This window comes from Caballeronia sordidicola (assembly GCF_001544455.2).
In the GTDB taxonomy this organism is placed as follows: Bacteria; Pseudomonadota; Gammaproteobacteria; order Burkholderiales; family Burkholderiaceae; genus Caballeronia; species Caballeronia sordidicola.
In genome coordinates this window covers 1-57,671 of record NZ_FCOC02000003.1, presented here as the reverse complement: position 1 = coordinate 57,671, position 57,671 = coordinate 1, and the positions used below count along the sequence as shown (strand labels likewise).

The following is a 57,671-nucleotide window of genomic DNA, read 5'->3' as shown; positions in this document are numbered from 1 at the left end:
TCGGGTTGGGCGTATGCGCACACGATTGCGAAGGACGAGCCGCATCCGTTGAACGCGCCGTTTTCCATCGACCGTTTTTACACGGGCCATCTGATCGACGAACACGGCGCCGCCGCCGTTGCCCATTAATCGGCTTCAGGAGAGATGACATGTTGCTGATCGAATGCCCTTGGTGCGGACCGCGTGCCGAAACCGAATTCTCGTGCGGCGGCGAGGCCGACATCGCCAGGCCGCTCGATACCGAAAAGCTCACCGATGAGGAATGGGGCGACTACCTCTTCATGCGCAAGAACCCGCGTGGTGTGCATCGCGAGCAATGGATGCATGCGCAAGGCTGCCGCCGCTGGTTCATGGCCGAGCGCGATACCGTGAGCTATGCGTTCCAGGGCTACGACACGTTTGCGCGGCCGCTTGCCGTGATGGAATCGAAAGAAGAAGGACAGCCGAAATGAGCCAGAAAGACCGACTCGCCACGGGCGGGCGCATCAACCGTGCAATCGCGCTCACGTTCACGTTCAACGGCAAGACGTATCAGGGCCATCAAGGCGATACGCTTGCGTCCGCGCTGCTTGCCAATGGCGTGCATTTCGTCGCGCGTAGCTGGAAGTACCATCGGCCACGCGGCATTGTGACCGCCGACGTGGCAGAACCGAACGCGGTCGTCCAACTCGAAACCGGCGCTTACACCGTGCCGAATGCGCGTGCAACCGAGATCGAGTTGTATCAGGGGCTGGTTGCAACGAGCGTGAACGCGAAGCCGAGTATCGAAAACGATCGCATGGCAGTGAACCAGAAGATCGCGCGTTTTATTCCGGCGGGGTTCTACTACAAGACCTTCATGTGGCCGCGCAAGTTCTGGCCGAAGTACGAAGAAGTGATTCGCGACGCGGCGGGTCTTGGCCGGGCGCCAGAACAGGTCGATGCCGATCGCTACGACAAATGCTTTGCGCATTGCGACGTGCTCGTGGTCGGGGCGGGCCCTTCGGGACTTGCTGCGGCGCATGCGGCGGCGTTGTCGGGCGCACGCGTGATTCTGGTCGATGACCAGCCGGAACCCGGCGGTTCGCTGCTGTCGTGCCGCGCGGAAATAGACGGTGCGCCTGGCCTGAAATGGGTGCAGAAGATCGAAGCCGAACTGCGCAAGATGCCCGAGGTGAAGATCTTGTGCCGCAGCACCGCGTTCGGTTATCAGGACCACAATCTCGTGACCGTCACGCAGCGTTTGACGGAACATCTGCCTGTATCGATGAGGAAGGGCACGCGCGAACTGCTGTGGAAAATCCGTGCGAAGCGCGTCATTCTGGCGACCGGCGCGCAGGAACGTCCAATCGTATTCGGCAACAACGATCTGCCGGGCGTGATGCTGGCGTCGGCGGTGTCATCGTATTTGCATCGATACGCCGTGCTGCCGGGACGCAACGCGGTCGTATTCACGAACAACGACAGCGGTTATCAATGCGCGCTGGACCTGAAGGCGGCGGGCGCGCAAGTGAGCGTGGTGGACCCGCGTCTCTCGGACGAAAAAGGCGCGTTACAGGCGCAGGCAAAACGCTATGGCGTGAAGGTGCTGAACGGATCGGTGGTGACCGTTGCGCACGGCAAGCTGCGGGTGGCGTCGGTCGAAGTCGGCGCTTATTCCAACGGCAAGGTTGGCGCGAAGCATGCCGAGTTGCCTTGCGATCTGCTCGCCATGTCCGGCGGCTGGAGCCCAATCCTGCACTTGTTCGCGCAGTCCGGCGGCAAAGCGCATTGGCACGACGAAAAACTTTGCTTCGTGCCCGGCAAGGCGATGCAAGCTGAAAGCAGTGTCGGCGGATGCGCGGGTGAATTCACGCTTGCTCGCTCGATTCGTTTTGCGGTGGACGCCGGTGTTGATGCTGCACGCGCAATCGGGCTGATCGTCGCGCGCCCGACGCCCGTGCAAGTTGCCGAGATCAGCGAAGCGCCATTAATGCCGCTCTGGCTTGTTGGCGGACGCGAGTTGGCGACACGCGGTCCCAAGCAATTCATCGACTATCAGAACGACGTCTCCGCCGCCGATATCTTCCTCGCCGCGCGCGAAGGGTTCGAATCCGTGGAGCACGTAAAACGCTACACGGCGATGGGCTTTGGTACGGATCAGGGCAAGCTTGGCAACATCAATGGCATGGCGATTCTCGCGCAGGCGCTGAACAAGACCATCCCTGAAACGGGCACCACGACGTTCCGTCCGAACTACACGCCGGTCAGCTTCGGCACTTTCGCCGGGCGTGAACTGGGCGAGTTTCTCGATCCCGTTCGCAAGACCGCCGTGCACGAGTGGCATGTGGAAAATGGTGCGGCGTTCGAGGACGTCGGCAACTGGAAACGGCCGTGGTACTACCCGCGTCATGGGGAAGACATGCACGCGGCTGTCGCGCGCGAGTCGCTGGCCACGCGCACGAGCGTGGGAATACTGGATGCATCGACGCTGGGCAAGATCGACATTCAAGGCCCCGATGCCGCCAAGCTGCTCAACTGGGTTTATACGAACCCGTGGAGCAAGCTGGAAGTGGGCAAGTGCCGCTACGGTCTGATGCTCGACGAGAACGGCATGATCTTCGACGACGGTGTGACCGTACGCCTCGCCGATCAGCACTACATGATGACCACGACAACCGGCGGCGCGGCTCGCGTGCTGACGTGGCTGGAGCGGTGGCTCCAGACGGAATGGCCCGACATGCGCGTGCGTCTCGCGTCGGTGACGGACCACTGGGCTACCTTCGCCGTGGTCGGCCCGAATAGCCGCAAGGTGCTGCAGAAGGTCTGCCGCGATATCGACTTCGCGAACGCCGCGTTTCCTTTCATGAGCTATCGCGAGGGAACCGTGGCGGGGGCGGCGTCGCGTGTCATGCGTATCAGCTTCTCCGGCGAACTTGCATACGAAGTCAACGTGCCGGCCAACGTGGGACGCGCGGTGTGGGAAGCACTCATGGCCGCCGGCGCCGAGTTCGACATCACGCCTTACGGCACGGAAACCATGCACGTGTTGCGTGCGGAGAAGGGCTACATCATCGTGGGTCAGGACACCGATGGTTCCATGACACCGTACGACCTTGGCATGGGCGGTCTTGTTGCAAAGTCGAAGGACTTCCTTGGCAAGCGTTCGTTGACGCGCTCGGACACGGCCAAGACCGGACGCAAACAGTTGGTTGGTTTGCTCGCCGAAGATACGGCGTTCGTCATTCCCGAAGGCTCGCAGATCGTCGCGGGTCCGTTTAGTGGCGCGACCGCGCCGATGCTCGGTCATGTCACGTCGAGCTATTTCAGCCCTATTCTAAAGCGCTCGATCGCGATGGCCGTCATCAAGGGCGGTCTCGACAGGATCGGCGAGTCGGTGATGATTCCGCTTGCCGGCGGCAAGCAGATGCCGGCGAAAATCACCAGCTCGGTGTTCTACGACAGCGAAGGAGCACGTCAACATGTGGAATGAGAACGGAAGTAATCAGGCGGTCGTGGATCGTTCAATCGGGCAGGGTGTATGGCAGGAGTCGCCGCTGGTAGGCGTGGATAGTGTGCTGAAGAAACATCAGGCTGCATCATCTAAAGCGTTTCGTCTGGTCGAGCGGCCATTTCTCGAACTCGTGAATCTGCGTGGCGATCTGCGTGACACGGCGTTCGTGGCCGCTGTGGAAAATGTGCTTGGCTGCAAGCCTCCCGAGAAGGCGAACACGACGGCGGCCGGCAATGGCTACGACGTGTTATGGCTGGGACCGGACGAATGGCTCGTGCGTTCGGTCGCGTCCCACTCGGCCACGCAAACCGCGCCAATGGAAGCCAGGTTGCGCGAAGCCTTCACAGGTTTGTATGCGGCCGCGGTGGATATCGGCAGCGGTTATACGGTGCTCGAAATCAGCGGCACACGTACTCGCGATGTTCTCGCCCGCGGCTGTCCACTCGACTTGCATCCGCGATTGTTTGGCGTCGGCCAATGCGCGCAGAGCCATTATTTCAAGGCGTCGGTGACGATCGCGCCGACTGGCGAAGACAGCTTCGACCTCGTGATCCGCCGCAGCTTCGCGGACTACTTCGTGAAGATCATGCTCGACGCGGCCGAGCCGCTGATGTCGTGAAACCGTATGAGACCGCAGGATCATTGAGTCCGGGAGGCCGCGGCTGGCGCATCGTGGTTGATGAACTGATCGTGGTCACGCGCATCGGTTTGCATGATCGGGAATATGTTGCGCCACAGCCTGTCGCGATTGATGCAAGCCTTCGTTATCGCGGCGTACCGGTTGAAGGAAGCACGCATGGGTTGATCGATTACGAGGCGTGGTGTGAACGTGTTGCCAGGTATCTGGCGGATAAACCGCATACTCGCTTGCTTGAAACGCTCGCGGTGGAAGTGGCGGCATTGTCATTCACGGAGTGGCCGGCGCTCGATGCGTTGACGCTGCTTTTGTACAAGCCGAAGATTCGTGAGGGCACGCGGCGAGTGGGCGTGGAGCTTGATTGGTATCGTGCCGACTTCGACTCATGGCGCGCATCCGATGAAGCACGCTTGAGCGCAGCACGCTGAATCTCACATGACATCGACGCGTGCTGAAACCGCCGAGCTCTTGCAGCTTGCGTGCGAGCAACATGACGCCCACGCGGCGCTTACGTTGCTCGACAGAAGTATCGCGCTTGGGCACAGGCGCATTGCATTGATCCGATACCTGCACGCGCAATATCTCAATGCGCCCCTTGGCGCGCGGCATCACGAGTATGTGCGAAAAATCGCCGGGCGATTGAGCACAGAAAGCATTGCACGCATAGCGACGGCTGCGCGCGCCCGGTTCGAACAATGAATCAGCGTTACGAGCTTGTTGCAATCGACTTTGCTACATCGCCGAGATAACCTCGCTCTTCCGCGCTTTCGCCCCGCCCGCGACGAAATACGGCGTGTCGGCGCGAGCCAGCGGCGCATGTCCGCGAATTGCGTCGGCGATCTTTTCGGCAAGCATGATGGTCGGCGCGTTCAGATTGCCGGTCACTATTTGCGGCATGATCGAAGCGTCGACCACACGCAGGGATTCAAGCCCGTGCACGCGGCCTTGATTATCTACCACGGACATATTGTCGTAACCCATCTTGCACGAGCACGATGGATGGTAGGCAGTCTCCGCGCGCTGTCTCACGAACGCATCGAGCGCGTCGTCAGTCCTCAAGTCGGCACCAGGATGCAACTCGCGCCCGCAATATTTCTTCAGCGCCGGCTGATGCATGATCTCGCGCGTGATGCGGATGGCGTCGCGGAATTCTCGCCAGTCGAGCGGGTCCGACATGTAGTTGAACAAGATGCTCGGATGCGCGTTCGGATCACGCGACGTCAACTTCACGCGCCCGCGGCTGGGCGAACGCATTGACCCGACATGCGCCTGGAAACCATGCATCTTGATGGGATTCGAGCCGTTGTAGTTGATCGCGACAGGCAGGAAGTGATACTGAATGTTCGGCCAGAGATCGTCGTCACGCGTGCGAATGAATCCGCCTGCTTCAAATTGATTGCTCCCGCCAATGCCCGTGCCCTTCAACATCCATTCAATGCCGATCTGCGGCTGGTTCCACCATTGCAACGCCGGATACAGCGACACGGGTTCGAGACACTCGTACTGCATGTACATTTCCAGATGGTCCTGGAGATTTTCGCCGACACCGGGCAGATCATGGACCAGCGGTACATCGAGTTCGCGCAGCCATGTGGAGCGTCCAACGCCCGAACGTTGCAGCAATTGCGGCGAAGCAATCGCGCCGCTGCACACGAGCACTTCGCGGCGCACATGGGCGCTCACGCGTTCGCCGCCATGAAGATACGCAACGCCGATGGCTCGCTTGCCTGAAAACAATATACGGTCGGTCACCGCATGCGTGACGATGGTGAGATTCGGCCGGTCCTTCGCGCGGTCGAGATAGCCGCGCGCCGTGCTCGATCTGCGGCCGGTTGGCGTCACCGTTCGATCCATCGGCCCAAAACCTTCCTGGCTGTAGCCGTTGAGGTCGTCGGTACACGGGTAGCCTGCCTGCACGCCTGCCTCGACCATTGCGGCAAACAAGGGATTGTTGCCGGGCTTCGATGTCGTTACGTGTACCGGACCGTCGCCACCGTGATACGGATTGGGTCCGGCGTCGCGGGTTTCCGCTTTGCGGAAATACGGTAGGCAATCCGAATAGGTCCAGTTCTCGAGGCCTTGCCGCCCGGCCCATCCGTCGTAGTCAAGCGCGTTGCCGCGTATGTAGCACATGCCGTTGATGAGCGACGAACCGCCAAGTCCCTTGCCCCGGCCGCATTCCATGCGCCGGTTGTTCATGTGCGGCTCGGGATCGGTTTCATACGCCCAGTTGTATCGACGGCCCTGCAGCGGGAACGCAAGCGCCGCCGGCATTTGCGTGCGGAAATCAAAACGATAATCGGGTCCGCCCGCTTCGAGCAGCAACACGGTCACGTCGGCGTCTTCCGTGAGACGCGACGCCAGCACGTTACCTGCCGAACCCGCACCCACGACGATGTAGTCGAACTCCTTTGTGTCCATTGAATGCTCCTTAGAACACGGGTTGGTACGGACCCATCTCGACCTGGACCGACTTGATGCTCGTGTAGTGCTCGAGCGTGGTGATGCCGTTTTCGCGGCCAACGCCCGATTGCTTGTAGCCGCCCACGGGCATTTCCGCGGGTGACTCGCCCCATGTATTGATCCAGCAAATGCCGGCCTGCATTGCATGAATGACGCGATGCGCACGCGCCAGATTGTCGGTCACCACGCCTGCGGCAAGGCCATATGATGTGGCGTTGGCGCGTGCTATTACTTCGCTTTCCTCATCGAAAACGAGAATGCTCATGACCGGTCCAAAGATTTCCTCGCGTACGATTCGCATGCCATCGCTGCAATCGGTAAAGACGGTCGGCTCGACGTACTGCCCTTGAGCAAACGCGCCATGCACAATGCGCGATCCACCAGCGATAAGCCGTGCCCCTTCCTTCTTGCCACTTTCAATAAAACCCAGCACCTTATGCAACTGCGCGGCGCTGACCAACGGACCGAAGTTCGTGTTTGCGTCCATTGGCGGTCCTGGGCGGATGCGTTTCACCCGTTCCAGCAGCAGCGCTTCGAAGCGCTCATACACAGTCCGTTGTACGAATACGCGCGTGCCGTTCGTGCAAACCTGCCCGGAGCTGAAGAAGTTGGCGCTCATGGCAATGTCGGCGGCGCGTTCGAGATTGGCGTCGTCGAAAACAATGAGGGGCGATTTGCCGCCCAGTTCCATCGTGACGTCCTTTAACGACGAAGCGCCTGCCGCCGACATGACTTTCTTTCCAGTCTCGACACCGCCAGTGAACGAGACCTTCGCAATATCCGGATGTGCCGCCAGCATTGCGCCAACGCGGCCATCGCCTTGCACGACGTTGAACACGCCTGCGGGAACGCCCGCTTCCGTAAAGATCTCGGCAAGTCTCAACGTGCTTAGCGGCGTGACTTCGCTCGGCTTGAAGATCATTGCGTTGCCTGCGGCGAGGGCGGGCGCTGCTTTCCAGCAGGCAATCTGGATTGGATAGTTCCACGCGCCAATGCCCGCGCAAACGCCAAGCGGCTCGCGTCGCGTGTAGACGAATGAAGTGGGGCGCAACGGGATCTGCTGACCTTCCAGCGCTGGTGCGAGTCCCGCGTAGTATTCGATCACGTCGGCGCCCGTGACAATATCGACCGCGCGTGTTTCGGCAATCGGTTTGCCCGTGTCGCGTGTTTCGAGAGCGGCAAGTTCGTCGTTACGTTCGCGAAGAATCTCCACTGCGCGGCGCAGGATGTGCGACCGCTGCATGGCGTTCATGGCAGCCCATTCGCGCTGTCCTTCGTGCGCCGATCGCACTGCACGGTCGATGTCGGCCGCACTCGCCTGCTGCACGCTCGCGAGCGTCTCGCCGGTAGCGGGATCGACCGTGGTGAAAGTCTCGCCACTGGTGGCGTCGACGTAACCGCCGCCAATATACAGGCGCTGCAATCCGAATACGGGCATGGTGTGATCCTTAGGTAAGCGTGCGGCCGCGCGTATCGAGCACGAGATCGATGTAGTCATTGGCGAGCCGGATAGCGGCCTTGGTATCGAAGGGTTCGCCCGACAATGCGCCGCGCAGCCACAATCCGTCGATCAATGCAGCCAGCCCGCTTGCAGCGCGACGCGCTGCTACACGTGGCAGCGCCTTCGAAAAGTCGGCGCACAAGTTGGAATAGAGACGGCGCGTGTTGATGCGTTGCAAGCGCTGCAATTGGGGCTTGTGCATGCTCTCTGACCAGAACGCGAGCCACGTCTTTGTCACCGGATTGCTGACCTGCGCCGCGTCGAAGTTCGCCGCTACCACGGCGCGCAGGCGCGCGCGCGGCTCGTCTTTCGCAAGGCGGCGTCTGCGCGATGTCGCGCTCCACAAGTCGCGCAGCACGTGGCGCATGGTGGCTTCAAGCAGGCCGTCCTTGTCGCCGAAATAGTGGCTGACGATACCCGTTGAAATACTCGCGCGTTGCGCAACCGAGGCCAGCGTAGTGCCGGGCAAGCCGGCATGGTCGATGGTGAGCAGGGTCGCATCGATCAACTGCGCCCGGCGGATTTCACGCATTCCAAGCTTGGGCATGAACGTTCCCTATATGACAGTTGCCAGATGCACGATCCGAAGCCTAAGTATTTTATATTGAACGGTCAATCAATAAAAATGCGCGATGTCGGTTTCGGCCAAACTCGTGTCGCGTTGGAGGCGCGTCTCTTGTGCACGGCAGGACTACGCTCGTGAGACGGTGCATGGCGTCGTCTGCCATGCGGATCGTCCACAAGAGAAAGGAGACAGGCAATGAGCAGCAATCGCGGCGTCGTGTATTTGGGGCAGGGCAAGGTGGAAGTGCAATCCATCGACTATCCGAAGATGGTGGATCCGAGCGGCCGGCAAATTGGCCACGGTGTAATCCTCAAGGTCGTCACCACGAATATCTGCGGCTCCGACCAGCACATGGTGCGCGGCCGCACGACCGCTCAAGTCGGTCTGGTGCTCGGACACGAAATCACAGGCGAAGTAGTTGAAGTCGGACGCGACGTGGAAACGCTGAAGATCGGCGATCTGGTTTCAGTGCCGTTCAACGTGGCCTGCGGACGCTGCCCGACCTGCAAGGCGCAAAACACTGGCGTGTGCCTGAACGTGAATCCATCGCGTGCGGGCGGTGCATACGGTTACGTCGACATGGGCGGCTGGATTGGCGGACAGGCGGAATATGTCATGGTCCCGTATGCCGATTTCAATCTGCTGAAGTTTCCCGACCGTGACCAGGCGATGTCGAAGATCCGCGACCTGACGTGCCTCTCGGACATCCTGCCAACGGGTTATCACGGAGCGGTAATGGCAGGCGTGAAGCCCGGCTCGACGGTTTATATCGCGGGCGCGGGACCGGTCGGAATGGCGGCGGCCGCATCCGCGCGTTTGCTCGGCGCTGCCTGCACGATTGTCGGTGACATGAATGAAGAGCGTCTTGCCCATGCGCGCAAAGTGGGCTTCGAGACGGTGGATTTATCGAAGGATGCAACGCTCAGTGAGCAGATCGCGGCGATTCTCGGCACGCCTGAAGTGGATTGCGCGGTCGATTGCGTCGGCTTCGAAGCGCACGGTCACGGCAGCAGCGGGCATCATGAAGAAGCGCCTGCCACGGTGCTCAACTCACTAATGGAAATCACGCGGGTAGCAGGCGCAATCGGGATCCCGGGGCTGTATGTCACGGACGATCCGGGCGCCGCCGACGCAGCCGCGAAAAAAGGCGCGCTCAGCATTCGCTTCGGTTTGGGCTGGGCCAAGTCGCATTCGTTCTTCACTGGCCAGACGCCGGTCATGAAGTACAACCAGAACCTGATGCAGGCGATCTTGTGGGATCGATTGCCGATTGCGGATATTGTGAACGTGTCGGTGGTGACGCTCGATCAGGCGCCGGATGGATATCGCCAGTTTGATGGCGGTGCGCCGCGCAAGTTCGTGATCGACCCGCACGGTTTGTTAAAGGCGGCTTAGGAATAGAGCCGCTGTTGCTTGAGCGGTCGATGGCCGTGGGACTAAGTCATCGAACGCTTAAGTGCCAGCAACAATCTACGCGGCGCTTTGCACAACCGCCAAGGATGGAACCACCGCGAGCGGCGGCAATTGCCGCCGCCGCTCGCGCGTGGGCGCAGTGCCAAAAGCATCGCGATAGCTCTTGCTGAAGTGGCATGCCGACTGGAACCCGCAAGCCATCGTGATATGCATGATCGACATATCGGTCTGAAGCAGCAATTCGCGCGCACGGCGTAGCCGCAACGTGAGGTAGTAGTGCGTAGGCGTCATGCCAAGATGCTCGCGGAACAGGCGCTGCAACTGACGCTGTGACATCCCCGCGAGCCGCGCGAGTTCTTCTCTCGACAACGGCTCTTCAATGTTGTTCTCCATCAGCGAAATCACTTCGAACAGCGACTTGTTCGCCGACCCAAGGCGTGCAACGAGCGGCATGCGCTGCTGCGCGCTCGTATCGCGGACATGCTCCACAATGAACTGTTCCGCGATCTGCGTGACCTTTGCCGAACCAACGCGCGTGGAGATCAGGTTCAGCATCATGTCGAGCGGCGCGACGCCGCCGGTACACGTCACGCGATCCCGATCGATCACGAATAGCTCTTTGAGAAAGCGTGTATCGGGAAATTCCTCTTTCAAGGCCGACATGTTTTCCCAGTGAATCGCGCACGCGTAGCCCGCGAGCAAACCAGCGCGGGCGAGCGCGTAGGTGCCGGTGCAAAGGCTGCCCAACACGCTCCCCAGACGCGCGAAGCGGCGCAGTGCAGCGAGATGCGCGGCCGTCGTTTCGCGCTGAACGTCGATACCGCCGACCACGAACACGATGTCCGGCTGTCCCACGCATTCCACGGGACCGGTATCGACGGAAAGACCGTTGCTGGCTGTTACTGGGCCGCCGTCAGGACTCACGATAGACCACGTGTAAAGCTTTTGCCCCGTCAGATAGTTCGCCATGCGCAGCACTTCAATAGCGTTGGTGAACGCGATCATGGTGAAGTTCGGCAGCGGCATGAACGCGAAATGCGCGAGCGACGCGGTGCGATCGGGGGACATGAGAGGAATGATTCCTTCGAATCTTGAGTTGCGCTGTCGTGGGGCACGACTATCTACATTTTGTAGATGTTCGCAACTAGCATGCCATCAGGCTAAACCCTATCGGCGACGAAACTCCATCGCGATACAGACGCTTGAAAGCGCACCGGGACAGGGATCGAACGCGCGGCACGCACCGCGCAAGAGCGCCCACCGTCCGTCGCAGTGCAGCATCGGGTAGCTGGATAAATGCGTCGGACGCGACTTGTGTAAAACGGACGCCCATGTCGGAAAAGGCCAAGAACACGTCTAAATTCATAAATTGGCGGATTCGGCGAAAGTCAAGAATAGACGCATCGGAAAGCGGATTTAAGCGCTGATCTGGCGTGCCGCGGCGTCATGAATCTGCTTTCAAAAAAAGACTTGTTCCCGAACCCACGGATGCTTCAATGTCAAACTCCACGACTCGCCCCGCCGCCCCGTTCTTCGATGAACCGCTTGCCTCTCGCGACGCGCCCGTGCGCAGCGCCATCCTTAAAGAGCTGGAACGCCAGCAGTCGCAGATCGAACTGATCGCGTCGGAGAATATCGTCTCGCGCGCCGTGCTCGAGGCACAAGGCTCGGTGCTGACGAACAAATACGCGGAAGGTTATCCGGGCAAGCGTTATTACGGCGGCTGTGAGTTTGTCGATGAAATCGAAACGCTCGCGATCGATCGTGTGAAGCAGATCTTCAACGCGCAATTCGCGAACGTTCAGCCGCATTCGGGCGCGCAGGCCAACGGCGCGGTGATGCTCGCGTTGACCAAACCCGGCGACACCGTGCTCGGCATGTCGCTCGATGCCGGCGGTCATCTGACGCATGGCGCGAAGCCGGCGTTGTCGGGCAAGTGGTTCAACGCGGTCCAGTACGGCGTGAACCGCGAGACCATGCTGATTGATTACGAGCAGATCGAAGAACTCGCGATGCAGCACAAGCCCACGCTGTTGATCGCCGGTTTCTCGGCTTATCCGCGTGAACTGGATTTCGCGCGGCTGCGCGCCATTGCCGATAAAGCCGGGTCAAGGTTGATGGTCGACATGGCGCACATTGCCGGCGTAATCGCGGCGGGACGTCATCAGAACCCGGTCGAGCACGCACATGTGGTGACGTCGACCACGCACAAGACCCTGCGCGGTCCGCGCGGGGGCTTTGTGCTGACGAACGACGAAGACATTGCCAAGAAGATCAATTCAGCGGTCTTTCCGGGCCTCCAGGGCGGTCCTCTCATGCATGTGATTGCGGGTAAGGCCGTGGCCTTCGGCGAGGCGCTGCAGCCTTCGTTCAAGACGTACATCGACAATGTGCTGGCGAACGCGAAGGCGCTGGGCGAAGTGCTCAAGTCGGGCGGCGTGGATCTCGTTACCGGAGGCACGGACAACCATCTGCTGCTCGTCGATCTGCGTCCGAAGGGCCTGAAAGGTAATCAGGTCGAGCAGGCACTGGAGCGCGCCGGCATCACCTGCAACAAGAACGGCATCCCTTTCGATCCGGAAAAGCCCACTATCACCTCGGGCGTGCGCCTGGGTACGCCGGCTGGCACCACGCGCGGTTTTGGCGTTGCCGAGTTCCGCGAGATTGGGCGCCTGATCGTGGAAGTGTTCGACGCGCTGCGCGACCACCCGGAAGGCCATGCCAATACCGAACAGCGCGTGCGCCGTGAAATATTCGCGTTATGCGAGCGCTTCCCTATCTATTGATTACATCCTGCCATTCTGGAGCATGAGATGAGCACATTGCACGACACCAGCATCATCATCGACGGGTTGAACATCTCGAAGTTCGAGCCTTCTGTGTTCGAGGACATGAGAAAGGGCGGCGTGACCGCGGTGAACTGCACCGTATCGGTCTGGGAGAGCTTCCAGAAGACCGTGGACAACATTGCCGAGATGCGCCAGATGATGCGCGAACACAGCGACATTCTCACGCTCGTGCGCACCACGGACGACATTCGCCGTGCCAAGAAAGAGAACAAGACCGGGATCATCTTCGGCTTTCAGAACGCGCATGCGTTCGAGGATAACCTTGGTTATATAGAAACGTTCAAGCAGCTTGGTGTGAATGTGGTGCAGCTTTGCTACAACACGCAGAACCTGGTTGGCACGGGATGTTACGAGCGCGACGGGGGTCTCTCCGGATTCGGCCGCGAGGTGATCCAGGAAATGAATCGCGTGGGAATCATGGTCGATCTTTCGCATGTCGGCGGGAAGACGTCTTCGGAAGCGATCGCGGCTTCCACCAGGCCGGTTTGCTATTCGCATTGCTGCCCTTCGGGCCTGAAAGAACATCCGCGCAACAAGACGGATGAACAACTGAGGGAAATCGTCGATGCGGGTGGTTTTGTCGGAGTGACCATGTTCGCGCCGTTCCTCAAGCGCGGTCCCGATGCGACTGTAGAGGATTATCTGGAAGCCATTGAATATGTGGTCGATCTGATCGGCGAAGACAACGTCGGCATTGGTACTGATTTCACTCAAGGTTACAGCACGGAATTCTTCGACTGGATTACGCACGACAAAGGTCGTTATAGGCAATTGACGAATTTCGGCAAGGTTGTGAACCCGGAAGGAATCCGAACCATTGGTGAATTTCCCAACCTGACTGCCGCAATGGAGCGTGCCGGCTGGAGCGAGTCGCGCATCAAGAAAGTCATGGGCGAGAACTGGGTGCGCGTGTTCGACAGCGTCTGGAACGTCTAGGACCGCGTCGCCAAGCCCGAATCACCTTCCCCAAGGAAAGCAAACAATGCAACCGCAACTGCCTATAGACGTCGATCCGGAAACCGGCGTCTGGACAACCGACTCGCTGCCCATGCTGTACGTGCCGCGTCATTTCTTCACGAACAATCACCTGGCGGTTGAAGAAGCGCTGGGGCGCGAAGTATATGCAAAGAGCTTGTATACAGCGGGCCATAAGTCGGCATATCACTGGTGCGACAAGGAAGCCAAACAGCACGGCATCAGCGGCATGGCGGTATTCGAACATTATCTGAAGCGCTTGTCGCAGCGGGGCTGGGGGCTCTTTTCGATCGTCAGGAGCGATCCGGCGGCAGCGACTGCGACCGTGCATTTGCATAACTCGTCGTTCGTGCTTGCTCAGCCGGGCAAGGAGGGCAAGCTTTGCTACATGTTCGCCGGCTGGTTCGCGGGTGCAATGGACTGGGTCAACGATACCGCGCCGCAAGGCACGAAGAAAGGACCGAAGTCCTTCTCGGTGGAGATGCAATGCGCGGCGGAAGGTCATCCGCATTGCGTGTTCGAAGTGACGCCGCTGCAAGCATGAACGCGTAACAAGCATGAGTAACAGGCCGCACAGTAAATAGATAAATCCGAGGTCTACCGCGATGCGTTACCCCAACCTTTTCAAGCCTCTTACGCTGAATAAGCTAACCCTGCGCAACCGTATTGTCAGCACGGCGCACGCGGAGGTCTACGCGGAACCGGGCGGTTTGCCGGGCGACAGATATATCCGCTATTACGAGGAAAAGGCGAAGGGCGGTGTGGGACTGGCCGTGTGCGGCGGTTCGAGCCCGGTCTCGGTGGATAGTCCGCAAGGCTGGTGGAAGTCGGTGAATCTGTCGACTGACCAGATCATCGATCCGCTCGCGCGTCTTGCGGAGGCCATGCACAAGCACGGCGCGAAGATCATGATCCAGGCGACCCACATGGGCCGTCGCACTGCATATCATGGCGAGCACTGGCCGCATCTGATGTCGCCTTCGGGCGTGCGTGAGCCGGTGCATCGCGGTAATGCAAAGATCATTGAAGTCGAGGAAATCAGGCGCATCATTTCCGACTTCGCGGCGGCCGCAAAACGCGTCAAGGACGCGGGCATGGACGGCGTCGAAATCTCGGCCGCGCATCAACATCTGATTGACCAGTTCTGGAGTCCGCGCACGAATTTTCGTACCGATGAATGGGGCGGTTCGCTCGAAAACCGTCTTCGCTTCGGTAACGAAGTACTCAAGGCGGTGCGTGAAGCGGTGGGTCCGGATTTCTGCGTCGGCCTGCGCATGTGCGGAGATGAATTTCACGAGGACGGGCTCGACCATACGCAACTGAAGGAAATCGCGCAGTCGATGTCGGAGTCGGGTCTTATCGATTACATTGGCGTGATTGGTTCGGGTGCGGACACGCACAACACGCTTGCGAACTGCATGCCGCCGATGGCTTTGCCCCCCGAGCCGTTCGTGCATCTTGCCGCGGGTATCAAGTCCGTCGTGAAGCTGCCGGTGATGCACGCGCAAAGTATTCGCGATGCAGGACAGGCCGAGCGTCTGCTCGAATCCGGCATGATCGATCTGGTTGGCATGACGCGTGCGCAGATCGCCGACCCGCATATGGTCATCAAGATTCGCGACGGCCGCGAAGACGAAATCAAGCAATGCGTGGGCGCGAATTATTGCATCGACCGGCAGTACAACGGTCTCGATGTGCTGTGCGTGCAGAACGCGGCAACCTCGCGCGAGGCGACCATGCCGCACGTGATCGAGAAGTCGCGCGGACCGAAGCGCAAGGTCGTTGTTGTGGGTGCGGGTCCTGCCGGACTGGAAGCGGCGCGCGTGGCGAGGTCGCGCGGTCATGACGTGGTGCTGTTCGAAAAGAACGACTACGTTGGCGGCCAGATCATGCTTGCGGCCAGGGCGCCGCAGCGCGAGCAGATGGCCGGCATTGTGCGCTGGTTCGATATGGAAACGAAGCGCCTTGGCGTGGATCGCCGACTTGGTGTGGCCGCCGACGGCACGATGATCATGGCGGAGAAGCCGGACATCATCGTCCTCGCAACCGGCGGTTCGTCGTTCACGCAGCAGGTTCCCGCGTGGGGTGTCGAGCAAGGGCTCGCCGTCAGTTCGTGGGACATTCTCTCGGGCAAGGTCGAGCCAGGCAAGAACGTGCTGGTGTATGACGGCGTGAGCATGCACGCGGGCGCGGGCGTGGCGGATTTCATCGCGAGCCGTGGCGCGAATGTCGAGATCGTGACGCCGGATGTGAAGGTCTCCGATGACGTGGGCGGCACGACGTTCCCGATTTTTTATCGACGTCTGTATGCGCAAGGCGTGATCTCCACGCCGAATTACTGGCTCGATAAAGTCTACGAGGAAGACGGCAAGAAGATCGCCGTGATCCGCAACGAATATACCGAGGAGCAGGAGGAGCGGGCGGTCGATCAGGTCGTGATCGAAAACGGCATCACGCCGAATGACGACCTTTACTGGAAGCTCAAACCCGAGTCGCTCAATCGCGGACAAGTCGATGTACATAAACTTTTCGCGTCAGAGCCGCAACCATCGTTGAGCGAAGAACTGGGCAACGGCCGATTCCTGCTGTTCCGCGTTGGCGACTGCATCTCCATGCACAACATCCACGGCGCGATCTATGACGCGCTGCGCCTCGTCAAGGACTTCTGATAATGAGCCCGGTGTTTGTCATTACCGCGTTGTTGTGGTTGTCGGTGGCGGGTCTGGCATTCGCATTGTTCAAGCGCGCGGCATACTGGCGAGAAGGCCGTGCGACGGCTGCGGGTGCATACGGCTGGGGCAATCTGCTGTCCATTCCCAAGCGTTATTTTGTCGACCTGCATCACGTGGTCGCGCGTGATCCGTATATTGCGAAGACGCATGTGGCAACCGCGGGTGGCGCTATTGCTGCAATGGGGCTCGTGTTCATCAATTACGGCCTGGCGATTTATTCGCCATGGATCGACAAGCTGATTTTCCTGGCCGCGTTGATCATGCTTGTGGGCGCGGTGTTCGTGTGGCGCCGTCGGCATGGCGCCAAGGCGGTGCCGGCGCGCTTGTCGCGTGGTCCGTGGGATAGCCTGCCGTTGCTGCTTGGATCGTTTGCGCTAGGACTCGTGTTGTTCATCATGTTGCCGGCGCCGGCCATGTCGGGTGCGTTGGCGATTATCGTAGCGTTGCTGATTGCAGCAGGCGCTTTCACGATGACTTTCGGCGCTGCACGCGGCGGTCCGATGAAACACGCGCTCGCGGGCCTGCTGCATCTTGCGTTTCATCCGCGTCAGGAACGCTTCACTGGCCGCAGCCATGAGCATGACGTGGTGCCGCCGACCGCACTCAAGATGCCCCTTCTGGATGCAAAGGAATACGGCGTTGCGAAGCCCGTGGAGTTCCGCTGGAATCAATTGCTGAGTTTCGATGCCTGCGTGCAATGCGGCAAGTGCGAAGCGGCATGTCCCGCGTTCGCGGCAGGCCAGCCGCTGAACCCGAAGAAGCTGATACAGGACCTGGTGACCGGCATGGTCGGCGGCACGGATGCCGCCTACGCGGGTAGTCCGACGCCGGGCATTGCTCTTGGAAAGCATTCGGGCGCGCCATCGAAGCCGCTCATCTCCACCATGATCGAGGCAGATACGATCTGGTCCTGCACTACCTGCCGTGCATGCGTTCAGGAATGTCCGATGTTGATCGAGCATGTAGACGCTATCGTCGACATGCGCCGCAACCAGACGCTGGTGGAAGGGCTCGTACCGGGCAAGGGTCCGGAGACCCTCGCCAACCTACGTGAAACAGGCAGCGCAAATGGCTTCGATATTGGCGCGCGTTACGACTGGGCGGTCGATCTGCAAGTTCAGGTCGCACAACCCGGCCGCCCCGTGGACATATTGTTGATAGCCGGCGAAGGCGCCTTCGACATGCGCTATCAACGCTCGTTGCGCGCTCTCGTGAAAGTGCTGAACCGCGCCGGCGTGGATTATGCGGTGCTCGGGGGCGTGGAAACGGACACGGGCGACACGGCCCGTCGTCTTGGCGACGAAGCCACGTTCCAGCAACTTGCCACGCAACTGATCGAAACGCTCTCGCAGTATTCCTTCAAGAAGATCGTTACCGCAGATCCGCACGTCATGCACAGCTTGCGTAATGAATATCGCGCGCTTGGCGGCTTGTACGAAGTGCAGCATCACACCGCGCTGATCGCGGAACTCGTGGCAAGCGGCAAGCTGAAGCCGCTGGCGCAGAGTACGCTCGCCGAAGGCAAGACCGTTACATATCATGACCCGTGCTATCTCGGGCGATACAACGGCGAAACCGAAGCGCCGCGCACGTTGCTGAGAACCATTGGTATCAAGGTGGTGGAGATGGAACGCAACGGCATGCGCGGACGATGCTGCGGCGGCGGTGGCGGCGCGCCACTCACGGACATTCCCGGCAAGCAGCGCATTCCCGATATCCGCATCAATGACGCGCGTGCGATCAATGCCGAGATCGTCGCGGTCGGATGTCCGAACTGCACGGCGATGCTGGAAGGTGTCGTCGGCGCGCGTCCTGACGTGCTCGACGTGGCCGAACTCGTTGCAGCGGCGTTGGAGTAAGCAATGCACACAATCAAACGAATTGATCCGCACCGGCCGTTTTCTGTCACGGCGCAAGGGCTTCGGCGCATTACGCTAGGTGCTGTGGGCGCGGCTGGCGACACCGGCTTCGTGGCGCTTGCCGGGCATCGGGAACAGGCAAAGCCGCGCCGCACCACGTCCATGGTGCTTCGTTCGCTGCTGGTTGCAGCGCACAGCGATCGCGGCTCGCTCGACGATCACGCACGCCAGACACTTGCCGCCGCCGCGTTGCTCGCGCAAGCTGACACACAAGTCGTGCTTCTGGTATTCGGCGAATTGAAGGATGACGCGGCCTCGCTTGGTGCGGACAAGGTGATCGAGTTGTCCGCATTCGATCGACGCGCCTTCGCACCCGACGCCGCGCTCAACGCGCTTGCTGCGTGCGTGGCGGCCTATTCGCCGGCACACGTTTTCCTGCCAGACAACGCAACCGGCGACGGCGATCTAGGCCGTAGATATGCGGCGCAGGCCAAGGCGTCGATCGCGACGCAAGTGGTCGAGATCGACTCCACGCACGTATCGGTTTATACGCAAGCGCGTAAGGCCTTCGCGGTGCGCGCATTGCCTGATGTGATCCTTCTTGCACAAAACGCAGTGGATGCACGTTTGCCTTTTGTCGGCGCGGGCGAGCAAGTGGAGGCGGCGCAATTTGGCGCTGCGGGCGTGCAAACAACAAGCCTCTACACAGACCTCGGCATTGAAGAAATCGACGCCGCTCAGGTCGCGCTGGAAGAAGCGGATTTTATCGTGTCCGCAGGCAATGGCGTGACGGACATCCCTGCGTTCGAGCGCCTTGCGAGCACGGTTGGTGCGGCGATTGGCGCGAGCCGCGTGGCGGTGGACGACGGCAAATTCCCGCGTGACAAGCAAATCGGCGCGACAGGCAAGACCGTCGATGCAAGCATTTACATCGCGTTCGGGATTTCGGGCGCGGTGCAGCATTTGCAGGGCATCAAGGATTGCCGCCATGTGATCGCGGTCAATCTGGACGCAAGCGCGCCGATTGCTAAACGGGCGAACCTCACGATCATTGGCGACGCGGCCGAGACCATTGCAGCGCTGACCGATGCCGCCGCGTCGGCACGCAACGCACGCGCGAATCCCAATACGACGGCGGCGCACAGTGGCATCGCGCCGAAACCGGCAAAGCTGGAAGGAGCGCTTGCATGAACCCGAACGCATCGTCCGTGAAAGGTGTGGCGAGGATCGCGGTGCTCGTGTCGGTTGGCCGTCATCCGGTCAGCGGGACGCAACGCTACAGCCGGAATGACGCGGCTGCATTGACGCTTGCAATTGCGCTTGCCACGAAGCATCGAGCGGCGCTTGACGTGATCCACGCGGGGGATCCCACGAACACCGCGTTGCGTGAATATCTCGCGCTTGGCGCGGTGAAAGTCGAAGTGCTTTCAGTCGCCGACGGCGACGAGATTGCTGCCGCGCTGAGCGTTCGATTGAAAGGCTACGACCTTGTCCTGACCGGTACGCGCGCCGAAGGCACGCAAGACAGCGGCATGCTGCCGTATCAACTCGCCGACGCTTTAGGTGTGCCATTGCTTGCATCGGCAGTGGACATCGAAGTAGAAGCTGACCATGTGACGGTCAGGCAATTCCTGCCGAAAGGTTTGCGCCGCCGCATCAAGGCGCCGCTGCCGGCGCTCGTCGCCGTGCATCCCATGGCCAACGCCACGCCGCGCTATGCGTACGCCAGGCTGCGCGAAGGCGCGATTGAAAAAGTGCTCGTGAGCGCGGCGAACGCGCCGGATGCCACCGCGTGGTCCGTCAAACCCGCGAGCGCGAAACCCGTGCGGCTGGCCGCCGCCGAGAAGCGCTCGGGCCACGCGCGCATGTTGTCCGCAACGACCACCGAAAGCCGTGGCGGAAGCGTCGTAATTGAAGGGACTTCCGTCGAAAAAGCACAAGTGATCCTGGCGTATTTGCGCGAGCATCAACTCGTAGATTACTGATTCGCGATATGAAATTTCCCGCGCGTTCAAGGTCGCCCGGGGCACCAAAACACGGAGTACACGATGAAAGTTTCCGCTGACGTTCGCGCAATGATCGAACGCCGCAAGAAGGGCCACACGCTCGAAGCGCCGTTCTACGCGAGCGAGGAAATCCATGCGCTCGACATGGACGCGATCTTCCGCAAGCACTGGATTCAGGTGGCGGTCGAGCCGGACGTGCCGGAAGCGGGCGACTACATGACGGTGGAACTCGGCGACGATTCCATCCTGATCGTGCGCGACGACGACATGCAGATCCGCGCGTTTCATAACGTCTGCCGGCATCGCGGCGCGCGTTTGTGCAACTCGGAAAAGGGCTCGCTTGGCAATATTGTGTGCCCGTATCACAGTTGGACGTATAACCTCAACGGCGACCTGATGTTCGCCGAGCATATGGGCGAACAGTTCGACAAGTGCAAGCACAGTCTGAAGAAGGTCCATCTCGAGAATCTTGCGGGACTCATTTTCATATGCCTCGCTGAAACACCGCCCGCCGATTTTGCCGTGCTGCGTGCTTCAATGGAACCGTATTTGCTGCCGCATCGTCTGGCTGATTGCAAGGTCGCGGCGTCCATCGACATCATTGAAAAGGGCAACTGGAAGCTCACGATGGAGAACAACCGCGAGTGCTATCACTGCGTCGCGAACCATCCTGAACTGACTATTTCGCTCTATGAATATGGCTTCGGCTATCAACGCTCCGCCGACAACGAAGAAGCCATGGCCGCGTTCGACAAGACCGTTGCCGAGCGCACGGCGCAATGGGAAGCAATGAACCTGCCGTCGAAGGAAATCGACAGGCTGGCTGACCTTGTCACCGGCTTTCGCACGCAAAGGTTGCCGCTCGATCGCAGCGGCGAATCACAGACCATGGACGCGAAGGTTGCATCGACCAAACTGCTGGGCGGTTTCGAGCAAGCCGATCTCGGTGGCCTGTCGTTCTGGACGCAGCCGAACTCATGGCATCACTTCATGAGCGACCACATTGTAAGTTTCTCGGTGATTCCGCTGTCCGCCGGCGAGACGCTGGTGCGCACGAAGTGGCTGGTGAACAAGGATGCGCGCGAAGGCATTGACTACAACGTCGATAACCTCACGGCCGTCTGGCGCGCGACCAACGATCAGGATCGCGCGCTGGTCGAATACTCGCAACTGGGCGTGACGAGCAGCGCGTACGAGCCGGGTCCGTATTCACCGTTCACCGAAGGGCTCGTGGAGAAGTTTTGCGAGTGGTACATCGGGCGGCTCGACGACTATGCGAACACGCCGGACGAGGCAGCCGTGCGGTCTTCGCATGGCGAAAAAGTCGTATCGTTCAAACGCTGATCACAACGCGTACTCAAAGCCAAAAAGCGGAGAAACAGATGATGCGCGACCAGGCGACGTTCGAGCCCGCTCCGAACCGCGTCACCCAGCCCGAGTTTTGGGGCAAGCTTCCCGCACGCTGGGACAGCGATACGGACGACACGCTCGTATGTTGTCACGTGCGCCAGGAAACGCATGACGTGAAGAGTTTTTTCTTTCGCGCGCTCAATGAACGCACGTTTGTTTTCGAGCCCGGCCAGTTCATCACGCTTGAACTGGAGATAGAGGGCGAATCGATCAATCGCTGCTACACCATTTCGTCGCCGCCTACGCGGCCGCACACTATTTCGATCACGGTCAAGCGCGTGCCGGGCGGCCAGGTGTCGAACTGGCTACACGACAATCTGCAGGCAGGCGGCAAGGTGCGCGTGCTCGGGCCTGCGGGCGAGTTCACTTGCGCGCGGCATCCGGCGCGAAAGTTTCTGTTTTTATCGGCGGGATCGGGGATTACGCCCTTGATGTCCATGAGCCGCGCACATCATGAACTGGGCGAAGATCGCGACATTGTGTTCGTGCATAGCGCGCGTACGCCCGACGACATCATCTTCGCGCGGGAACTCGACCTGATCGCCGCAAATCAAGCGAACTTCCGGACCGCATTTGTGTGCGAACGGGTCGGCGCGAGAACGAACTGGCCGGGCGTGACGGGGTTTCTGACGTTGCCCTTGCTCAAGCTTATCGCGCCGGATTTCCAGGAGCGCGAGATTTTCACATGCGGTCCCGCGCCGTATATGAAAGCAGTACGCGATCTTCTTGCGGAAGGCGGTTTCGACGCCACGCATTATCACGAGGAAAGCTTTTCCTTCGAAACGATTGCGGAAGTCGCGGCTGAACTCACGACGGCGCATGTCGCCGATGCGCTGCTATCTTCGGAGACGTTCGCGGAGGACCGGGAAACCGCTATTGGCTTTGCACCCGCACCCATACCTGTTGCCGCGCCCGTGGAAACCACATTCAAGGTGAGCTTTGCGAAAAGCAACCGCGAAATCGAATGCGGCAGCGGGCAGCATGTTCTGGACGCGGCAAAGAAATCCGGCGTGCGTCTTCCGGCGTCCTGCACGCAAGGCATGTGCGGCACGTGCAAGGTCAAGCTCTTATCCGGCGAAGTGCAGATGAAGCATAACGGCGGCATTCGTCAGCGGGAAATCGACCAGGGCATGGTCCTTCTGTGCTGCAGCAAGCCGCTGACCGATCTGGTTGTAGACAAGTAAGGGTATTCATCAGGACCGGCGGCGCACCCGGATAAAACGAGGTCGCATCCGGACAACTGGGTGTCGAAAAAAAACCAGTCAGCGCATTTCTGGCCGGTGATTCTAAAGGCTCAATGGTTTGGACCGCGAAGGGGAGAAGACAATGAAACTGATCAAGAAACTGCTTGTTCTCAGCACGATGAGCGCAGCGTTGGCCGCAGCCAGCGTAACGGCAATCGCCGCCGATGCGAAACCGACCATCAAGATCGGCTACGTGGAAGGCTGGGATGACAGCGTGGCGACGTCGAATGTGGCGGCGCAGATCATCGAGAAGAAGCTGGGGTATCCCGTGCAACTCGTGCCCGTGGCAGCGGGCGTGATGTGGCAAGGCGTGGCGCGCGGCGACCTCGATGCAACCTTGTCGGCGTGGTTGCCGGTCACGCACGGCGCGTACTGGGATAACTTCAAGTCGAAGGTCGTTGACCTTGGCGCGAATTTTCCGGACGCGAAGATCGGCTTGATCGTGCCGGAAGATGCACCCGTGACGAGCCTCACTGATCTGGAAGCCAAGAAGGCGGATTTCGGCGGCCGGATTGTGGGTATCGATGCAGGCGCTGGCGTGATGTCCAAGACGAGCGAGGCAATCAAGGCCTATAACCTCGACTACACGCTGATGCCGAGTTCGGGCAGCGCGATGACGGCGGAATTGGCACGTGCCGAGAATGCGAAGAAGCCGATCATTGTGACGGGCTGGAAGCCGCACTGGATGTTCGCGAAGTACAAGCTGAAATTCCTGGACGATCCGAAGAAGGTATTCGGCGAAGCCGAGCATGTGGACAGCGTGGTGAATCCGGGGCTTGAGACGAAGGCGCCGACCGTGGTCGCATTCCTGAAGAAGTTTCAGTGGAAACCGGGCGAAATCGACAGCGTCATGCTGGCAACGACGAATGGTGCAAAGCCTGCCGCCGCCGCCGATGCATGGATCAATGCACATGGAGACCGTGTAACGACCTGGACGAAATAAGCCCTGATCCATGAAGCCTTCGCTGTAACGAAAAACGCCGCTTGATCAAGCGGCGTTTCTTATTGGTCTTAGGCGGCGTTATTGCAGTACTACGGTGCGGTCACCATTAATAAACACACGCCGTTCGATGAACGCCTTCACCGCCCGCGCGAGCGTGATGCATTCCACATCGCGTCCGGTCGCAAGCAGGCGCTCCGGCTTGTACGAATGGTCCACGCGCTCGACCACCTGCTCGATGATCGGTCCTTCGTCCAGGTCATCGGTGACGAAATGCGCGGTCGCGCCAATCAGCTTTACGCCGCGCGTGTGCGCCTGGTGATAAGGCTTGGCGCCTTTGAATCCCGGCAGGAACGAGTGATGGATATTGATCGCTCGCGCGGCCAGCTTGCGGCTTGTTTCGCCGGACAGGATTTGCATATAGCGCGCGAGAATCAGCAATTCCGCACCGGAGGTCTCGAACAAATCGAGCAGGCGCGCTTCCTGTTGCGGTTTGGTATCGGCGGTGACGGGGAGATGATGAAAGGGCAAACCGTGTTGAACGGCAAGCGGTTCCAGGTCCCGATGATTCGACCCAATGCCCACGATATCCATTTTCAGTTCGCCCATGCGCCAGCGGAATAAAAGGTCCGCGAGGCAGTGTTCCAGCTTCGACACCATGATCAGCACCTTGGGCCGCGCATCCACGTTATGGATGGCCCACGTCATGGCGAAGCGCTCGGCTATGAGCGCGAATTCCTGCTGTAACGCGGCGATCTGCAGTGTCTCGTCGCGATCCACGCCGTGAAAGACGCAGCGTACGAAAAAGCGCTGGCTCAGGTCGTCGTCGAAGACGGTGAGTTCATCGACATAACATTGATGGCGATCGAGAAAGCCGACCACGGCCGCAACCTGGCCTGCCGCGCTGGGACAGGCAACTGTCAGCACGAGTCGATGATGAGAAAGGATGTTGCTTGCGATATCGCCGGCCATGCGGTTCTCCACTATGCAAAGGGCAGCGCCGCAAAGACGGCGCGTGCATGGCGCAGTAGAGCAAATTGCATGGGGCAGCGGCTAGAAGCTATACGCCGAGATGCTGGTATTGGAGCGTCAAGCCGTTACTCCGCATTCTGCCAGCAGCCAGTCGCGGAACGCGCGAACCGCCGTGGTCTGCGCGCGCGGCGCGCTCAGGAGATAGCCGCCATCGGTCGTGACGGGGGTATCGAACAGTTGCACGAGTTGCCCGCTTAGAACAAGCTCATCCACGAGCGGCGCCCAACCGAGCGCCACGCCCTGACCCATGAGCGCGGCGTGCGCAACAAAGCCATAGTTGTTGAACGTAATGCCGCGATGCGCGGCCGGCGCGCTCAGCCCTTGCGCCGCGAACCAGCCATGCCATGAAAGCCAGCGCTCCGGGTTTGTCGGTTCAAGATGCAGCAGCGGCAGTTCGCTCAAATCCGACGGATCCACCGGCTTGCCGTGCCGCGCGAGAAATGCGGGACTGCATACCGGCGTGACTTGTTCGGGAAACAACTTGAGCGTGCCGCGCCCGGGCCAGTTCATTGAAACGTGACCGAAGCCGATCACGATATCCGCGTGATCGTGCTCCGCCGCGAGCACGTCTTGCGCCGTGGTGATCTTCACATCGACGTCAGGCATGAGCGCCTTGAATTGCGAAAGACGTGGCATCAGCCAGTAGGTTGCAAAGCCGAAGTCGGTGAGAAGGTCGAGCGATTGCTGGGCCGGCGCTGCATGACGCGCGCGGATATCGTTCGTGGCAACGCGGATGGTTTCAAGGCTCTGGCGCACGGCTTCGAAAAGCTGCATCCCGTCTTCGGTCAACGTCACGCCACGATGCCCGCGCTCGAACAGCGGCGCGCCAAGCGCCTCTTCAAGCTGCACCACGCGCTGGCTGACCGCCGGTTGCGTGGAGCCAAGCTCGCGCGCGGCTGCGGTAAAGCTGGCAAGGCGCGCGGCGGACTCGAACATGGACAATGCCTGCATTGGCGGCAAACGATTTTGTCTCGGCATAAGCACCCCTTATGAGCTCATAACGTTTTGCGCTCTTCACAGCCGTGAATTGGACAGCAATAGTGATGCGCGGTGCAGTGCGTTTTGCGTTCCACCTTTCCGATTCTATTCGAGCCTTGCCCCGATGCTTAAGCCCAAACAAAATATCCTTATTCTGATGGCTGACCAGATGACGCCGTTTGCGTTATCGGCTTATGGTCACACCGTGACAAAGACGCCGAACATGGACGCGCTAGCGGCGCGCGGCGTGGTCTTCGATTCCGCATATTGCGCAAGTCCGCTCTGCGCGCCGTCGCGCTTTTCATTCTTGTCCGGGAAGCTGCCATCGAACATAGGTGCCTACGATAACGCCGCCGAATTTCCATCGCAAACATTGACGTTCGCCCATTACCTGCGGGCGGAGGGGTATCGAACGGTGCTTTCAGGAAAAATGCATTTCTGCGGTCCTGACCAGTTGCACGGTTTCGAAGAGCGCCTCACGACCGATATCTACCCAGCGGATTTTGGCTGGACGCCTGACTGGGATGACTTCGAAACGCGTCCGAGCTGGTATCACAACATGAGTTCCGTGATCGATGCAGGCCCGTGCGTACGCACCAACCAGCTCGATTTCGATGACGAGGTCATCTACACCACGCGCCAGAAGCTGTTCGATATCGCTCGCGAGCGGCAAGCCGGTAAAGATGCGCGGCCGTTTTGCGTGGTGGCTTCGCTGACGCATCCGCACGATCCTTACGCGATCCCGCAGAAATACTGGGACATGTATCGCGATGAAGACATCGCAATGCCCGCGTATCGCGACACGCTGGAGGCCGCCGATCCGCATTCGAAGCGTCTCCGTTATATTTGCGAAACCGACAAAACGCCGCCGACCGATCAGCAGGTTCGCAATGCGCGCCATGCGTATTACGGCGCGATCTCTTACGTGGATGCGCAATTCGGCGCGATCCTTGAAGCGCTCGATCAATCCGGCATGGCCGATGACACCATCGTGATCGTGACCTCCGATCACGGCGAGATGCTGGGCGAACGCGGCCTTTGGTACAAGATGACATTCTTCGAGGGCGGTTGCCGCGTGCCGCTGATCGTGCACGCGCCGGGGCAATTCGAGGCGGGTCACGTGAAGGCTTCGGTCTCTCATCTCGACCTGCTGCCGACGCTGGTTGAACTGGGCAGAGGTTCGGCAAGACCAGCATGGCCCGATACACTCGACGGAAAAAGTCTCATACCGCATCTTCGCCGCGAACCTCACGCTCACGATGAAGCCATCGGCGAATACCTTGCCGAGGGTGCTATCGCGCCTATCGTCATGCTGCGCCGTGACGACTTCAAGTTTATCCACACACCGGCCGACCCCGATCAGCTTTTCGACGTCACCGCCGATCCTTTGGAGCGGACGAACCTTGCCCGGCATCCGGAACACGCGGCGCGCGCGGCTGCATTCCGTGAAGAAATAGCGCGACGCTGGGACCTTGGCAAGCTGCGTGAAGACGTTGTGCAAAGCCAGCGTCGCCGGCAATTTCATTTCCACGCCACCACGCAAGGCGCGATCGAGTCTTGGGACTGGCAACCATTAGTCGATGCCAGCCAGCGCTATATGCGCAATCACATCGACCTGGACACGCTCGAAGCCATGGCGCGTTTCCCCGCGGTCAAACGCTGAACGGGCGTCAAACGCGCCTGCAGAAACACACAACCACAGGAATCGACCATGAAAAAGCCCTTTAAACAAGCACTATTCTGCATCGCGGCGCTCTTAGGCTCCGTTGATGTGGTGATTGCAGCCGAGCCTCAAAGCTGCATGCAGGTAAAGATGGCAGACCCGGGCTGGACTGACATCGACGCGACCAATGCCATGGCGGGAGTGGTGCTGAAAGCGTTGGGCTACAAGCAAAGCGTCGCAAATCTTTCTGTGCCGATCACTTACCAGGGCTTGAAGAAAGGGCAGATCGACGCGTTTCTTGGCAACTGGATGCCTGCACAAGGACCGTTGGTAAAGCCCTTCATAGATGAAAAATCCATTGAAGTGGTGCATCCAAACCTGACGAACGCCAAGTTCACGCTTGCGGTTCCTGATTATGTAGCGGCCGCTGGCGTTCATACGTTCGCGGACTTGCAGAAGAACGCGGCCAGGTTCGAGAGCAAGATCTATGGCATTGAGCCGGGCGCGCCGGCCAACCAGAACATCAAGAAAATGGTCGATGAAAAAGCGTTCGGACTCGAAGGATGGAAGCTGGTTGAGTCCAGCGAAACCGGCATGCTGACGCAGGTCGAGCGCGCTGTACGCGACAAGAAATGGATTGTGTTTCTAGCGTGGGAACCGCACTTGATGAACACGAAATTCCACCTCACCTACCTCGACGGTGGCGATAAATACTTCGGCCCGAACTTCGGCGGTGCGACCGTGAACACGGTTGCGCGCACGGGGTATATCGGCGAATGCCCTAATGTAGGACGCCTCTTCAGGCAGATGACGTTTAACGTGGACCTTGAGAACGGCATCATTACGGATGTACTGCAAAACAAGACCAACATCGATACCGCCGCTACTGCGGCGCTCAAGCGCAACCCGGACATCATGAAGGCGTGGCTCGATGGTGTGACCACGGCCACAGGAGGAAATGGTTTGCAAGCCGTACAAACGGCGCTTGGATCCAAATAACAACATACGTCGCCATTGGGCAGGTTTTGGTCGCAAACCGTCGAGCCGCTGTAAATATGGACCCGTACTTTTGCATGGCTGGAGCCCGGACCGGAAGAGTCACCGGCACGCACCAGCGTCATAGGCTTCAGATCACCGTACCAAGCCAGTTTCTGCAATAAAAATCGAGCGAGAGGCGTTGCGCGATGCCGGCCTTAGGGCGGTTTCGCCCTGGCAGCGCGGGACTTGCTTAGCCCTTCGAAACAAGCAAACACGGGTATCAGGGAGAATCAACAAATGAATAAGCGACATGCCGCAAAGCTGGCGGCCCTTGCATTGAGTGCGGGCGCCGTATCCGCACCCGCCGTGGTTCACGCGCAGGGCAGCGTGACGCTGTACGGCATTCTGGACGCGGGTATCACCTACGTGAACAACACGGCCGGCTCGCACGCCTTCAGGTTCGAGGACGGCATTTCGTATGGCAACCGGCTGGGCTTCAAAGGCGTGGAGGATCTCGGCGGCGGATTGAAGGCGATCTTCGCGCTTGAATCCGGCTTTCACATTGGCACGGGCCGGTACGCGTTTGGCGGCGCGGAGTTTGGACGGCAGGCGTATGTCGGCTTGCAAAGTCAGTGGGGAACAATATCGCTTGGCAATCAGCTCGACATGACCAACGAGTTCATGGAAGGCTACAACATCTCTGCCTTTGCAAGCGGCTATGCGATCCACCAGGGCGACTTCGACCGCATGAATGGCGACCGTCTGCCGAACGCGATCAAGTACATGTCACCCGATATCAACGGTCTCACATTTGGCGGCATGTATTCGTTCGGCAACGTTGCTGGCAACTTCCATCAGCAGAGCGCATATAGCGCGGGCGCGCATTACGCGCACGGCAATTTCACCGTTGGCACCGCGTACACGCGCCTGAACAATCCTAACGGCATTTACGCCTTCGATCCGTACGCGATGATCGGCACGAAGACCTTCCTCGGTCAGACCGTTGCGACCGTGGATCCGGCGACGGGCGCGGTCAACGACCTGTTCAGCAGCACGCCGCTTGCGGTCGACAGTCAGGCGACCTTTGGCATTGGGTCATCGTATGCATTCGGCAACCTCATGGTGCTCGGCAACTATACGTACACCACCATTAAGGGTTTTGGGCAGTCGTCGCACATGCACGTGGGCGAGGGTGGCGCGTCGTATAACTTCACGCCGGCGCTGATCCTGTACGGCGGGTATCAATACACGGCGTTCGAAGGTCGCAAGTGGAACATGGGTTCGCTCGCACTGCATTACCTCTTGTCCAAGCGTACCGATGTCTATATTTCGGGCGACTACCTGAGGGCATCGAACGGAGTGGATGCGGTGATTGGATATAGCTTCACGCCGTCGACCTCAAATACGCAAAGCGATGTGCGTATTGGCTTGCGTCACTCGTTCTAAAGCGGTTACGCGTAGAACGGCTTAGACGACCGTGAACGGTTCAACCACGGCGGCTTCCGGAAACGGGGCCGTCGCGCGTGGCGAAGCGCGGTCTTGTCGCGGGCTGGAACCAAAGCGCGTGCGATAAGTGCGCGAAAAATGCGATGGCGATTCGAAGCCGCAGGCCACGCAGACTGTGGTGATCGACATGTCGGTTTGCTGCAGCAATTCGCGGGCGCGCGCGAGGCGCAGTCCGAGATAGAAATGCGTTGGCGTATCTTTCAGCGCCGAGCAGAACAGGCGTTCAAGCTGGCGCCGCGTCACGCCAATTTCCTCGGCCAGTGCATCGGGCGAAAGCGGTTCCTCCATGTGTTGTTCCATTACGCCGATTACCTGAATCAGCTTGCGATTATGGATGCCATAGCGCGCCGCGATCTGCATGCGCTGATGGTCGGAGCGTTGCCGGATCCGGCCGAGTACGAACTGTTCGGATACCTGAGCAGCGAGTTCCGCTCCGTGCCGGCGGCCGATCAGATCCAGCATCAGGTCGATCGACGCTGTGCCGCCTGCGCAGGTGATGCGGCGCGCATCGATTTCAAACAGTTCCTGGCTGACCGCCAGCGACGGATAGCGTTCCTGGAACGCCGATGCCGCTTCCCAGTGGAGGGTTACGCGTTCGTGCTGGAGGAGACCGGCTTCGGCCAGTATGAAGCTTCCTGTATCTATGCCACCTAGTGTTGCGCCGGCGCGGTCCATGTTGCGCAGCCAATCGACGAGTTCACGCGTGTAGCGGTTGAGGGGATTGAACCCGGCTACCACGATGACGTTTTTGGCTGACTTGACGTCTGCCAGGGCGCTTTCGGCGTTCAGGGAGATGCCGTTGCTGGCGCAGACGGGGCCACCGTCGATGCTTAGAATATGCCAACGGTATAGATCGCCGCGGAAGCGGTTTGCCACGCGAAGGGGTTCAATCGCCGACATGAAGCCGATGGATGAGAACTCCGGGAGCAGCAGGAAATGAAAGTCTTCGGGCGGTGGCATTGAGGGTGGGCTTTTTTGATCTGACCGGGCACAGTAGCAAGTGGAAAATGCTGGCGCAATGGGGAATGAGCCGGAGGGTTTCGTTCGCACTGTACGGGGTTGGGGGGTGGGGTCCTGCTTTTTGGGGCTTCGCGCGTTCCGTGTTCGTTGATCCTTTTTAGCACTGTTAGCCACTATCCGTGGCGGGACTTCATTTCTTTGTCCAACGGCGACAAAGAAACGAAGCAAAGAAAACGCCTTCCAACCGCTAATTCTTAAGTGTCCCGAGCGTGCACGTACATCTGCTTGGGACTTCAAAAGAACCCTCGACGCCATAACCAACAACACCTGAAACCCTCCCCCTCCGAACCCCTACATCCACACGCTTCGCCACCCGTGTTCTCGGGCAAGCACAGAACTCCACGAAACCAGTTCGGCCAAACACCCCAATTGCGTGCAAGCACGCAATTGGGCGCGCGCTGCGCGCGGCGCCTCCCTGTTTGAGGCTACTCACACTGGTGGCGAAGCGTGTGGGTATCTGTGAACGAAGCGGGAGGGGTTCAGCAATCCGGGGTTTTACGCTGAGCGTTCTTTTGAAGTCCCAAGCAGATGAAACTGCACGCTCGGGACACTTAAGAATTGGCGGTTGGAAGGCGTTTTCTTTGCTTCGTTTCTTTGTCGCCGTTGGACAAAGAAATGAAGTCCCGCCACGGACAGTGGCTAATAGTGCTAAAGAGGACCAACGAACAGCGAACGCGCGCAGGCGCAAAAAGCAGGACCCCACCCACCTCCCCCGTACAGTGCGAACGACTCCCCGGTCGCATATAGTCAAAACCGGGTCGCAACCGGTCGCCTCAGCGGTATTCTGCGGCAGTACCTTAGCCCATGGTCGATCGGGGCCAACCCAAACCCACCCAAGCCAAGCCCAATCCCCTCATCGCTTCCAATCGGAACCCAACCCCATGCCAACTTCCCCGGCCACGAAAAAGCTGCTCGCCTGCCTGTGTTTCGCGCTGACCTCATTCGCCGCATGTGCCCAGAGCAAGGAAGACGCAACCTGCCATACGGTACGTTTCGTCGACATCGGCTGGACCGACATCACCTCGACCACCGCGCTGGCATCAGTCGTATTCCAGGGCCTGGGCTATGACCCGAAAGTCACGGTCGCGTCCGTGCCCATCTCGCTGGCAGGCCTCAAAAGCAAACAAATCGATGTATCGCTCGGATACTGGTGGCCCGTGCAGGAAAAGGTGGTCCAGCCGTTCATCGACTCGAAGGCCATCGACAAACTCGACCCGCCCAATCTTTCCGGCGCGAAAGCCACGCTCGCCGTGCCGAGCTATGAATACGACGCAGGCCTGAAAACATTCCAGGACATCGCGAAACACAAGGACGAACTCGACGGCAAGATCTATGGTATCGAACCGGGCAGCAGCGCAAACGCGCAAATCCAGAAGATGATCGATACCAACAAGTTCGGACTCGGCGGCTTCAAACTCGTCCAATCAAGCGAAGCCGGCATGCTGGTGACCGTCGATCGCGCGGTTCGCGACAAGAAATGGGTCGTATTCGTCGGCTGGGAACCGCATCCCATGAACATCCAGGTCAAGATGAATTATCTGGCCGGCGGCGACGAAGTATTCGGCCCCAACTACGGCGAAGCACGCGTCTACACACTGACAAATCCGGACTTCCTGACGCGTTGCCCGAACGCGGGCAGGCTCGTATCGAACCTGCGATTCACAACCCAACTCGAAAACCAGTTGATGATTCCAGTAATGGCGAAGGAGCGCCCGACCGACGCGGCGAAGGCCTATCTGAAGAAAAATCCGCAAGTGCTCGATGCTTGGCTTGCAGGCGTCAAAACAGTGGACGGCAAGGATGGCTTGCCGGCAGTCAAGCAATATCTTGGCCTTTGAAAGGACGGCGTGACATGAACTACGAAGTAATCGTGACGTGTGCGGTAACGGGCGCGGGTGACACTACCGGCAAACATCCGGCAATCCCGGTCACGCCCAAGCAAATCGCGGAAGCGGCGATCGAGGCGGCGAGAGCGGGCGCGACCGTGGCGCATTGCCATGTCCGCGATCCAGAAACTGGCCGCGGCAGCCGCGATCCGGCGTTGTATCGCGAGGTCGTGGACCGGATCCGGTCATCGGACACGGACGTGATCATTAATCTCACGGCGGGCATGGGCGGCGATCTGGAAATCGGCGGCGGAGAATCGCCGATGCTATTCGGCGCCGCGACCGATCTTGTCGGCGGTTTGACGCGCCTTGCCCATGTGGAAGAGCTGTTGCCGGAAATCTGCACGCTGGATTGCGGCACGCTCAATTTCGGCGATGGCGACACCATTTATGTATCGACGCCCGCACAACTCCGGGCAGGCGCAAAACGTATTCAGGCGCTTGGCGTGAAGCCGGAACTCGAGATCTTCGACACCGGCCATCTCTGGTTCGCCAGGCAAATGCAAAAGGAAGGCTTGCTCGACGATGCCCCGCTGTTTCAGCTTTGCATGGGCATTCCATGGGGCGCGCCGCCGGATGTCGGCACCTTCAAGTCTATGGTCGACAACATGCCGGCAGGCGCGCATTGGGCAGGATTCGGCATTGGCCGCATGCAGATGCCAATGGTCGCTCAAGCCATGCTGCTGGGCGGTCACGTTCGTGTTGGACTGGAAGACAACCTGTATCTGGACCGCGGCGTGCATGCGAGCAACGGGACGCTCGTGCAGCGTGCGGTTGAAATTATCGAGCGTCTGGGCGGCCGTGCGCTGACGCCGGCCGAAGGCCGCAAAAAGCTGAACTTGCCCGCGCGCGGCGAGCGCTTGCTGGAGCGCCGGAAGATCGAACAATTTGCCTGAACGACCGATCAACGCAAAATTGAATAAAACGAAATTACTAAGGAATCCGTTATATGCAAGTCAGGAAGTTTGCTGCATTGGGCGTTGGCGTGATCGGAAGCGGATGGGTATCAAGAGCTTTGGCGCACGGACTGGATGTGATCGCGTGGGACCCAGCGCCGGACGCCGAGGAACAATTGAGGAAGAACGTCGCGAATGCGTGGCCCGCGCTTGAGCGCGTCGGGCTTGCAGAAGGGGCGTCGAAGGAAAGATTGCGGTTCGTCGAAACGGTCGAGGAATGCGTGGCTGACGCGGACTTCATTCAGGAAAGCGCGCCCGAGCGCGAAGACCTGAAGCTGAGTCTTCACGAGCGGGTATCGAAGGCGGCGAAGCCCGAAGCGATCATCTCGTCATCCACTTCGGGCTTGCTGCCAACGGACTTCTACGCCAGCGCGAAGGATCCGTCGCGCTGCATTGTGGGTCATCCATTCAATCCGGTTTATCTGCTGCCGTTGGTCGAGGTCCTGGGCGGCGAGCAGACCTCAGAAGAGACGTTGAAAGCCGCGTCCACGTTCTATGAATCCATCGGCATGAGGCCGTTGCGGGTTCGCAAGGAAGTGCCGGGGTTTATCGCGGACCGGTTGCTTGAGGCGCTTTGGCGCGAGGCGCTGCATCTGGTGAACGAGGGCGTGGCGACGACCGGTGAAATAGACGACGCCATTCGTTTTGGCGCAGGTATCCGCTGGTCGTTCATGGGCACGTTCCTGACCTACACGCTCGCGGGCGGCGAAGCCGGCATGCGTCATTTCATGCAGCAATTCGGCCCGGCGTTAGAATTGCCCTGGACCAAGCTCGTCGCACCCAAGCTCACCGATGAACTCATCGACCGCGTAGTGGAAGGCACGGCGGATCAGCAAGGCTCGCATTCGATCAAGCAACTGGAACGTTATCGCGACGACTGTATTACGAGCGTGCTGACGGCAATAGCCGAAGCAAAATCGCGCCACGGCATCACGAACTGAATACGCCAATGCCAACGATCATCTATCGCGACACGGTAAAGCCCGAGTGGGTCGACTACAACGGGCACTTGCGTGACGCGTTCTACATGCTGATCTTCAGCTTCGCCACCGACGCATTCATGGACCGCATCGGGCTCGACGAGGCGGGGCGCGCGTCGCGCAAGCGCTCGCTGTTCACGCTCGAGGCACACATCAATTATCTGCACGAGACCAAGGAGGGCGCGGCGGTTCGCGTGGAAGCATCGGTGCTTGCGTTCGATGCCAAGCGCGTTCACCTCTACATGGAGATGTACGAGGGCGACGGCGCGGAGCCCATTGCGGCGAGCGAGCAAATGCTTCTTCACGTCGACATGACCGGCGGCGCAAAATCGGCTGTCTTCGATACGGACATTGCCGGCCGCATTGAAGCACTGCAAGCCGGGTCGATCACAAAGCCGCGTTACGCAGGGCGCGTGATCGGCTTGCCCTCGGGATCGCGCGCTTCCGCCACGGCACGTCCCGCCTGAGCGCGCCACGTCCGCAACAACAGCGCGTTCGTCACCACGCTCACGCTCGAGAACGCCATCGCCGCGCCGGCAAGCATGGGATTGAGCAGGCCGAACGCCGCGAGCGGAATGCCGATCAGGTTGTAGACGAACGCCCAGAACAGGTTCTGCTGGATCTTGCGATACGTGCGCCGCGCAATGTCGATGGCGTCGGCCACGAGCACCGGGTCGCTGCGCATCAGCGTAATGCCAGCCGCTTCCATGGCGACGTCCGTGCCGGTTGCCATTGCAATGCCGATATCGGCGGCGGCGAGCGCGGGCGCGTCGTTGATGCCGTCGCCGGCCATCGCGACCGCGCCCGTTGCACGCGCTTTCAGTTCCGTGATCACGCGCGCCTTGTCGGCGGGAAGCATGTGCGCGTGGACGGCATCCGGCGTCATGCCAAGCGAGTGTGCAACGCTTGCCGCGCTGCCCGCGTTGTCGCCGGTGAGCAGGACGCTCTGGATGCCCATTGTGTTCAACCGGGCGATAGCCTGACGCGCGCCGGCTTTCAGCGAATCGCCGAACGCAAGCAGCGCGAGGACGCGGGCCGGGACATCCGGCGAAGCGCCCAGATCCACTAGCCACGACACCGTGTTGCCGAGTTTTTCGAGTTCTTCCGACCGCGTGGCGAGCGCATCCGGCGCGGCAAGCTGCAATTCCTCCAGCCAGCGCGCGCTCGCAATAGCCAGCCGGCGCTCATTCAGGCCTCCACCCACGTGCGCCTCCACGCCGCGTCCCGCGACCGCTTTCGCATTGCTTGCGCCAACGGGTTGAATCGACTCTGCGTCGGCGGCGGCCACCACCGCGCGCGCCAGCGGGTGATCGCTCAAGCGCTGTACGGCCGCGGCCAATCCCAGGGCTTCCTTCCTGTCCACGCCGTCGGCCGCGTCGAATTCGGTCATCGAAGGCTTGCCGACGGTCAGCGTGCCGGTTTTATCGAAGGCGACAATCCTGATCCGATGCGCCATTTCCAGCGCCTGCGGATCCTTGATCAGCACGCCATGGCGCGCTGCCACGCCGGTTCCGGCCATGATCGCGGCGGGCGTCGCCAGACCGAGCGCGCACGGACAGGCAATCACAAGCACCGCGACCGCGTTCAGCACGGCCGTTTCAGCGCCCGCGCCCACAGCCAGCCAGCCGATCAGCGTCACGAGCGCAATCACCAGAATGACCGGCACGAAGATCGCCGATACCCGGTCGACCAGCCGCTGTATGGGCGCTTTCTCTGCTTGCGCCGATTCCACCAGCCGGATGATCCGCGCAAGCGTGGTTTCCGCGCCGGTCGCGGTCGTTTCGACGGCAATCGCGCCTTCGCCGTTGATCGATCCTGCCGTGACGCGCGCGCCGGTTTCCTTCGCGACCGGCAAGCTTTCGCCCGTAATCAGCGACTCGTCCACATGCGTGCGGCCTTCGCGGATCACGCCGTCCACCGGCATCCGTTCGCCGGGCCGGACGATCGCCATGTCGCCATGACGCACTTCGGCCAGCGCGACCTCGCGTTCCTGGCCCGTCACGGCATCGCGAATACGCGCGCGCTCCGGGCGCAGCGCGTCGAGGGCGCGGATGGCATCGGTCGTTTGCCGTTTCGCGCGCGCCTCCAGCCATTTGCCGAAACGCACGAGCGTGATCACGACCGCCGCGGCCTCGAAATAGAGATGCGCCGTTTCGCCGGGATGCGCGAACAGTTCGTACACGCTCAAACCCCACGCCGCCGACGTGCCCAGCGCGACGAGCAAATCCATGTTGCCTTCGCCGGAACGGACCGCCTTGAAACCGCCGACATAAAACCGCGCGCCGAGCACGAACTGGACGATGCTCGCGAGCGCCAGCGATATCCACACGCCAAGATGCAGGTCGATCCCGAGCATCGGCAGGACGAGCGGCAACGTCAGCAGCGCCGAGACGACCACTGCGGCAAGTTCGCCGCTATGGGCGGGCGCGGCGGCCGGGGCTGCTTCCGGCTCGATAAACGTGGCTTCATAGCCCGCCTTCGTGACAGCGGCAAGAAGCTGGTCGCGAGAAACGGAGGGTTCAGCGCGGACCGTGGCTTTTTCGGTGGCGAGATTCACGGATACCTGTTCCACGCCCGGCACCTTGGCGAGCGCCTTTTCGACGCGCCGCACGCACGACGCGCACGTCATTCCGCCAATGGCGAATTCCGCGGTATTCAATGCGGTATCCGATACAGCGCCAACGTTTTGACCTGGACTAGCAGACATAAAGACTTCCCGTTCCAATAGACTTACCGTTCCAATGCTGGCCGCAAATTTCAGCCGATGAAACCAGTATCGACATTCCAATGATTGGAAGGTCAAGGTGTATTTTCAAGAGAGTTTGCCCGTCATTGCCGCAGCACGTGCATAAAAAACCTGCACTATATGGGGCGATCGCGCGCTGCGGACTTATCGGCGGTTCTAAAGTGAGGCGGTTGAAAACCATGTTTCGAATTTGCCAAAAAGCCGCAGTTTTTTATAAACATCAGACTTATTTTCGAGCATTGTCACGCGCTTCTTGCCTAAGCTCATTGGATAAGATAAAACGCGTTTTCAAGATAGCTTGAGCCTTGGCGTGCGGACCCGCAGGACGTGATTCCAGGACCAGCCGGCGTGCGCGCCGAACGAAGTAAAAAAGCCTAAATAGACCTAATTCGAATGAAAAATAACCGACGCTGGGCAGTTCCGTTGTTTCCGTTGCATGGGGCACGTTGGATGGTCGCCGGTTTGTGCAGCCTGGCGATCCTGGGCGGGTGCGCAACACAGGCGCCCGTGGCTGCGAGCGGGGATGGCTGGCGCAAGGACCAGATCGCCGACGCTTACGTATTTGGTTATCCGCTGGTCGCGTCCGATCTGGCGCGTGAAAAAGCCACGGGCGGAGATGCATCGAAGCCCGGACAAGCGCCGGTGAACACCTTGCGGCACGTCACCGCGTTGCCGCCGGTCGGTGCAGCGGGGCGGCCCAGCGTGGATACGCTGGAATCGACTGCCTGGCTGGATGTATCGAGTGGACCGGTGCTGGTTTCCTTGCCTGCGTTGCCGTCCATGCAATCCGCGGGTTCTGGCCAATTGCGCGGCCGCTATTTCGATGCACGCGCCTTCGATGCCTGGACCAACGTGATCTATTCGAGCGTCGACGCCACGTCCGACACGTCCGTGCCGCCCGCGGCCAGACCGCATGGCAAGGCCGCACGCGCTGCACGCGCCGCGGCCGAACGCACGAGCGAACTCGTTTTCGTCCCGAAAGGCTATACCGGCGCGCTGCCTGAAGGCGTCACGCGCGTGGAAACGCCGACGCGTTACGTGTGGTTATCGATTCGGGTGCGGGTGAACGGTCAGCGCGACGTGCGCGAGGCTCGCAAGCTGCAGACCGCCATGCGCATAGACGCGCCTCCCGCCGATAAAACCAGCCCCGCCACCGCCGGGAGCGCGTGGCCAAACGTGACGGCCAACACGCCGAGCGTGGTTCCGAGCGGCGACAAGGCCGATTTGCTGGATGCCACCGCTTTCTTCAGTCGTTTAGCCAAGGCAATGGAAGACAATCCCCCTGCTCCCGACGACCCGCACGCCGTGAGCCTGCTGGCGCAACTGGGCGTGAAAGCGGGCGAGCCGGTGCAGTTTCGCGCATCGGATTCGGCGTTGCTCGCGGCCGGTCTCGCCGACGGCCGCGCGCGCGTGGACACGGTGCCCTCCAACGCGCTGAGCCGCAACGGCTGGGTGTGGTTCGGCGACGCCGTCGGCCATTACGACACCGATTACACCTTGCGGGCGTTCCTCACCAAACGTCAGCCGGGCACGGGCACGAAAGACGGCGAAGTGAAGCCCGTCGCGGTTTCGGACAGCGACGACCACACGCTCAACGGCGCGAACACCTACGTGCTGCATTTCGCGCCGAACCAGTTGCCGCCGGTGCGCGGTTTCTGGACCTTGACCGCGTACACGGCGGACGGCGCGCTGATCGACGACAAGGCCCTGCGCCTTTCGCTAAGCGACCGCGACCGCCTGAAGAAGAATCGCGATGGCTCGACCGATGTGATCGTTTCGGCGAGTTCGCCCGGCAAGGCGCGTGCGTCGAACTGGCTGCCCGCGCCCGATGGCGACTTCCAGTTGATGCTGCGTCTCTATGCACCGAAACCCGAGGCGACTTCGGGAGCGTGGGCGCCCCCGGCGATCGTTCGACAGTAAGGAATTGCGGTTTGCTTGCGTGGGAGAAATCTCACCGCGCGGCAAACCGTAGCTACCCTCGCGGATTCAATTTGACGCTTTCGCGTCGTATACTCGGGCCTTCCGTTTCCCCAGGTCACGCGCGGTGTTCCAGCGCATGACCGCGCTGTGAGGCCCGCATGGCAAGCCTGAACAAGACTTCCCTGACATCCGCCGGCCGTGGCCTGATCGATCGAGCAAACGCGGTAGCCCAGTCGCGCCGCACCCGCCGAATCACGATCGGCCTCGTGATTGCTGTCATCGTGATCGGGTTGCTGGGTTTTTTCGCGGCTCCGCCGCTCATTCGTCACATTGCCGAGCAGCAAATTTCCACCCAGCTAGGCCGTCCGGCCAGCATTGGCCGTATCGCGCTCAATCCCTATACGCTCAGCCTCGAAGCCGACCGCGTGCACATTGGCGAGGCGAAGGGCAATATCGCGGCTAATGCTCAATCCGGCGATTTCATCGATATTGAACGGCTGGTCGTGCTGCCTTCGTGGTCGTCGCTGTTCCGGCTCGCGCCGGTGATCAACGAACTCAAGATCGATTCGCCGCGCTTTCATATCGTCCGATTCGATGCGCAGCGTTTCAATTTCTCGGATCTCATCGAGAAGTTTTCGAAACCGTCCGCTACGCCTTCCGACAAACCCGCGCGTTTTTCGGTATCGAATATCCGGATCGCGAACGGGCGCATCGATTTCGATGACCGGATGCTCAAAACGCAGCACGTGATCGATCAGTGGTCGGTCGGGATTCCGTTCATTGCAAACCTTCCGTCCACAACCGAGTTGTTCGTGACGCCGTCGCTGCAGGCGCGCATCGACGGCTCGCCGTTGTCCATCAAAGGTCGCACGAAGCCGTTCGCCGAGTCCCGCGAATCGGAGATCGCGCTGCAGCTCGACGGCCTTGACGTGCCGAAAATGCTCTCGTACGCGCCGGCTTCGCTGCCGGTCGCGGTGAAAGGCGGCCGGCTTTCGACCGATCTCGACGTGAGCTTTTCACTCAATGGCAATGCGCCCGTTGTGCGCATCAAGGGCACGGCCGACCTCGCGGATATTGCCGTGACGGACAAGGAGAATGCGCCGCTGTTCGCCGCGCAGTCTTTGCATGTGAACGCGTTGAATCTGGAGCCGCTGCGCAATGTTTATCAATTGTCGGAGCTAAAATTAGCTCAACCGGATGTAAAGCTTTCCCGCGATAAAGCCGGCGCCTTCAACTTCCAGAAACTGAGCGGCCAACCTGCTGCCAATCCCCCGGCCGCCGAAACCAAGGCCGCAGCAGAAACGCGACCACTCGATATATCGATCAAGCATGTTGCGATCGACCAGGGCCAGATCGCCTTCGACGACAGCCTGATGGCGCAACCTGCTCAACTCGGCCTCAAGGCGCTGGATATAACGCTCGATGATTTCTCGACACTCGGCAAACCTCCAGCGCGCTATACGCTGAAAACCGCGCTGGATCACGGCGGAACGCTCGCGGCATCGGGCGGATTCACCCTGGCCGGCAAGAACGCCGACGCCAAATTCGCGCTCAACGACTTGCCGCTTCCGCCGCTGCAACCCTACATGGCGAATGCGGTGGCCGCGCGGGTGTCGGACGGCGCGCTCAGCGCCAGTTTGCCGCTCCAGGTGGACTGGTCGAAGCCCGAACTTGCGCTCCAGGTTGGCGCTGGCGACGTCTCGCTCAAGTCGCTCAAACTCGTTCCAACTGTCAATACAGCGCCGGTTGCCTTGGCTTCCGCGCAAGCGAAGATCACGAAAATCGATGTCGCCGCGCGCACCGCCGCTCTGGAAAGCGTGACGCTGAACGGTCTTTCCGTCGATGCAAAACGCCTGAAAGACGGCAGCATCGATCTGGCGGCGCTCGCCGGTCCCCATGAAACCGCGCCCGAAGCGAGCGCGACGCGCAAGGTCGAAAAGGCCAACGCGGCCGGCCCGGCGTGGCGTTACCAGATCGCCCAGGTGTCGCTCAATGACAGTACCGCCGATTTCACGGACGAAACCACGCCGCGCCCGGTGAAGCTTCATATCGCGCCGCTTCAGGTCAGCGTGAAGCAGGTCACCGACGACCTCACGAAGCCACTCGCCGTGGACGGCAAGCTGACCATGAACGGCAAGGGCGCGCTTGCGACGGCGGGCACGTTGACAATCAAGCCGCTGAGCCTCGCGCTGCATCTGGATGCAAGCCAACTGGATGCATCGGCGTTCGAGCCGTATTTTGGCGGCGCGTTGAACGCCTCGCTGTCGAGCGCGCTGCTGAGCGCGAACGGCGACGCGTCGTTCTCCGGCGCGGGACGCACGCTCAAGGCTGGCTACAAGGGTGACGTATCGTTGTCGAACGTGCGCTTGATCGACCGGGTGAGTTCCCAGCCGCTTGCCGGATGGAAGCTGCTCGGCCTGACGAAGCTGAACGCGCGCTACGACGAGAAGGGCGCCGACGTGGAAGCCGCGCGCGTCACATTCGCCAACTTTTACGGCCGCGTGCTGCTCGACGCGCAAGGCAAGCTGAATCTGCGCGATGTGGTGGCGAAGGACAAGACGCCCGCCGAGCCCGCGCAAGCAGCCTCGGCGCCGGTTGTGCCCAATACAGCATCGACGTCTCCCATGCCCAATTTGCGGTTCGGCCAGCTCGTGCTGCAAAACGGCCGCGTGACCTACACCGACAACTTCATTAAGCCGAATTTCACCGCGAATCTGGTCGCGATCACGGGCACCATCGGCGCATTCGGCACGCATTCGAACGTGTCCGCGCCGGTCGACGTCGCCGCGAAACTCAACGCCAACGGGCCGGTATCGATCAAGGGCGAGGTCAATCCGCTGATCGCGAAACCGTCGCTGGATCTGACCGCGAGCGCGCACGACGTGGAATTGCCCAACATCTCACCGTATTCCACGAAATACGCCGGATATCCGATCACCAAAGGTAAGCTCAACGTGGACCTGCACTACCAGCTTGCCGACGACAAACTCTCGGCGAACAACCATCTTTTCATCGATCAGCTCACGTTCGGCGATCATGTCGACAACACCACCGCAACCAAATTGCCGGTGCGCCTGGCGGTGTCGCTGCTCAAGAATTCGCGCGGCGAAATTGATGTGAACATCCCGATTTCCGGCTCGCTGTCGAATCCGGAATTCTCGGTCGGCGCGCTGGTGTGGACGGCTATCGTCAACCTGCTCGAGCGCGCGGTGACCGCGCCGTTCTCGCTGCTCGCGAATGCGTTCGGCGGCGGCAAGGGCGCCGAGGAACTCGGTTACGTTGAATTCGATCCGGGTTCGTCCACGCTCAGCGACGCCGCAAAGCAGAAGCTCGACACGATCGCAAAGGCACTGGCGGACAAACCGTCCGTCAAGATGGATTTGTCGGCGCGGGTCGATCCGGCCGTCGATGAACCCGGCCTGCGCGCGGCGTACGTCGACCGCCAGGTTCGCCTCGCGAAAATGAAGGATTCCAGCGACGACAACCCGAACATCAGCCCGTCGACCGTTTCTCTTTCCACCGACGAATACACGAAGTTCCTGACAAAAGCGTACAAGGAGGCCGACTTCAAGAAGCCGCGCAACATGATCGGCCTGACGAAGACTTTGCCCGATGCCGACATGAAAGCGGCACTGGCGGCAAACGCGCCGATTGACGATGGCGCGCTTGGCGCGCTGGCGCAAAAACGGGCGTCGGTGGTGAAGGCATACTTCGATGGGAAAATCGACAGCAAGCGGATTTTCATCGTGTCGCCGCATATGAACGCCGACGGCATCAAGGATAAAGGCGCGCCCACACGCGTGGATTTCGGCCTGCAATGACGGTGTTTATGAAGCGCCCGGAGAAGCGCGATTATTTAGGCGTGCGCTGAAAATCCGGCGCTGTCATATGGCATAGGGCGAAGCGCACCGTTCATGGCATTTTCGTCAATCCGCGCTACACTCATCTCATTAATGCAGCGGCGCCGGACGACGCGCGAGCCACCATGGAAATTGTTCCTGTTTTCGTCCCGCGCTCCGTTTCAGGGCCGTGAATAATGCCGTTTATCGCTCCCATTTCGCGCGCGAGAAGTGATTAAAAAGCGCGCACCGGGCGGCGTCCGGCGAGTTGGCAATTCCCACCGAATTCAGCGCTGCACAACCCGCGGGAGAATCCCATGCTGTTGCATGAACTGGCTGACCGGTATGGTCCGGCCATCGTCTTTTTCAACGTGATGGGCGCGGCGCTCGGCCTGCCCGTGCCCGCCATGCCCACGCTGATCGTGGTCGGCGCGTCCGTTGCCATGATGGGCGCGAACGGCCAGGCATTGCTCCCGCACCTCGCGTTGATGCTCGGCATTGCCGTGCTTGGCGGCGTGCTGGGTGATCTCGTCTGGTTCCTGGGCGGGCGGCGTTATGGCGACCGGACGCTCAAGACCATCTGCAAGTTGTCGCTCTCGCGCGATACGTGCGTGAAGAAGACCGAACGTTTCTTCGGCCAATGGGGCGTGCGCGTGTTGCTGGTCGCGAAGTTCATTCCGGGTTTGTCGCTGGTTTCCGTGCCGCTTGCGGGCGCCATGGGCGTGCGCACGCGCTCGTTCGTCGCGCATGACGGCGTGGGCGTGGCGCTCTGGGCGGCGGTTGGCCTGCTGGTCGGCGTGGCGTTCGCGGCGCAACTCGACATGGTCTTCGCGATGATCGCGCAACTTGGGCGGCAGGCGTTGATCGTGGTCGCGATCGCGCTGGCCGGGTACGTGGCGTATCGCTACTGGCGCCGGAAGATGCTGATGAAGACGCTGGAAACCGCGCGCATCACAGTCGATGAACTCTATGCGCTGATGGAAAATGAACCGCTGCCGGCCATCTTCGATATCCGCTCGTCGGAAAAACGCGTGCTCGATCCGTTTGTGATTCCCGGTTCCGTTTTCGCCGACGAACGCGAGTTGCAGAAGATTGTCGAGAGTTATCAGCCTGATCAGAAGATCGTTATTTATTGCTCGTGTCCGAATGAAGTATCGGCGGCGTGGATGGCCAAGTCGCTGCGCAACGCCGGCTTCAAGGACGTGGTGCCGCTGACCGGCGGCCTGGACGCGTGGCGTCTCGCCGGCCTCGAACTCAAGCCGCTCACGGACTTCGGCGGCGCGCGCGAGGATCTGGGCGAAATGGCCGCCATGTGTCCGTGGCCCGCCAAAGCGCCGGCCGCCGGCAAGGGCGCGCTGCATGACGCCGTCTATCTTCACGGAGACCGGCACGCATGAGTACAGTCCACGAAGGCACGCACGAAGGATCGGATCACGGCCGTTCGGAATGGCGGGAGAGCGCAACGCCCACGCAGGAAAACCTCAACACGATCACCAGTGACACGGGCAGCGCTTCTCAATCGGAAGCGGCCGTCGACGCGCCGTTTTCCCCGCTTCAAAGCCGCCGTCACCAGATGTACCCGCATCTCACCGCCGATGAAATCGATCGCATGCGCGGCTTCGGCGTGATCAGGCACTTCCGCGCTGGCGAACTGATGTTCGAAGTCGGTGCGCCCGGTCCGGGCATGTTTGTCCTGCTTGATGGCCGCGTGAGGATCACGCGGCGCGACGGCCTCGGCCATGTGCATCTGGTGGTCGAGTCCGAACCCGGGCAATTCCTGGCGGAAGTCGCGCAGTTATCCGGGAAACCCGCTTTGGTCGATGGCCACGCAATCGACGACGTGAAAGCCATCCTGATCGCGCCCGACCGGCTGCGCGCGCTGCTCGTGGCCGAAGCGGACCTGGGCGAGCGGATCATGCGCTCGCTGATCCTGCGCCGCGTGGGGTTGATCGAGAAAGGCAGCGGGCCGATCCTCGTGGGTCAGTCGGACGACGGGCGGCTGGTATCGCTGCAAGGTTTTTTGGGGCGCAACGGTTATCCGCATACCGTGATCGATGCCTGCACCGACCCCGAAGCCATTGCGCTGCTGGAACGGATATCGACGTCGAAGGCGGATTTCCCGCTGGTCATTTGTCCCGATGGCACCGTCATGCGCGCGCCCGACGAAAACCAGCTTGCGTCGCAACTGGGCTGGCTGCCGGAATTCGATCCGGCGCATATCTACGACGTTGCTGTCGTCGGCGCGGGACCGGCCGGATTGGCGACCGCCGTGTATGCGGCTTCCGAGGGGTTGTCTGTGGCGGTGTTCGATTGCCGCGCGCCGGGCGGGCAGGCGGGCGCGAGTTCGCGTATCGAAAATTATCTGGGGTTTCCGACCGGTATTTCCGGTCAGGCGCTGGCCGGGCGCGCGTTCGTGCAGGCGCAGAAGTTCGGCGCGCACATCGCCATTCCGACCGAGATCAAGGCGCTGCATTGCGATTGCACGCCTATCCAGATCGAATTGATGAACGGCACGCGTGTCACGGCGCATACGGTCGTGATCGCGACGGGCGCGGCGTATCGGCGGCCGAACATTGAAGGGCTCGAAAAGTTCGAAGGGCGCGGCACCTATTATTGGGCGTCGCCGGTCGAGGCCAAGCTTTGCAAGGGCTCGGAAGTCGTGCTGGTCGGCGGCGGAAATTCGGCGGGGCAAGCGGTCGTTTATCTTGCATCGCACGCGGCGCGCGTGCATGTGCTGATCCGCGGGCCGGGGCTCGAATCGAGCATGTCGAGGTATCTGATCGACCGGATCGCCGCGTTGCCGAACGTCACCGTGCATACCCGCACGCAAATCGAATCGCTCGAAGGCGATGGCCGCTCGCTCGCCGCCGTGCATTGCAAGACGGCCGACGGTCCGCTCAAGCTGGAGGCGCGGCATCTGTTCCTGTTCACCGGCGCCGATCCCAACACCGCCTGGCTGACCGGATGCAACGTGCGCACGGACAGCAAGGGTTTCGTGCTCACGGGCCCGGAAGCGAATGAGGGCTATACGGATGGCGCGACCGCGCTCGAGACGAGCGTGCCGGGCGTATTCGCCATTGGCGATGTGCGATCGGCATCGACCAAGCGCGTGGCTGCCGCCGTGGGCGAAGGCGCGGCGGTTGTTTCGCAGATACACGGCTTGCTGGCCTCGCGGCAGGAACTGGCGTTGAACGCTGGCGCGGTGCAATAGCAGTCAGCGCGGCCTGGGCCCGAACTGCAGCGTGAACTCGATCCACCCGTCGTCCGAGCAACTCGCCGACGCCGAGCCGCCGTGCAGCCGCATGATCGCCTGCACGATTGCGAGTCCAAGGCCGCTTGATTCGGTGAACTCGCTTCGTGCTGCATCGGCGCGATAAAACCGGTCGAAGAGCCGCGCGAGTTCTTCCGGCGAAACGCGCTTTCCCTGATTGCCTATCACGATCCGCGCACCGTGCGCGTCTTCGCTGCCGGTCAGCCGGATTGTCGTGCCCGGCTCCGCGTATCGAACCGCGTTCACCACCACGTTGCTGATCGCGCGCCGCGACATGATCTCGTTCACGAACATCTCGCCTTCGGCCTGGACGTCGAAGCTGAGATTGCGTTCGTCGGCGAGACCTTCGAAGTAGGTCGCAATGGTTTCGAGCTGCTCGCGCGTATTCAACGTCGTGCGCTCCATTTCCTGGCGTTCGTGATCCGCTTGCGCGAGAAACAGGATGTTCTGCGCGATGCGTCCCAACCGCTCCAGTTCCTCCAGATTCGATTCCAGCACGCTCTTGTATTCGCTCTCGCTGCGCGTGTGGGCGAGCGTGACCTGCGTTTGCCCGATCAATACGCCGATAGGCGTGCGCACTTCATGCGCGAGATCGGCCGAGAATTGCAGCAGCCGTTCGTAGCCGGTGGACAGGCGGTCAAGCATCGCGTTGAACGATATAGCCAGGCTGTGCAATTCGGCCGGCGTATTCTCGACGTCGAGCCGTGCCGAAAGCGTGTTGGGCGTGATTTCGGCGGCTTTGTCGGCCATCTTGCGCAAGGGCGTGAGACCCCGGCTCGATACCCACCACGCCAGCAACGCCGTGACCAGAACCGCGATCGCCACATTGATCCACACGCGCACGAGATACGTCGACAAAACCCGCGCTTCCTGCGTCATCACGTGCGCTGCGATGATCTCGACCACTTCGCCGCTATCGCCCACTTGCGCCTGCGCCGCGACCCAGCGCATGCGCACGCCGTCCGAGCGCGTGCCTTCATAGAGCGCATCCAGGTTCACCGCGCGTTGCACGGGCACCGGAACCAGCGGCGGCAACGGCATGTTCTCGGGGTTCACATTGATGAATGGCGGCACGCCCGGACGTCGAAAGATGATGACGTCCTGCCGGTCGCCGAGCATGGTTTCGAAGAGCTTGGGCCGCGCCTCGATTTCCTGGATCGTATAGAGGTCGTGCAGCAACGAACGAAAATGTTCCACACGTGCGATCAACTGATAGTCCGCGCGCGTGGACAAGGTGAGGCTGGTTGCGTGATAAAGCGATCCGCCGACCATGCTGACCACCACGCACACAATCAACGCAAACAGGATCGTGATGCGGACAACAATCGAGCGCGAGCGCCAGCGCACTGGTTTCAATGCGCATCTCCGGTCGCGCCGAACGAGTAGCCAATGCTGCGCACCGTGTGGATGAGCTTGATATCGAAGGGTTGATCGAGCTTCGCGCGCAGGCGCTTGATGGCGACATCGACCACGTTGGTATCGCTGTCGAAATTCATGTCCCACACTTCCGACGCAATCAGTGTGCGCGACAATGCTTCGCCTTGCCGTTTGCAGAAAAGATGCAGCAGCGCGAATTCCTTGTTCGTCAGCGCGATGTCCGTGCCCTGACGCGTCACCCTGCGGCGCAATACATCCACATGAAGATCCGCGACCTGGAACACATCCGATTCGCGTATCACGCCGCGGCGCAGCAATGTGCGAATGCGCAGTACGAGTTCGGTGAAAGAAAACGGCTTCACGAGATAATCGTCTGCGCCGAGTTCCAGTCCGTGGATGCGGTCGCTGACGTGATCGCGCGCCGTCAGGAAGATGACGGGCAAATCACGCTTGGCCCGCAGCGCCTGCATGATCTGCCAGCCGTCGAGGCCGGGCAGCATCACGTCGAGCACGATCAACTCGTAAGGATGCGCCAACGCCTGATGCAGGCCATCAGCGCCGTTACGAACCAGGTCGACCTGATACCCGGACTCTGTCAGCCCCTTCTTCAGGTAGTCGCCGGTCTTGCGGTCGTCTTCTATAACGAGAATGGTCATGCCGCGGTGCGTTGCGTTTGGGGTTGCGCTTGGGGTTGCATTTTGGGTGACAAAGAACCTTATTCTAACTACCCGCCTTACGCCCGCCGGAAAGATGACAAAAAAGTCATTAACGTGTCATGCGTTCATCAGTGTGTGGTCGTTAAGATGCAATCAAGCAGCATTCATAGCGTTGCACAACTATTTCGATGAGGCGAATTTGGCTCAACCTTCGACTCACTCCATGACACCGGTCGCGCCCCCGCGCGCCGTGCAACCCGGCTGGGTTCGCATCACACACTGGATCAACGCGCTTGCGGTCGTAGTCATGGTCACGAGCGGCTGGCAGGTCTATAACGCTTCTCCTATTTTTCCCGCGCTTGTTTTCCCGGCAAGCATCACGTTGGGCGGGTGGCTCGGCGGCGCGCTGCTCTGGCATTTCGCGGCCATGTGGGTGCTGGTTGCCAACTTCCTGATCTACGTCGCCATGAACATTGTGTCGGGACGATTTCGCCGCAAGCTGTTTCCGCTCAGCGTGAAAAGTCTGATTGGCGATCTGCGCGCGGCGATCACCGGCAAGCTCAAGCACGACGATCTGTCGCACTACAACGCTGTGCAGAAGGCGGCTTATCTTGCGGTCATCCTGGACATTGTGGTCGTGATCCTGTCGGGACTTGCGATCTGGAAGTCGGTGCAGTTTCCATTGTTGCGTGACTTGATGGGCGGTTACGACAATGCGCGCGTTGTCCATTTCTTCGCGATGAGTTTCCTTGTTGCGTTCTTCGTGCTACACGTGGTGATGGTCGCGCTCGTTCCACGCTCGTTGTTGCTGATGATCCGGGGCCGCTGAACCATGTTGAACCGAAAGAGCGAACTGATAGCCAAACATCTCGATGTCGACAACATTCTCAAGGACGCACGCAACGAGTTGAAGGCGCCCGCGCGGCGTCTGTTCGGCAAGCGCATCTTGTCGCTGGGTGGCTTGATGCTGCTGTCGGGCTGCAATATCTCCGACGATAAATCCGTCAACACCGTGCTGCGCACCATGTCGCGTTTCAACGACGACGCGCAGGCGTTCCTCTTCGACCCGAACAAGCTTGCGCCCACCTATCCCGAGTCGATGATCACGCGGCCGTTCCCGTTCAACGCGTTCTACGACATAGACGATGTCCCCATGGTCGACGCCGCGACCTACAAGCTGCCCATTGGCGGTCTGGTGAAAGGCAAGAACGTTTGGACTCTTGAGGAATTGCGCGCGCTGCCGCAGGAAAGCCAGGTTACGCGGCACATATGCATTGAAGGCTGGAGCGCGATTGGCAAGTGGGGCGGCGTGCGTTTCGCCGATTTCCTCAAGCGTTCGGGTGCGGACACCACTGCCAAATACGTGGCGTTCCATTGCGCGGATAACTATTCCACCAGCATCGACATGCCGACTGCGCTGCACGCGCAGACGCTCCTGACGCTGACGTACGACGGTCAGGTCCTGCCGCCGAAATACGGCTTTCCGATGAAGCTGCGCATGCCCACGAAGCTGGGTTACAAGAATCCGAAGCACATTGTCGCGATCACCGTGACGAACGAATATCCCGGTGGTTACTGGGAGAACCAGGGCTATAACTGGTTCGGCGGGGCTTAAGCTTTTTCATCAATCACTATTGGAGTCTCCATGTCATCTGCGTCAATCCGCATGAAACTGGGTGTATCGATTGCAGCGCTCGCATTTGCAGGTGTTGCGCTGGCTCAGGCACCGGCTGCGAAGCCCGCGCGCATTCGTGGCGATATCGTTTCGATTTCCGGCGATACGCTGACCGTGCATCGTCGCAGCGGCGATACCGTGACCATCGACATGAAGCAGGACACGCCCGTGACGGCCGTGAAGAACATCAAGCTCGGGGATATCAAGGCGGGATCGTTTATTGGCACGGCAGCTACCACGGGCACCGATGGAAAGATGACGGCGACCGAAGTGCTGGTATTCCCGGAAGCGGCGCGCGGAACCGGCGAGGGACATTACGCGTGGGACCTTTCGCCGAATAGCACGATGACCAACGCCAATGTGGATCAGGTTGTGACCGGGACCAGCGGCCGGGATTTGAAGCTTTCTTATAAAGGCGGCTCGAATACCGTGACGGTGCCGGAAGGCGTGCCTGTGGTTACGTTTGCGCCGGCTACGCGCGCGGATCTGATTGCCGGGAAGAAGGTGTTTATTGTGGCTAGTCCCGTTAAGGGCACGGAATATGCCGCTTCGCGCGTCGTGGTCGAGAAGGATGGCGTTGCGCCGCCGATGTGAGATTTTTGGCGTAGGCGTGTGAAACACAAAGCCGACCGGGGGTCGGCTTTTTTATTTTCAAAACCCCCGTTCGAAAATGGTTGATGATGGTCTTCCGTCAATGGTCGCCCTTTCCCTCCACCGTGGTCACCAAATCCCCGAAATCCGTCACCAGCAAATTCAGTACAAACGACAGCACGGTATTTTTCTCCATCGACGCATTCGCTTGATCCGCCACCTGCCTTAGCCTCTCAAACGCCGCTCTTGCCGCTTTCACATTTTCATCCTGCCACCGTTTATCGGCGTCGAGCGTAGCTGCCAAGGCCTTCGCCAACGCATCAATCGCATCGGCCGTCTCTCCCAACGCTTCCCGCGTGATTACCGTCAATCGTCCCGCCAATCCCGTATCCCCCGCAAACGCCTGCCCTAAAAACAGCGCATCGCGATGCAACCGCGTGAGCATTGGCACCACCTTGTCGATCACGTTCTCGCGCGACCTCTTGACCGGCACGAGTATGTGCTCCCGCCCAGCTTCGGTAATCGCATCGTCAAGCGCCTGCTCAGCCGCCGCCGATCTTCGATGCAACCCTTCCGCCGTCCGCGCATCGCCGGGTTTGCGCAAATAAAGCGCGATCAGTTCGCCCAGCGCCCGCACGATTTCTCCCGCGCGATCGTGCGCGGCGTTGATCGCCCGGTTCGGCATCAGGAACGCGACAACCAGCGCCGCGCCCGCGCCAATCAAAATCTCCAGCACGCGATCGATAGGCCTCTCAAACGGCGACCCGGTTCCCGTCGCCGGAATCAGTACCACGATCACGAGCGTGACGCACGCAAGCCGCAAAGTCGGACGCCATGCCGCAAGCGCCGCGAGCGGCACGAGTCCAATAGCAAACACCGCGAGTGGCGCTGCTCCACGAACGACGGCGAGCAAACCAAGCACGCCGAGCGTCGCGCCGATCACCGCACCGATAATCTGATCGCGTCCCGTGATCAGCGCCTGGTTAAGACTCGGCTGGGTGACGACAATCAGCGTGGTAATGACCGCCCAGTAAAGCTCGGGCAGCGTCGCGAGCCGGGCCGCGCCGTAACTCAGCAAACAGCCGATCAGCGTTCGCGCGAAGCGCCGCACCTCGGCGCCGCCGGGTTGGAAAGTGAAACGTCGAAGAGCGTGAAAGGCGGCTAGTGGCATTGGGGAGAAACCGGATTGGGTGCTTGAATTATGGCTGAGCGCGCGCACTTTCCCGTGTAGGCATTCAAACGCCGATCAATCCGCCCGCCTGCAGCATCGGGCTGGCCGCGTTACCATTAGAAGTTCAGCATTCGCGCGGTTTTTCAAAGTTTGCGCGCATTCTCACCGGTTTCATCGATCACACTCAATCCAGGAGCCACGCATGAGCCAAACCACTCAATATCCAAGCACGCAGTTGTATATAGACGGCGCCTGGCGCGCCGGCGCACGCGACACGGCCGTCGTCAATCCGGCTACGGAAGGGGAAATCGGCCGCCTCGCGCTGGCCGGCGAACAGCAACTCGCGGAAGCCGCCGAAGCCGCTGGCCGCGGCTTCAAGGCGTGGCGCAAGGTCTCGGCGTTCGAGCGCAGCAAGCTGATGCGTCGCGCCGCGCAAAATCTGCGCGATCGCGCGGAAGAAGTCGCCACCATCATGACGATGGAGCAGGGCAAGCCGCTGGTCGAAGCGCGCATCGAGGTGCTGGGTGCGGCGGATACCATCGACTGGTTCGCCGAGGAAGCGCGCCGCACTTACGGCCGTGTGATTCCGGCGCGCGCCGAGAACGTCCGCCAGATCGTGACGCGCGAACCGGTTGGCCCGGTTGCCGCGTTCACGCCGTGGAATTTCCCGATCAATCAGGCGGTGCGCAAGGTCTCGGCCGCGCTCGCCGCAGGGTGTTCAGTCGTGCTGAAGGGACCGGAAGAAACGCCGGCGAGCTGCGCGGCGCTAGTTCAGGCTTATATCGATGCAGGCTTGCCCGCCGGCGTGCTGAATCTCGTGTTCGGCGTTCCCGCCGATGTCTCGAAGTACCTGATCGCGCATCCGCTGATCCGCAAGATCTCGTTCACGGGTTCAACTCCGGTAGGCAAGCTGCTGGCCGCGATGGCCGGCGAGCACATGAAGCGCGCCACGATGGAACTTGGCGGCCACGCGCCGGCACTCGTATTCGCCGATGCCGACATCCCGCGCGCCGCCAAGCTGCTGGCCGGCGCCAAGTTCCGCAATGCCGGCCAGGTCTGCATTTCGCCGACGCGGTTTATCGTCGAGGAATCGGCTTATGAGGAGTTCACCGAGCATTTCGTCGCTGCGACTAAGAAGGTAAAGGTCGGCAACGGGCTTGAAGAGGGCGTGCAGATGGGCGCGCTGGCCAACGGCCGCCGTCTGCAAGCCATGGAACGTCTGGTCGCCGATGCCGTGGAGCACGGCGCCAAGGTGCTGACGGGCGGTGAGCGCATTGGACGCGAAGGGTTCTTCTTTGCACCGACAGTTCTCGCCAATGTGCCGCTTACGGCGCGCATCATGACGGAAGAGCCGTTCGGCCCGATCGCGCCGATCTCGACATTCAAGTCCTACGACGAAGCCATTGCGGAAGCCAATCGTCTGCCGTTCGGGCTCGCGGCTTACGCTTATACGCGTTCGAGCGCGACATCGGCGGCGGTGGGCGAGGATATCGAAAGCGGCATGGTGTCGATCAATCACCACGGGCTCGGAATTCCGGAAACGCCGTTTGGCGGCGTGAAGGAATCGGGCTACGGTTCGGAAGGCGGCAGCGAAGCAATGGAAGCTTATCTGGTCACGAAGTTCGTGAGCGAGGCGCGGTAAGGCGAAACTGAATGGCGCGGCGCGGCCGCGCCATTTCATCGATTATTCGAACGGGTTCAGCAGCTTGACGCCCGTTCTCTCGAAGTCTCTGACATTCCGCGTGACGACCGTGAGGTCATGCATCAAAGCTGTTGCGGCAATCAGCTTGTCTATTTCGTTCTCGGGGTTCGGCACGCGCAAGCGGCCCCATAGTTGCGCTATGTCGTCGTCGATGGAGATCACGTCCATCGCATAATCTTTCAGCAGGATTCCAATCCAGGCTTCGAGCAGTGCAGCCTGTGGAGCGTCGCCACGGTGCCCCACCATCTCGGTCCCGCGCCGGAGTTCGCCCATCGTAATGGCTGACAGGTGCAAAGGGCTCTTGTCTTTATCAGTCCGTTTAAAGAATTTGCGCACGCCTTTATTTGCGTTTGCGCCTTTTCGGGCTTCGCTTATGACGTTGGTATCAATCAAATACACGTGGCGCTCCGCCCGTATCTTGAATCCGCTCGAAATCCGAGTCTTCTCCAACATTCGGCATGCTCGCCAGTACTTGCGCCAGACTGCGTTTCTTCGGCCGGCTCAACGCCTGCGCAAGAATTTCCCGATGCTCGGCTTCGGCGCTGCGACCGTGCGCGGCGGCGCGTTCGCGCAGGCTTTGCACCAGCGCTTCATCAATCCCGCGAACCAATAGATTTGCCATCGTAGCTCTCCCAATGTGTTATCAACGATAGCATGAAAGGAGAAAAATGCAAGCATTGATATCACATCAACGCCGTAGCAGGATCGAAAAAAAACCCGGCCAAGGCCGGGTTCAATGTTCCCGCGCCCTGATCTCAAGGGCGCGGTCACCTGCAAAACTACAACTCAAGCAGCCAGCAACGAACGCAGCACGAACGGCAGAATCCCGCCATGCTTGTAGTAATCGACTTCAATCGGCGTATCGATACGCAGCAGCACCGTCACGCGCTCTTCGCTGCCATCCTTGCGATGGATCACGAGCGTCACTTCCTGCTGCGGCTTGATATCCGACGAGAGGCCTTCCAGGTCGAACGTTTCTTCGCCGGTGATGTTCAACGACTGCACGCTGTCCGAGCCCTTGAACTGCAGCGGCAACACGCCCATGCCAACCAGGTTCGAACGATGAATCCGCTCGAAGCTGCGCGCCACGACCAGCTTCACGCCGAGCAATTGCGTGCCCTTCGCGGCCCAGTCGCGCGATGAACCCGTGCCGTACTCTTCACCCGCGAACACGATGGTCGGCGTGCCTGCATCGATATACTTCATCGCTGCATCGTAGATCGACATTTCTTCGCCGCTCGGCTGGAATATCGTCACGCCGCCTTCCACGCGCGAACCGTCGGCCTTCAGCGGAATCATCAGGTTCTTGATCCGCACGTTGGCGAAGGTGCCGCGCATCATGACGTCGTGATTGCCGCGACGCGAGCCGTAGCTGTTGAAGTCGGCTTTCTGCACGCCGTTCGCCTTCAACCACACGCCCGCAGGCGAGCTTTCCTTGATCGATCCAGCCGGGCTGATGTGGTCGGTCGTGACCGAGTCACCGAAAATGCCCAGTGGACGCGCGCCCTTGACGGCCGGAATGCTGTCGGCGGGGGACATCGAAAAGTCCTTGCCGAAGAACGGCGGCTCGGCAATGTACGTCGACTTCGGCCAGTCATAAACCTGACCCGCTTCGCCTTCGATCTTGCTCCACAGGTCGCCGGTCTTCGTGAGCTCCGCGTAGTTCTTGCGGAACGCGTCGGCGTCGAGCGCGTACTTGAGCAGCGCGTTGACTTCTTCGCTCGTCGGCCAGATGTCGCCGAGGAAAATGTCCTTGCCGTTCTTGCCCTTGCCAACCGGTTCCGTCATCAGGTCGACCGTCATGTTCCCGGCAATGGCGTAAGCCACGACCAGCGGCGGCGAAGCCAGGAAGTTCGCGCGGATGTTCGGGTGAATGCGCGCTTCGAAGTTGCGGTTACCGGACAGCACGGCGGCGGCCACAATATCGTTCTTCGTGATGGCGTCGTTCAGTTCCGGCGTGAGGTCGCCCGCATTGCCGATACACGTCGTGCAGCCGTAGGCGGCCAGCGTGAAACCAAGCTGGTCGAGATACGTCAGCAAGTTCGTCTTCGTCAGGTATTCCGTGACAATGCGCGATCCCGGCGCAAGCGACGTCTTGATGTGCGGCGCCACGGTCAAACCCGCTTCAACAGCCTTCTTCGCCAGCAACCCGGCAGCCAGCAAAACGCTCGGGTTCGACGTGTTCGTGCACGACGTGATGGCGGCGATCAGGATGTCGCCGTTCTTCACGTTGACGTTGTTCGTCGTGGTGTATTGCGTGTTCAGGTCGGCGGCCTTCTTGCCAAAACCATTGTCGGTGACGGCCTTCGAGAACAACTCGGTGAAGTTCGACTTCACGTTCGTGATTTCGATACGGTCTTGAGGACGCTTCGGACCCGCCAGCGACGGAGCCACGGTGCCCAGATCGAGCGTCAGCGTCTTCGTGTAGTCGATCTCGCCGGCCTTCGGCACGCCGAAGAGATTTTGCGCCTTGAAATACGCTTCGAACGCGGAGATTTCAGCGTCGGTACGGCCCGTGCCCTTGAAGTAATCGATGGTCTTTTCATCGACGGGGAAAAAGCCCATTGTCGCGCCATATTCCGGCGCCATGTTGCCAATGGTCGCGCGATCCGGCAGCGACAACGAAGCCGTGCCTTCGCCGAAGAACTCGACGAACTTGCCGACCACTTTCTCCTTACGCAGCATTTCGGTGACGGTCAGCACCAGGTCGGTTGCCGTCACGCCTTCGCGAATCTTGCCCTTCAACTCGACGCCCACCACGTCCGGCGTCAGGAAATACACCGGCTGGCCGAGCATGCCGGCTTCCGCTTCAATACCGCCCACGCCCCAGCCCACCACGCCGATGCCATTGATCATGGTCGTGTGGCTGTCCGTGCCGACGAGCGTATCCGGGTAATACACGGTGTCGCCTTCCAGCGACTTCTTGTGCACGCCGCGCGCCAGATATTCCAGGTTCACCTGGTGAACGATGCCGACGCCCGGGGGCACGACCTTGAACGTATCGAAAGCCTGCATGCCCCACTTCATGAACTGGTAGCGCTCGTTATTGCGCTGGAATTCCAGTTTCATGTTCAGGTCGAGCGCGTCCTTCTGGCGGAAGTAATCGATCTGCACCGAATGATCGACCACCAGATCGACCGGCACGAGCGGCTCGATAGCCTTCGGGTCCTTGCCGGCGCGTTTCGCCACGCCGCGCATTGCGGCAATATCCGCAAGCAGCGGCACGCCCGTGAAGTCCTGCAACACGACGCGTGAGACCACGAACGGGATTTCGTCGGTACGATCCGCGACCGGCTTCCAGCTCGCCAGTTGCTTAATGTGTTCTTCGCCGATCTTCTTCCCGTCGTAATTGCGCAGAACCGATTCCAGCACAATGCGGATCGATACCGGCAGGCGTTCCACCTTGATGTTCAGCGCGCGGCCAAGCGCGGGCAGCGAGTAGAACTTGCCTTTGCCGGAACCCGTGTCGAATTCCTTGAGCGTTTTATGGAGATTGTGGGCCATGTTTTTTTTCCTGGGTTTAAACGAGGAAACACCTTCAATACTGTCAATCTAAAGAACGTGTCACGGATGCTGACTAAATCACGTACAAATCAACATATTCATTGACCGGCATTGCTTCGAGCGTTGCCTGATCCAGCGATGCCGCAATGATCGC

General features: G+C 60.4%; 46 protein-coding genes (1 of these 46 running past the window's edge). 32 read left to right on the top strand and 14 right to left on the bottom strand.

Translation table 11 applies throughout. From position 1 onward, the window contains the following. The 6 genes in view from AWB64_RS06595 to AWB64_RS06570 are tightly spaced (at most 20 nt apart) and all read left to right on the top strand, a layout consistent with a single transcriptional unit that may run on beyond the window. Positions 1-129: the final stretch of a sarcosine oxidase subunit beta family protein gene (locus AWB64_RS06595; RefSeq protein WP_060817846.1), read on the top strand. It extends 1,116 nt beyond the left edge of the window; only the last 129 of its 1,245 coding nucleotides appear in the window; its start codon lies off the left edge, out of view; the stop codon is at positions 127-129. Between the two features lie 20 nt (positions 130-149). Further along, entirely contained in the window at positions 150-452 is a 303-nt protein-coding gene (locus AWB64_RS06590; protein WP_060817845.1) for a sarcosine oxidase subunit delta, read from the top strand. Continuing rightward, positions 449-3,451 (top strand): sarcosine oxidase subunit alpha family protein, encoded by a 3,003-nt coding sequence (locus tag AWB64_RS06585; RefSeq protein ID WP_060817844.1) that lies wholly within the window; start codon positions 449-451, stop codon positions 3,449-3,451. Before AWB64_RS06590 ends, AWB64_RS06585 begins: the two co-directional genes overlap by 4 nt. After that, positions 3,441-4,091, top strand: coding sequence for a sarcosine oxidase subunit gamma (locus AWB64_RS32195; RefSeq protein ID WP_060817843.1), 651 nt, complete (start codon positions 3,441-3,443; stop codon positions 4,089-4,091). The genes AWB64_RS06585 and AWB64_RS32195 overlap by 11 nt, the downstream gene beginning before the upstream one ends. Beyond that, a complete protein-coding gene (locus tag AWB64_RS06575) occupies positions 4,088-4,537 on the top strand; it encodes a dihydroneopterin aldolase (RefSeq protein WP_060817842.1) in 450 nt (149 codons plus the stop codon). Before AWB64_RS32195 ends, AWB64_RS06575 begins: the two co-directional genes overlap by 4 nt. Before the next feature lie 7 nt (positions 4,538-4,544). After that, complete coding sequence (locus tag AWB64_RS06570) at positions 4,545-4,808, top strand: hypothetical protein (RefSeq protein WP_060817841.1); 264 nt, start codon at positions 4,545-4,547, stop codon at positions 4,806-4,808. A gap of 33 nt (positions 4,809-4,841) precedes the next feature. On the opposite strand, the gene betA is transcribed toward AWB64_RS06570, so the two are convergent. The 3 genes from betA to betI are packed head-to-tail and all read right to left on the bottom strand — an operon-like array spanning position 4,842 to position 8,620. Then, on the bottom strand, positions 4,842-6,530 hold the full coding sequence (gene betA / locus AWB64_RS06565) for a choline dehydrogenase (RefSeq protein ID WP_060817840.1): 1,689 nt from the start codon (positions 6,528-6,530) through the stop codon (positions 4,842-4,844). Between the two features lie 10 nt (positions 6,531-6,540). Continuing rightward, positions 6,541-8,010: a betaine-aldehyde dehydrogenase gene (betB, locus tag AWB64_RS06560; RefSeq protein ID WP_060817839.1), complete on the bottom strand. Its 1,470-nt coding sequence runs from the start codon at positions 8,008-8,010 to the stop codon at positions 6,541-6,543. A 10-nt stretch (positions 8,011-8,020) separates the two neighbouring features. Next, complete coding sequence (gene betI / locus AWB64_RS06555) at positions 8,021-8,620, bottom strand: transcriptional regulator BetI (protein ID WP_060817838.1); 600 nt, start codon at positions 8,618-8,620, stop codon at positions 8,021-8,023. Between the two features lie 213 nt (positions 8,621-8,833). Here betI and fdhA point away from each other — a divergent pair, with 213 nt between their 5' ends. Continuing rightward, positions 8,834-10,033 carry a formaldehyde dehydrogenase, glutathione-independent gene (fdhA, locus tag AWB64_RS06550; RefSeq protein ID WP_060817837.1) on the top strand — a complete coding sequence of 400 codons (1,200 nt, stop codon included), beginning with the start codon at positions 8,834-8,836 and terminating at the stop codon, positions 10,031-10,033. A 75-nt stretch (positions 10,034-10,108) separates the two neighbouring features. Here fdhA and AWB64_RS06545 read toward each other — a convergent pair whose 3' ends face one another. Beyond that, positions 10,109-11,119, bottom strand: coding sequence for a GlxA family transcriptional regulator (locus tag AWB64_RS06545; RefSeq protein ID WP_060817836.1), 1,011 nt, complete (start codon positions 11,117-11,119; stop codon positions 10,109-10,111). A gap of 428 nt (positions 11,120-11,547) precedes the next feature. Here AWB64_RS06545 and AWB64_RS06540 point away from each other — a divergent pair, with 428 nt between their 5' ends. From AWB64_RS06540 to AWB64_RS06495, 10 genes are all read left to right on the top strand, one after another. Continuing rightward, on the top strand, positions 11,548-12,837 hold the full coding sequence (locus AWB64_RS06540; RefSeq protein ID WP_060817835.1) for a serine hydroxymethyltransferase: 1,290 nt from the start codon (positions 11,548-11,550) through the stop codon (positions 12,835-12,837). Positions 12,838-12,864: 27 nt separating this feature from the next. Next, on the top strand, positions 12,865-13,836 hold the full coding sequence (locus AWB64_RS06535; RefSeq protein ID WP_060817834.1) for a dipeptidase: 972 nt from the start codon (positions 12,865-12,867) through the stop codon (positions 13,834-13,836). A gap of 46 nt (positions 13,837-13,882) precedes the next feature. After that, complete coding sequence (locus AWB64_RS06530; protein WP_060817833.1) at positions 13,883-14,419, top strand: DUF5943 domain-containing protein; 537 nt, start codon at positions 13,883-13,885, stop codon at positions 14,417-14,419. 61 nt (positions 14,420-14,480) lie between these two features. After that, complete coding sequence (locus AWB64_RS06525) at positions 14,481-16,544, top strand: NADH:flavin oxidoreductase (RefSeq protein WP_060817832.1); 2,064 nt, start codon at positions 14,481-14,483, stop codon at positions 16,542-16,544. Between the two features lie 2 nt (positions 16,545-16,546). After that, positions 16,547-18,466 (top strand): (Fe-S)-binding protein, encoded by a 1,920-nt coding sequence (locus AWB64_RS06520; protein WP_060817831.1) that lies wholly within the window; start codon positions 16,547-16,549, stop codon positions 18,464-18,466. 3 nt (positions 18,467-18,469) lie between these two features. After that, entirely contained in the window at positions 18,470-19,657 is a 1,188-nt protein-coding gene (locus AWB64_RS06515; protein WP_060817830.1) for an electron transfer flavoprotein subunit alpha/FixB family protein, read from the top strand. Continuing rightward, positions 19,654-20,451 (top strand): drug:proton antiporter, encoded by a 798-nt coding sequence (locus AWB64_RS06510; RefSeq protein WP_060817829.1) that lies wholly within the window; start codon positions 19,654-19,656, stop codon positions 20,449-20,451. Before AWB64_RS06515 ends, AWB64_RS06510 begins: the two co-directional genes overlap by 4 nt. A 63-nt stretch (positions 20,452-20,514) precedes the next feature. Beyond that, on the top strand, positions 20,515-21,816 hold the full coding sequence (locus AWB64_RS06505) for an aromatic ring-hydroxylating oxygenase subunit alpha (protein ID WP_060817828.1): 1,302 nt from the start codon (positions 20,515-20,517) through the stop codon (positions 21,814-21,816). 41 nt (positions 21,817-21,857) lie between these two features. After that, positions 21,858-23,066, top strand: a complete 1,209-nt coding sequence (locus tag AWB64_RS06500) for an FAD-binding oxidoreductase (RefSeq protein WP_075643260.1) — start codon at positions 21,858-21,860, stop codon at positions 23,064-23,066. 142 nt (positions 23,067-23,208) lie between these two features. Beyond that, positions 23,209-24,069, top strand: a complete 861-nt coding sequence (locus AWB64_RS06495) for a glycine betaine ABC transporter substrate-binding protein (protein WP_060817826.1) — start codon at positions 23,209-23,211, stop codon at positions 24,067-24,069. 78 nt (positions 24,070-24,147) lie between these two features. On the opposite strand, the gene purU is transcribed toward AWB64_RS06495, so the two are convergent. Both purU and AWB64_RS06485 read right to left on the bottom strand, forming a co-directional pair. Next, a complete protein-coding gene (gene purU / locus AWB64_RS06490; RefSeq protein WP_060817825.1) occupies positions 24,148-25,038 on the bottom strand; it encodes a formyltetrahydrofolate deformylase in 891 nt (296 codons plus the stop codon). A gap of 117 nt (positions 25,039-25,155) precedes the next feature. Next, positions 25,156-26,076, bottom strand: a complete 921-nt coding sequence (locus AWB64_RS06485; RefSeq protein WP_060817824.1) for a choline sulfate utilization transcriptional regulator — start codon at positions 26,074-26,076, stop codon at positions 25,156-25,158. A 124-nt stretch (positions 26,077-26,200) separates the two neighbouring features. Between AWB64_RS06485 and betC the strand changes: the two genes are divergently transcribed. The 3 genes from betC (at position 26,201) to AWB64_RS06470 (ending at position 30,163) form a co-directional block, all read left to right on the top strand. Then, positions 26,201-27,739, top strand: coding sequence for a choline-sulfatase (betC, locus tag AWB64_RS06480; RefSeq protein WP_060817823.1), 1,539 nt, complete (start codon positions 26,201-26,203; stop codon positions 27,737-27,739). 48 nt (positions 27,740-27,787) lie between these two features. Then, the gene (locus AWB64_RS06475) at positions 27,788-28,738 is read left to right on the top strand and encodes a choline ABC transporter substrate-binding protein (RefSeq protein WP_060817822.1); all 951 of its coding nucleotides are present in this window, start codon (positions 27,788-27,790) and stop codon (positions 28,736-28,738) included. Between the two features lie 276 nt (positions 28,739-29,014). After that, positions 29,015-30,163, top strand: coding sequence for a porin (locus AWB64_RS06470; protein ID WP_060817821.1), 1,149 nt, complete (start codon positions 29,015-29,017; stop codon positions 30,161-30,163). A 21-nt stretch (positions 30,164-30,184) separates the two neighbouring features. Here the strand turns inward: AWB64_RS06470 and AWB64_RS06465 are convergent, their stop codons facing one another. Continuing rightward, positions 30,185-31,183 carry a GlxA family transcriptional regulator gene (locus AWB64_RS06465; protein WP_060817820.1) on the bottom strand — a complete coding sequence of 333 codons (999 nt, stop codon included), beginning with the start codon at positions 31,181-31,183 and terminating at the stop codon, positions 30,185-30,187. Positions 31,184-32,124: 941 nt separating this feature from the next. Between AWB64_RS06465 and AWB64_RS06460 the strand changes: the two genes are divergently transcribed. The 4 genes from AWB64_RS06460 to AWB64_RS06445 are packed head-to-tail and all read left to right on the top strand — an operon-like array spanning position 32,125 to position 35,532. Continuing rightward, complete coding sequence (locus AWB64_RS06460; protein WP_060817819.1) at positions 32,125-33,081, top strand: choline ABC transporter substrate-binding protein; 957 nt, start codon at positions 32,125-32,127, stop codon at positions 33,079-33,081. Between the two features lie 14 nt (positions 33,082-33,095). Beyond that, positions 33,096-34,025, top strand: coding sequence for a 3-dehydrocarnitine:acetyl-CoA trimethylamine transferase CdhC (gene cdhC / locus AWB64_RS06455; RefSeq protein WP_060817818.1), 930 nt, complete (start codon positions 33,096-33,098; stop codon positions 34,023-34,025). A gap of 53 nt (positions 34,026-34,078) precedes the next feature. Continuing rightward, positions 34,079-35,026, top strand: coding sequence for an L-carnitine dehydrogenase (locus AWB64_RS06450; protein WP_060817817.1), 948 nt, complete (start codon positions 34,079-34,081; stop codon positions 35,024-35,026). An 8-nt stretch (positions 35,027-35,034) separates the two neighbouring features. Then, positions 35,035-35,532 (top strand): thioesterase family protein, encoded by a 498-nt coding sequence (locus AWB64_RS06445; protein WP_060817816.1) that lies wholly within the window; start codon positions 35,035-35,037, stop codon positions 35,530-35,532. Here AWB64_RS06445 and AWB64_RS06440 read toward each other — a convergent pair. Continuing rightward, a complete protein-coding gene (locus tag AWB64_RS06440; protein ID WP_244163969.1) occupies positions 35,466-37,772 on the bottom strand; it encodes a heavy metal translocating P-type ATPase in 2,307 nt (768 codons plus the stop codon). The genes AWB64_RS06445 and AWB64_RS06440 overlap by 67 nt on opposite strands. Before the next feature lie 432 nt (positions 37,773-38,204). Between AWB64_RS06440 and AWB64_RS06435 the strand changes: the two genes are divergently transcribed. The 4 genes from AWB64_RS06435 (at position 38,205) to AWB64_RS06420 (ending at position 46,781) form a co-directional block, all read left to right on the top strand. After that, positions 38,205-39,731 (top strand): DUF1254 domain-containing protein, encoded by a 1,527-nt coding sequence (locus AWB64_RS06435; RefSeq protein WP_060817815.1) that lies wholly within the window; start codon positions 38,205-38,207, stop codon positions 39,729-39,731. 158 nt (positions 39,732-39,889) lie between these two features. Continuing rightward, the gene (locus AWB64_RS06430) at positions 39,890-43,552 is read left to right on the top strand and encodes a DUF748 domain-containing protein (protein WP_060817814.1); all 3,663 of its coding nucleotides are present in this window, start codon (positions 39,890-39,892) and stop codon (positions 43,550-43,552) included. A 338-nt stretch (positions 43,553-43,890) separates the two neighbouring features. Beyond that, positions 43,891-44,967, top strand: coding sequence for a DedA family protein/thiosulfate sulfurtransferase GlpE (locus AWB64_RS06425; RefSeq protein ID WP_082850406.1), 1,077 nt, complete (start codon positions 43,891-43,893; stop codon positions 44,965-44,967). Beyond that, entirely contained in the window at positions 44,964-46,781 is a 1,818-nt protein-coding gene (locus AWB64_RS06420) for an FAD-dependent oxidoreductase (protein ID WP_082850388.1), read from the top strand. Before AWB64_RS06425 ends, AWB64_RS06420 begins: the two co-directional genes overlap by 4 nt. A 3-nt stretch (positions 46,782-46,784) precedes the next feature. On the opposite strand, the gene AWB64_RS06415 is transcribed toward AWB64_RS06420, so the two are convergent. Both AWB64_RS06415 and AWB64_RS06410 read right to left on the bottom strand, forming a co-directional pair. Further along, a complete protein-coding gene (locus AWB64_RS06415) occupies positions 46,785-48,197 on the bottom strand; it encodes a heavy metal sensor histidine kinase (protein WP_060817812.1) in 1,413 nt (470 codons plus the stop codon). Continuing rightward, the gene (locus AWB64_RS06410; protein WP_060817811.1) at positions 48,194-48,874 is read right to left on the bottom strand and encodes a heavy metal response regulator transcription factor; all 681 of its coding nucleotides are present in this window, start codon (positions 48,872-48,874) and stop codon (positions 48,194-48,196) included. The genes AWB64_RS06415 and AWB64_RS06410 overlap by 4 nt, the downstream gene beginning before the upstream one ends. A 223-nt stretch (positions 48,875-49,097) precedes the next feature. On the opposite strand from AWB64_RS06410, the gene AWB64_RS06405 reads away from it, so the two are divergent. Genes AWB64_RS06405 through AWB64_RS06395 form a run of 3 tightly spaced genes read left to right on the top strand, consistent with a single transcriptional unit; the run spans position 49,098 to position 51,143 of the window. Continuing rightward, entirely contained in the window at positions 49,098-49,703 is a 606-nt protein-coding gene (locus tag AWB64_RS06405; protein WP_060817810.1) for a cytochrome b/b6 domain-containing protein, read from the top strand. A gap of 3 nt (positions 49,704-49,706) precedes the next feature. Continuing rightward, positions 49,707-50,489 (top strand): molybdopterin-dependent oxidoreductase, encoded by a 783-nt coding sequence (locus tag AWB64_RS06400; protein ID WP_060817809.1) that lies wholly within the window; start codon positions 49,707-49,709, stop codon positions 50,487-50,489. 30 nt (positions 50,490-50,519) lie between these two features. Then, positions 50,520-51,143 (top strand): hypothetical protein, encoded by a 624-nt coding sequence (locus AWB64_RS06395; RefSeq protein WP_060817808.1) that lies wholly within the window; start codon positions 50,520-50,522, stop codon positions 51,141-51,143. 97 nt (positions 51,144-51,240) lie between these two features. Here the strand turns inward: AWB64_RS06395 and AWB64_RS06390 are convergent, their stop codons facing one another. Beyond that, positions 51,241-52,311 carry an FUSC family protein gene (locus tag AWB64_RS06390; RefSeq protein ID WP_075643251.1) on the bottom strand — a complete coding sequence of 357 codons (1,071 nt, stop codon included), beginning with the start codon at positions 52,309-52,311 and terminating at the stop codon, positions 51,241-51,243. Between the two features lie 202 nt (positions 52,312-52,513). On the opposite strand from AWB64_RS06390, the gene AWB64_RS06385 reads away from it, so the two are divergent. Then, entirely contained in the window at positions 52,514-53,953 is a 1,440-nt protein-coding gene (locus tag AWB64_RS06385) for an NAD-dependent succinate-semialdehyde dehydrogenase (protein WP_060817807.1), read from the top strand. A 42-nt stretch (positions 53,954-53,995) separates the two neighbouring features. Here the strand turns inward: AWB64_RS06385 and AWB64_RS06380 are convergent, their stop codons facing one another. From AWB64_RS06380 to acnA, 3 genes are all read right to left on the bottom strand, one after another. Further along, positions 53,996-54,412, bottom strand: coding sequence for a type II toxin-antitoxin system VapC family toxin (locus AWB64_RS06380; RefSeq protein ID WP_244163967.1), 417 nt, complete (start codon positions 54,410-54,412; stop codon positions 53,996-53,998). Then, positions 54,399-54,635: a FitA-like ribbon-helix-helix domain-containing protein gene (locus AWB64_RS06375; protein WP_060817806.1), complete on the bottom strand. Its 237-nt coding sequence runs from the start codon at positions 54,633-54,635 to the stop codon at positions 54,399-54,401. The genes AWB64_RS06380 and AWB64_RS06375 overlap by 14 nt, the downstream gene beginning before the upstream one ends. Positions 54,636-54,799: 164 nt before the next feature. Continuing rightward, the gene (gene acnA, locus AWB64_RS06370) at positions 54,800-57,517 is read right to left on the bottom strand and encodes an aconitate hydratase AcnA (protein ID WP_060817805.1); all 2,718 of its coding nucleotides are present in this window, start codon (positions 57,515-57,517) and stop codon (positions 54,800-54,802) included. Between the last annotated feature and the right edge of the window lie 154 nt (positions 57,518-57,671).

What these genes read in the sequence shown, in the direction of transcription:
- AWB64_RS06535 (WP_060817834.1), top strand. Translation starts at nt 12,865, where the DNA reads ATGAGCACATTGCACGACACCAGCATCATCATCGACGGGTTGAACATC.
- AWB64_RS06495 (WP_060817826.1), top strand. Translation starts at nt 23,209, where the DNA reads ATGAAACTGATCAAGAAACTGCTTGTTCTCAGCACGATGAGCGCAGCG.
- AWB64_RS06385 (WP_060817807.1), top strand. Translation starts at nt 52,514, where the DNA reads ATGAGCCAAACCACTCAATATCCAAGCACGCAGTTGTATATAGACGGC.
- AWB64_RS06460 (WP_060817819.1), top strand. Translation starts at nt 32,125, where the DNA reads ATGCCAACTTCCCCGGCCACGAAAAAGCTGCTCGCCTGCCTGTGTTTC.
- AWB64_RS06530 (WP_060817833.1), top strand. Translation starts at nt 13,883, where the DNA reads ATGCAACCGCAACTGCCTATAGACGTCGATCCGGAAACCGGCGTCTGG.
- cdhC (WP_060817818.1), top strand. Translation starts at nt 33,096, where the DNA reads ATGAACTACGAAGTAATCGTGACGTGTGCGGTAACGGGCGCGGGTGAC.
- AWB64_RS06520 (WP_060817831.1), top strand. Translation starts at nt 16,547, where the DNA reads ATGAGCCCGGTGTTTGTCATTACCGCGTTGTTGTGGTTGTCGGTGGCG.
- AWB64_RS06510 (WP_060817829.1), top strand. Translation starts at nt 19,654, where the DNA reads ATGAACCCGAACGCATCGTCCGTGAAAGGTGTGGCGAGGATCGCGGTG.
- AWB64_RS06590 (WP_060817845.1), top strand. Translation starts at nt 150, where the DNA reads ATGTTGCTGATCGAATGCCCTTGGTGCGGACCGCGTGCCGAAACCGAA.
- AWB64_RS06430 (WP_060817814.1), top strand. Translation starts at nt 39,890, where the DNA reads ATGGCAAGCCTGAACAAGACTTCCCTGACATCCGCCGGCCGTGGCCTG.
- betA (WP_060817840.1), bottom strand. Translation starts at nt 6,530, where the DNA reads ATGGACACAAAGGAGTTCGACTACATCGTCGTGGGTGCGGGTTCGGCA.
- AWB64_RS06470 (WP_060817821.1), top strand. Translation starts at nt 29,015, where the DNA reads ATGAATAAGCGACATGCCGCAAAGCTGGCGGCCCTTGCATTGAGTGCG.
- AWB64_RS06465 (WP_060817820.1), bottom strand. Translation starts at nt 31,183, where the DNA reads ATGCCACCGCCCGAAGACTTTCATTTCCTGCTGCTCCCGGAGTTCTCA.
- AWB64_RS06410 (WP_060817811.1), bottom strand. Translation starts at nt 48,874, where the DNA reads ATGACCATTCTCGTTATAGAAGACGACCGCAAGACCGGCGACTACCTG.
- AWB64_RS06505 (WP_060817828.1), top strand. Translation starts at nt 20,515, where the DNA reads ATGAAAGTTTCCGCTGACGTTCGCGCAATGATCGAACGCCGCAAGAAG.
- AWB64_RS06545 (WP_060817836.1), bottom strand. Translation starts at nt 11,119, where the DNA reads ATGTCCCCCGATCGCACCGCGTCGCTCGCGCATTTCGCGTTCATGCCG.
- AWB64_RS06475 (WP_060817822.1), top strand. Translation starts at nt 27,788, where the DNA reads ATGAAAAAGCCCTTTAAACAAGCACTATTCTGCATCGCGGCGCTCTTA.
- AWB64_RS06525 (WP_060817832.1), top strand. Translation starts at nt 14,481, where the DNA reads ATGCGTTACCCCAACCTTTTCAAGCCTCTTACGCTGAATAAGCTAACC.
- AWB64_RS06485 (WP_060817824.1), bottom strand. Translation starts at nt 26,076, where the DNA reads ATGCCGAGACAAAATCGTTTGCCGCCAATGCAGGCATTGTCCATGTTC.
- AWB64_RS32195 (WP_060817843.1), top strand. Translation starts at nt 3,441, where the DNA reads ATGTGGAATGAGAACGGAAGTAATCAGGCGGTCGTGGATCGTTCAATC.
- fdhA (WP_060817837.1), top strand. Translation starts at nt 8,834, where the DNA reads ATGAGCAGCAATCGCGGCGTCGTGTATTTGGGGCAGGGCAAGGTGGAA.
- AWB64_RS06440 (WP_244163969.1), bottom strand. Translation starts at nt 37,772, where the DNA reads ATGTCTGCTAGTCCAGGTCAAAACGTTGGCGCTGTATCGGATACCGCA.
- AWB64_RS06405 (WP_060817810.1), top strand. Translation starts at nt 49,098, where the DNA reads ATGACACCGGTCGCGCCCCCGCGCGCCGTGCAACCCGGCTGGGTTCGC.
- AWB64_RS06395 (WP_060817808.1), top strand. Translation starts at nt 50,520, where the DNA reads ATGTCATCTGCGTCAATCCGCATGAAACTGGGTGTATCGATTGCAGCG.
- AWB64_RS06445 (WP_060817816.1), top strand. Translation starts at nt 35,035, where the DNA reads ATGCCAACGATCATCTATCGCGACACGGTAAAGCCCGAGTGGGTCGAC.
- AWB64_RS06375 (WP_060817806.1), bottom strand. Translation starts at nt 54,635, where the DNA reads ATGGCAAATCTATTGGTTCGCGGGATTGATGAAGCGCTGGTGCAAAGC.
- AWB64_RS06585 (WP_060817844.1), top strand. Translation starts at nt 449, where the DNA reads ATGAGCCAGAAAGACCGACTCGCCACGGGCGGGCGCATCAACCGTGCA.
- betI (WP_060817838.1), bottom strand. Translation starts at nt 8,620, where the DNA reads ATGCCCAAGCTTGGAATGCGTGAAATCCGCCGGGCGCAGTTGATCGAT.
- betC (WP_060817823.1), top strand. Translation starts at nt 26,201, where the DNA reads ATGCTTAAGCCCAAACAAAATATCCTTATTCTGATGGCTGACCAGATG.
- acnA (WP_060817805.1), bottom strand. Translation starts at nt 57,517, where the DNA reads ATGGCCCACAATCTCCATAAAACGCTCAAGGAATTCGACACGGGTTCC.
- AWB64_RS06515 (WP_060817830.1), top strand. Translation starts at nt 18,470, where the DNA reads ATGCACACAATCAAACGAATTGATCCGCACCGGCCGTTTTCTGTCACG.
- AWB64_RS06420 (WP_082850388.1), top strand. Translation starts at nt 44,964, where the DNA reads ATGAGTACAGTCCACGAAGGCACGCACGAAGGATCGGATCACGGCCGT.
- AWB64_RS06450 (WP_060817817.1), top strand. Translation starts at nt 34,079, where the DNA reads ATGCAAGTCAGGAAGTTTGCTGCATTGGGCGTTGGCGTGATCGGAAGC.
- betB (WP_060817839.1), bottom strand. Translation starts at nt 8,010, where the DNA reads ATGCCCGTATTCGGATTGCAGCGCCTGTATATTGGCGGCGGTTACGTC.
- AWB64_RS06400 (WP_060817809.1), top strand. Translation starts at nt 49,707, where the DNA reads ATGTTGAACCGAAAGAGCGAACTGATAGCCAAACATCTCGATGTCGAC.
- AWB64_RS06540 (WP_060817835.1), top strand. Translation starts at nt 11,548, where the DNA reads ATGTCAAACTCCACGACTCGCCCCGCCGCCCCGTTCTTCGATGAACCG.
- AWB64_RS06390 (WP_075643251.1), bottom strand. Translation starts at nt 52,311, where the DNA reads ATGCCACTAGCCGCCTTTCACGCTCTTCGACGTTTCACTTTCCAACCC.
- AWB64_RS06435 (WP_060817815.1), top strand. Translation starts at nt 38,205, where the DNA reads ATGAAAAATAACCGACGCTGGGCAGTTCCGTTGTTTCCGTTGCATGGG.
- purU (WP_060817825.1), bottom strand. Translation starts at nt 25,038, where the DNA reads ATGGCCGGCGATATCGCAAGCAACATCCTTTCTCATCATCGACTCGTG.
- AWB64_RS06500 (WP_075643260.1), top strand. Translation starts at nt 21,858, where the DNA reads ATGCGCGACCAGGCGACGTTCGAGCCCGCTCCGAACCGCGTCACCCAG.
- AWB64_RS06570 (WP_060817841.1), top strand. Translation starts at nt 4,545, where the DNA reads ATGACATCGACGCGTGCTGAAACCGCCGAGCTCTTGCAGCTTGCGTGC.